Source organism: Collinsella sp. WCA1-178-WT-3 (M1), from assembly GCF_009696325.1.
GTDB lineage: Bacteria > Actinomycetota > Coriobacteriia > Coriobacteriales > Coriobacteriaceae > Collinsella.
Genome location: NZ_VUME01000005.1, coordinates 115343 through 162200, shown reverse-complemented (window position 1 = coordinate 162200; position 46858 = coordinate 115343). Strand labels below are relative to the sequence as shown.

The 46858-nt window shown below is 59.2% G+C and carries 46 protein-coding genes and 1 tRNA gene (1 of these 47 only partly in view); 22 read left to right on the top strand and 25 right to left on the bottom strand.

The window, feature by feature from the left end:
- Window positions 1-235 precede the first annotated feature (235 nt).
- A tRNA-Pro gene (locus FYJ40_RS04995) sits at window positions 236-312 on the top strand.
- Window positions 313-827: 515 nt separating this feature from the next.
- Here FYJ40_RS04995 and FYJ40_RS04990 read toward each other — a convergent pair.
- Entirely contained in the window at window positions 828-1808 is a 981-nt protein-coding gene (locus tag FYJ40_RS04990) for a DUF6273 domain-containing protein (protein ID WP_154516442.1), read from the bottom strand.
- A gap of 354 nt (window positions 1809-2162) precedes the next feature.
- Between FYJ40_RS04990 and FYJ40_RS04985 the strand changes: the two genes are divergently transcribed.
- Window positions 2163-4391 carry a hypothetical protein gene (locus FYJ40_RS04985; protein WP_154516439.1) on the top strand — a complete coding sequence of 743 codons (2229 nt, stop codon included), beginning with the start codon at window positions 2163-2165 and terminating at the stop codon, window positions 4389-4391.
- On the opposite strand, the gene FYJ40_RS09010 is transcribed toward FYJ40_RS04985, so the two are convergent.
- Complete coding sequence (locus FYJ40_RS09010) at window positions 4310-4525, bottom strand: DUF6290 family protein (RefSeq protein WP_229770674.1); 216 nt, start codon at window positions 4523-4525, stop codon at window positions 4310-4312. The two genes, FYJ40_RS04985 and FYJ40_RS09010, sit on opposite strands and share 82 nt — an antisense overlap.
- A 265-nt stretch (window positions 4526-4790) precedes the next feature.
- Entirely contained in the window at window positions 4791-5774 is a 984-nt protein-coding gene (locus tag FYJ40_RS04980) for a DUF6273 domain-containing protein (protein WP_154516436.1), read from the bottom strand.
- Between the two features lie 251 nt (window positions 5775-6025).
- Here FYJ40_RS04980 and FYJ40_RS04975 point away from each other — a divergent pair, with 251 nt between their 5' ends.
- Window positions 6026-6268 carry a hypothetical protein gene (locus FYJ40_RS04975; protein WP_154516433.1) on the top strand — a complete coding sequence of 81 codons (243 nt, stop codon included), beginning with the start codon at window positions 6026-6028 and terminating at the stop codon, window positions 6266-6268.
- Between the two features lie 2 nt (window positions 6269-6270).
- Window positions 6271-7704 (top strand): hypothetical protein, encoded by a 1434-nt coding sequence (locus tag FYJ40_RS04970; RefSeq protein WP_154516430.1) that lies wholly within the window; start codon window positions 6271-6273, stop codon window positions 7702-7704.
- Between the two features lie 511 nt (window positions 7705-8215).
- Here FYJ40_RS04970 and FYJ40_RS04965 read toward each other — a convergent pair.
- On the bottom strand, window positions 8216-9199 hold the full coding sequence (locus tag FYJ40_RS04965) for a DUF6273 domain-containing protein (protein ID WP_154516427.1): 984 nt from the start codon (window positions 9197-9199) through the stop codon (window positions 8216-8218).
- A 162-nt stretch (window positions 9200-9361) separates the two neighbouring features.
- On the opposite strand from FYJ40_RS04965, the gene FYJ40_RS04960 reads away from it, so the two are divergent.
- Complete coding sequence (locus FYJ40_RS04960) at window positions 9362-9664, top strand: hypothetical protein (RefSeq protein WP_154516424.1); 303 nt, start codon at window positions 9362-9364, stop codon at window positions 9662-9664.
- Window positions 9665-9676: 12 nt separating this feature from the next.
- Here FYJ40_RS04960 and FYJ40_RS04955 read toward each other — a convergent pair whose 3' ends face one another.
- Complete coding sequence (locus tag FYJ40_RS04955) at window positions 9677-9865, bottom strand: hypothetical protein (protein ID WP_154516421.1); 189 nt, start codon at window positions 9863-9865, stop codon at window positions 9677-9679.
- 133 nt (window positions 9866-9998) lie between these two features.
- On the opposite strand from FYJ40_RS04955, the gene FYJ40_RS04950 reads away from it, so the two are divergent.
- Genes FYJ40_RS04950 through FYJ40_RS04930 form a run of 5 tightly spaced genes read left to right on the top strand, consistent with a single transcriptional unit; the run spans window position 9999 to window position 17584 of the window.
- Window positions 9999-11552 carry an ATP-binding protein gene (locus tag FYJ40_RS04950; RefSeq protein WP_154516418.1) on the top strand — a complete coding sequence of 518 codons (1554 nt, stop codon included), beginning with the start codon at window positions 9999-10001 and terminating at the stop codon, window positions 11550-11552.
- Between the two features lies 1 nt (window position 11553).
- A complete protein-coding gene (locus FYJ40_RS04945) occupies window positions 11554-12204 on the top strand; it encodes a hypothetical protein (RefSeq protein WP_154516415.1) in 651 nt (216 codons plus the stop codon).
- Between the two features lie 3 nt (window positions 12205-12207).
- Window positions 12208-15483, top strand: a complete 3276-nt coding sequence (locus tag FYJ40_RS04940; protein ID WP_154516412.1) for a helicase-related protein — start codon at window positions 12208-12210, stop codon at window positions 15481-15483.
- Complete coding sequence (locus FYJ40_RS04935) at window positions 15480-16064, top strand: hypothetical protein (protein WP_154516409.1); 585 nt, start codon at window positions 15480-15482, stop codon at window positions 16062-16064. The genes FYJ40_RS04940 and FYJ40_RS04935 overlap by 4 nt, the downstream gene beginning before the upstream one ends.
- 59 nt (window positions 16065-16123) lie before the next feature.
- A complete protein-coding gene (locus tag FYJ40_RS04930; RefSeq protein ID WP_154516406.1) occupies window positions 16124-17584 on the top strand; it encodes a MutH/Sau3AI family endonuclease in 1461 nt (486 codons plus the stop codon).
- A 3-nt stretch (window positions 17585-17587) separates the two neighbouring features.
- On the opposite strand, the gene FYJ40_RS04925 is transcribed toward FYJ40_RS04930, so the two are convergent.
- A complete protein-coding gene (locus tag FYJ40_RS04925) occupies window positions 17588-18055 on the bottom strand; it encodes a DUF5067 domain-containing protein (protein ID WP_154516403.1) in 468 nt (155 codons plus the stop codon).
- A 172-nt stretch (window positions 18056-18227) separates the two neighbouring features.
- Between FYJ40_RS04925 and dcm the strand changes: the two genes are divergently transcribed.
- Window positions 18228-19490, top strand: coding sequence for a DNA (cytosine-5-)-methyltransferase (gene dcm / locus FYJ40_RS04920; RefSeq protein ID WP_370450602.1), 1263 nt, complete (start codon window positions 18228-18230; stop codon window positions 19488-19490).
- A gap of 32 nt (window positions 19491-19522) precedes the next feature.
- Here dcm and FYJ40_RS04915 read toward each other — a convergent pair whose 3' ends face one another.
- Window positions 19523-20155, bottom strand: a complete 633-nt coding sequence (locus FYJ40_RS04915; RefSeq protein ID WP_154516400.1) for a zinc-ribbon domain-containing protein — start codon at window positions 20153-20155, stop codon at window positions 19523-19525.
- An 84-nt stretch (window positions 20156-20239) separates the two neighbouring features.
- Between FYJ40_RS04915 and FYJ40_RS04910 the strand changes: the two genes are divergently transcribed.
- Window positions 20240-20929, top strand: coding sequence for a hypothetical protein (locus FYJ40_RS04910; RefSeq protein ID WP_154516397.1), 690 nt, complete (start codon window positions 20240-20242; stop codon window positions 20927-20929).
- A 304-nt stretch (window positions 20930-21233) separates the two neighbouring features.
- Here FYJ40_RS04910 and FYJ40_RS04905 read toward each other — a convergent pair whose 3' ends face one another.
- Both FYJ40_RS04905 and FYJ40_RS04900 read right to left on the bottom strand, forming a co-directional pair.
- Window positions 21234-22199: a helix-turn-helix domain-containing protein gene (locus FYJ40_RS04905; protein WP_154516394.1), complete on the bottom strand. Its 966-nt coding sequence runs from the start codon at window positions 22197-22199 to the stop codon at window positions 21234-21236.
- Window positions 22200-22885: 686 nt separating this feature from the next.
- Window positions 22886-23677 (bottom strand): SDR family oxidoreductase, encoded by a 792-nt coding sequence (locus FYJ40_RS04900; protein ID WP_154516391.1) that lies wholly within the window; start codon window positions 23675-23677, stop codon window positions 22886-22888.
- Between the two features lie 341 nt (window positions 23678-24018).
- Here FYJ40_RS04900 and FYJ40_RS04895 point away from each other — a divergent pair, with 341 nt between their 5' ends.
- The 7 genes from FYJ40_RS04895 to FYJ40_RS04865 all read left to right on the top strand — a co-directional run bounded on the left by FYJ40_RS04895 (window position 24019) and on the right by FYJ40_RS04865 (window position 29178).
- Entirely contained in the window at window positions 24019-24168 is a 150-nt protein-coding gene (locus FYJ40_RS04895; protein ID WP_154516388.1) for a hypothetical protein, read from the top strand.
- 149 nt (window positions 24169-24317) lie between these two features.
- A complete protein-coding gene (locus FYJ40_RS04890) occupies window positions 24318-25022 on the top strand; it encodes a CDP-alcohol phosphatidyltransferase family protein (RefSeq protein WP_370450604.1) in 705 nt (234 codons plus the stop codon).
- Window positions 25023-25088: 66 nt separating this feature from the next.
- Window positions 25089-25523 (top strand): FHA domain-containing protein, encoded by a 435-nt coding sequence (locus tag FYJ40_RS04885; RefSeq protein WP_195838557.1) that lies wholly within the window; start codon window positions 25089-25091, stop codon window positions 25521-25523.
- A gap of 3 nt (window positions 25524-25526) precedes the next feature.
- Window positions 25527-26411, top strand: a complete 885-nt coding sequence (locus FYJ40_RS04880; RefSeq protein WP_154516382.1) for a MerR family transcriptional regulator — start codon at window positions 25527-25529, stop codon at window positions 26409-26411.
- Window positions 26412-26449: 38 nt separating this feature from the next.
- Window positions 26450-26980, top strand: coding sequence for an adenine phosphoribosyltransferase (locus FYJ40_RS04875; RefSeq protein WP_195838556.1), 531 nt, complete (start codon window positions 26450-26452; stop codon window positions 26978-26980).
- A gap of 32 nt (window positions 26981-27012) precedes the next feature.
- Complete coding sequence (locus FYJ40_RS04870) at window positions 27013-28134, top strand: C40 family peptidase (RefSeq protein WP_154516376.1); 1122 nt, start codon at window positions 27013-27015, stop codon at window positions 28132-28134.
- 177 nt (window positions 28135-28311) lie between these two features.
- Entirely contained in the window at window positions 28312-29178 is an 867-nt protein-coding gene (locus FYJ40_RS04865) for a DegV family protein (protein WP_154516373.1), read from the top strand.
- A 74-nt stretch (window positions 29179-29252) separates the two neighbouring features.
- Here the strand turns inward: FYJ40_RS04865 and FYJ40_RS04860 are convergent, their stop codons facing one another.
- The gene (locus tag FYJ40_RS04860) at window positions 29253-29864 is read right to left on the bottom strand and encodes a DUF1836 domain-containing protein (protein WP_195838555.1); all 612 of its coding nucleotides are present in this window, start codon (window positions 29862-29864) and stop codon (window positions 29253-29255) included.
- Between the two features lie 154 nt (window positions 29865-30018).
- Entirely contained in the window at window positions 30019-30957 is a 939-nt protein-coding gene (locus FYJ40_RS04855; RefSeq protein ID WP_154516370.1) for an NAD(P)/FAD-dependent oxidoreductase, read from the bottom strand.
- Window positions 30958-31074: 117 nt separating this feature from the next.
- On the opposite strand from FYJ40_RS04855, the gene FYJ40_RS04850 reads away from it, so the two are divergent.
- Window positions 31075-32376, top strand: coding sequence for a glycosyltransferase (locus FYJ40_RS04850; RefSeq protein WP_229770669.1), 1302 nt, complete (start codon window positions 31075-31077; stop codon window positions 32374-32376).
- 512 nt (window positions 32377-32888) lie between these two features.
- Here FYJ40_RS04850 and dut read toward each other — a convergent pair.
- Genes dut through FYJ40_RS04835 form a run of 3 tightly spaced genes read right to left on the bottom strand, consistent with a single transcriptional unit; the run spans window position 32889 to window position 34281 of the window.
- Window positions 32889-33332: a dUTP diphosphatase gene (dut, locus tag FYJ40_RS04845; protein WP_154516364.1), complete on the bottom strand. Its 444-nt coding sequence runs from the start codon at window positions 33330-33332 to the stop codon at window positions 32889-32891.
- A 4-nt stretch (window positions 33333-33336) separates the two neighbouring features.
- Entirely contained in the window at window positions 33337-33780 is a 444-nt protein-coding gene (nrdR, locus tag FYJ40_RS04840) for a transcriptional regulator NrdR (protein ID WP_154516361.1), read from the bottom strand.
- Between the two features lie 51 nt (window positions 33781-33831).
- The gene (locus FYJ40_RS04835; RefSeq protein ID WP_195838554.1) at window positions 33832-34281 is read right to left on the bottom strand and encodes a LysM peptidoglycan-binding domain-containing protein; all 450 of its coding nucleotides are present in this window, start codon (window positions 34279-34281) and stop codon (window positions 33832-33834) included.
- Window positions 34282-34444: 163 nt separating this feature from the next.
- Here FYJ40_RS04835 and lexA point away from each other — a divergent pair, with 163 nt between their 5' ends.
- Both lexA and FYJ40_RS04825 read left to right on the top strand, forming a co-directional pair.
- The gene (gene lexA / locus FYJ40_RS04830; RefSeq protein ID WP_154516355.1) at window positions 34445-35089 is read left to right on the top strand and encodes a transcriptional repressor LexA; all 645 of its coding nucleotides are present in this window, start codon (window positions 34445-34447) and stop codon (window positions 35087-35089) included.
- Window positions 35089-35793, top strand: coding sequence for a heparan-alpha-glucosaminide N-acetyltransferase (locus FYJ40_RS04825; RefSeq protein ID WP_154516352.1), 705 nt, complete (start codon window positions 35089-35091; stop codon window positions 35791-35793). The genes lexA and FYJ40_RS04825 overlap by 1 nt, the downstream gene beginning before the upstream one ends.
- Here the strand turns inward: FYJ40_RS04825 and hflX are convergent.
- From hflX to rimO, 11 genes are all read right to left on the bottom strand, one after another.
- On the bottom strand, window positions 35778-37067 hold the full coding sequence (gene hflX, locus FYJ40_RS04820) for a GTPase HflX (protein WP_154516349.1): 1290 nt from the start codon (window positions 37065-37067) through the stop codon (window positions 35778-35780). The two genes, FYJ40_RS04825 and hflX, sit on opposite strands and share 16 nt — an antisense overlap.
- A complete protein-coding gene (miaA, locus tag FYJ40_RS04815) occupies window positions 37067-38005 on the bottom strand; it encodes a tRNA (adenosine(37)-N6)-dimethylallyltransferase MiaA (protein WP_154516346.1) in 939 nt (312 codons plus the stop codon). Before miaA ends, hflX begins: the two co-directional genes overlap by 1 nt.
- Window positions 38005-39375, bottom strand: a complete 1371-nt coding sequence (miaB, locus tag FYJ40_RS04810; protein WP_154516343.1) for a tRNA (N6-isopentenyl adenosine(37)-C2)-methylthiotransferase MiaB — start codon at window positions 39373-39375, stop codon at window positions 38005-38007. Before miaB ends, miaA begins: the two co-directional genes overlap by 1 nt.
- 64 nt (window positions 39376-39439) lie before the next feature.
- On the bottom strand, window positions 39440-39757 hold the full coding sequence (locus FYJ40_RS04805) for a stage V sporulation protein S (RefSeq protein ID WP_118079896.1): 318 nt from the start codon (window positions 39755-39757) through the stop codon (window positions 39440-39442).
- A gap of 74 nt (window positions 39758-39831) precedes the next feature.
- Complete coding sequence (locus FYJ40_RS04800) at window positions 39832-40917, bottom strand: ATP-binding protein (RefSeq protein WP_154516340.1); 1086 nt, start codon at window positions 40915-40917, stop codon at window positions 39832-39834.
- Window position 40918: 1 nt separating this feature from the next.
- Window positions 40919-42472, bottom strand: a complete 1554-nt coding sequence (gene rny, locus FYJ40_RS04795) for a ribonuclease Y (RefSeq protein WP_154516337.1) — start codon at window positions 42470-42472, stop codon at window positions 40919-40921.
- Window positions 42473-42729: 257 nt separating this feature from the next.
- Window positions 42730-43422, bottom strand: coding sequence for a regulatory protein RecX (locus FYJ40_RS04790; RefSeq protein WP_154516334.1), 693 nt, complete (start codon window positions 43420-43422; stop codon window positions 42730-42732).
- 11 nt (window positions 43423-43433) lie between these two features.
- Window positions 43434-44582, bottom strand: a complete 1149-nt coding sequence (gene recA / locus FYJ40_RS04785) for a recombinase RecA (protein WP_154516331.1) — start codon at window positions 44580-44582, stop codon at window positions 43434-43436.
- A gap of 257 nt (window positions 44583-44839) precedes the next feature.
- Window positions 44840-45355, bottom strand: a complete 516-nt coding sequence (locus FYJ40_RS04780) for a CinA family protein (RefSeq protein WP_229770668.1) — start codon at window positions 45353-45355, stop codon at window positions 44840-44842.
- 27 nt (window positions 45356-45382) lie between these two features.
- Window positions 45383-45931, bottom strand: coding sequence for a CDP-diacylglycerol--glycerol-3-phosphate 3-phosphatidyltransferase (gene pgsA, locus FYJ40_RS04775; protein ID WP_229770672.1), 549 nt, complete (start codon window positions 45929-45931; stop codon window positions 45383-45385).
- A 99-nt stretch (window positions 45932-46030) separates the two neighbouring features.
- Window positions 46031-46858, bottom strand: partial view of a 30S ribosomal protein S12 methylthiotransferase RimO gene (gene rimO, locus FYJ40_RS04770; protein WP_154516325.1) — the 3' portion only. 522 nt of this gene lie beyond the right edge of the window; the window shows 828 of its 1350 coding nt (coding positions 523-1350); the start codon falls outside the window, past its right edge; the stop codon is at window positions 46031-46033.

The following is a 46858-nucleotide window of genomic DNA, read 5'->3' as shown; positions in this document are numbered from 1 at the left end:
TCCGGACATACCGTCCTCCGATCTCCCGGGGCCGGCCGATCCGGCCCTCAGGGTATCGGGTTCCCACATTCATCCGCACATGTACGGATGAATGTGGGAGGTGTTCGGATAAAGTTGATAATCAAGGAATTTTAGACTTGCTTCAAAATTTGTAAAAAAGTTCTTGCACAAGGACAAAGTTTCGGGGTACTATACTCCCTGTTGCGAGCGAGAGCAGAGCAACAAACAAATGCTTCGGGACGTGGCGCAGCTTGGTAGCGCACTTGACTGGGGGTCAAGGGGTCGCTGGTTCGAATCCAGTCGTCCCGACCAGAAGTTTGCAGGTCAGGCACCTAGTGCCTGACCTTTTTTGTTTTAAGCAATTGCTTAATTTTTATTAAGCAACAGGGTGCCAAAAATCTACCTGAGCGATAATCGCCTTTTGCGGCTACTTGCGCGTTTTGCATACGCATGAGCCGATTTATTAACGCGATATGAATCTACATACGCGTAGCTGGTATACAGCCGAGTACAGGCTGTATTTATCGCGGCGATTTACGCCAATATAGCGACTGTAACGTACAAACGTGTCGCTGTATTTATTCCAGTAGTTCACTTGACCGGTGGACAAGTGGGCTATCGCAACGAAACGCCAACCAGGATGGGCTCCATACGAGGGTGTCGCAGAGATAATGGCGGGGGAGTACGGCAGGTGCCCTGAGAGCAGCTGTATGGCCCCATATTTCCTCAAACCGACTTTCAGTGCCATGGACCTCAAACCGTTCGTGCGGTTGCCAAAAGAAAAGCCCCTACGGGATGCAGGGGCTCAACGTCAGATGCGAATAGAGCTAGAAGCAGAAGACGGGACGTACGCAGCTTATATTTGTCGCGCCATTGCCATTGCGGTATGAGGGATTGCCCGGCCCGCTGACAACAATGAAGTATTCCCGGCTGCCCGAATAAGCCGAGCGTTCCCACCAGTAAGTGCCGCTGGCGATAGCAGAGTTGTTGGAACCGTTGTTCGTGACCTTGCCCTTGAAAGCCTCGTACTGGGAGCCTTCCTTGCCTATCCAAGAATACTCAGACCAATCGCTTCTAGGAGTCTCAACGATTTCGGAGTAGCTGAGCAGGAACAGCCTATCCGTGGTCGCAGTGACGGGAGCATTCCTGTCGGTACCGCTCACGTTGTTAGTGAGCTTCTTGACCGATTTCACCTTGGACTGGATATCGGATGGCATCAAGTTCCAGATCTCGCCGAAGTTCATCTTCTGGCGGAGCTCCGACTGCTCCCAGCCGCCGACAGTGGTGTTCTTGGAATTCATGCGGGCGCTGATGCCCGTTGAGGTGGTGAGGAACGTCAGCCCTGCCTTGCCGGAGCCGTCCGCGAGATCGTCGTGGTTGATGCCAATGATGCGATAGGACATAGTCTGGCCATTGGTCAGCTTCACAGACCAGGTCGTTCCCGCGTCCATGGCGGCTTTCGCCTTGGCGTAGACGACGGAGGACGTTCCGTTCTTCGCGATGTTGGTGGCCGCTGCCTTCTGCTCGTCGAGCGTCCAGTCCTTGACTTCCTTGGCGATGATGGTTTTCATCGCCTCGCGGTAGGCCTTCTCCTCCTCGCTCATGAAGCTATCGCCGTCGGTGCCGGAATCGACCGTGTTCGCCACCTGGTTGAACTGGTTCCGGATGGCTCCCGCCACGCCGGGTCCCGCGAACATGATCACCAAACCAATGACGGCGATAATCAGGACGTACTCGATAATTGACTGCCCTCTGAGGCGGGTACTCTTAGAAGATACCCCCCCCCCGAAGGTTCTGCGCCGCTGCATGCATATGCGACACTCCCTTCGTATGGGGATTGATATTGCATGCGGGAGCGTACGATGAACGGTCTTGATTTCCCTGCAATGTGCCGCAGCGGCAACGATGACGGTAGGGGAGAAAACCGAGTGTCTTGAATGCAGTCAATTTCTCTCTCGAAGCCCTCGCATGGCTGCGCCTTGTCGATATAGAGGCGATTGTGGGTGCCCCCCTGTACCGCCCAATGTTTGACAATCTTGCTCGAGTTTCTTTCGCCGGGTTTGGCAGCTGAACCAAAGGCGTAAAACGCAAAGTTATAATATCGCTCGTATGAGAAACAACGTGATTCGAACTGTCTATTCGCCCACGAGAAAGAATCGTCCATGAGCATATTCGACAAAGGCTTCGACCCGCTGCAAGAGATCCAGAGGGCCGCTAAGACTGCCGGCGAGGCGACAGTCAGGATTGCCGAGGGCGCCACCGGGGCAGCGACAGCAGCGACCGCGGCGATCGTAGACGCGGCGTCAACGGCGGGCGCGGCGATCGCAGGGGCGGCGGGCGGCGCGAAGGCCGTCCTCGACGAAAAAGAGGCCGAAAGACTTGATGCGGAGAAGGCGGAGTACGCGCCCAAGGTACAGGAAGCCTTGAGGGCGATTGAGGCCACCCGCGCACAGGAGCTACTCGGCTCATTCCAGGAGTCTCCGCTCCCGTTGACGGAAGCCAATGCCGCCAAGGTGAAGTCAGCCTTCCCGATACCGAGGGAACAGACCGTCGTCTGGGCCGACGCCGAGTTCGACCTCAGGCCCAGCGGCATCGCCATGACCGAAAAGGGCGTCTACATCAAGGCAGACGCCGACGCGTTCGCCGTCCCGGGGAAGGAAAAGAGGCAGTCCCGCCTCTTCTACTTCGAATGGGCGTACTTCGAACCCGGCTCCTTCGCCTCCGACGGTGAAGGCAACCTTGCGCTCACCGTCGACGAAGCGTGCCGGAGCCAGTTCGTATCCCGCTGCAAGGCGCTCCGCGACCTTGAGGATGACCGCGCCGCCGGCATCGACAGCGGGCTTGCCGCAGTGGACGATACGGCGGTCAAAGCCGCAGCAGTCGCGGCGGCGGCAACCATCAACAGCAACGGGGAGGTCTTCGTTGAGCAACGTGCAGCGGTCAACAACCCTGCAGGCCATGGAGAGCTTGCCGAGGAGGCGAACAGCATTATCGACAGGCTCCAGGGACACCAGGCCGAGATTCTGGGGAGGGACAACGCGAAGAACGGCCCCGACCGAAGTGTCGACGGAGTTCTGATCCAGACCAAGTACTACAAGACGGCACGCGGCTCCCTCGAAGCATGCTTCGATCCGAGCAGCCATCAGTATCGCTACCTTGCGAAAGACGGCACGCCGATGCAGCTCGAAGTCCCGAAAGACCAGTACCAGCAGGTGCTCCGCGGTTTTGAGAAGAAGATTAGCCAAGGCAAGGTCCCCGGCGTCAGCGACCCCAAGGACGCCGAGAAGATCGTCCGCAAGGGCAAGCTCACATACGACCAGGCGGTGAACCTCGCCAAGCCGGGAACGGCGGATTCGCTGAAGTATGATGCCGCGACCGGCGCGGTCACATGCTCCTGCGCATTCGGCCTGTCGTTTCTGGCGACGACGTTCATGGCGTACAGGGAGACCAGAGACATCACCGGTGCCGTCCAGGCGGGCATCGCTGCCGGCGTCCAGGTGTTCGGCTTGTCCTTTGCCCAGCATATGGTCGTCTCGCAGCTCTCCAGAACGGGGCTTTCCAACGCTTTGATGGCACCCAGCCAGGCGGTGGTCGGCAAGCTCGGATTTAAGGCGTCCGCAACGATCGTCAACGGCCTGCGTGCCCTCACAGGCAAGACCGCCATAAGCGGAGCAGCCGCCTCCAAGCAGCTTGCGAAGATGCTAAGGGGCAATGCAGTCTCGGCAGCGGTGACCCTCGCCGTGTTCTCAGTCCCCGAGACCTACAGGCTCTTTCAAGGCAAGGCGAGTGGCGCCCAGTACGCCCAGAACATGGCATGCCTAGCCACCTCGGTCGCCGGGGGAATCGCCGGCGCCACCGCGGCAGGAGTCGCGGCGGCTAAGGTTGGCGCCACGGCCGGCACGGCGGTGTCGCCCGGCGTGGGGACCATCGTCGGTCTCGCGGGCGGCATGGTCGGCGGAACGGTCGGCACAGCGGCCGCGGGCGTAGTCGGCGGGATACTGTTCGAGGGCGACAGCGCGTCTTTTGGGCGGTACTTCAACGCCATGGTGTCGTGTATGGCGGTCGAGTACCTGCTCGACGGGCATGAGATGGACGAGCTGCTTGCTGTCCTGAACGGCGTAAAGCCGGAAGAGTTCAAGACGCTGATGGAGGAAACGCTCTCATCGCAGTTCCAAGAGGTGAAGGTCCGGGCGTTCCTTGTCCCGATGTTCGATGAGATCGTGTCGCGCAGAGAGCGCTTTGCGCTTCCCACCAGCAGTCAGATATCCGACGCCCTTGTCAAGTTCGAGCAGACGATGCGTGCGGACAATCACTCGGCCTCCGCCGCCATGCGCACGACCTCTTCCATCGGGTATTGTATACCATCATCCCCGTCCAAGGCCTCGTTGTAGGCCTCGATGTCCGCCATTTCCTCAGCCTTCTCGAGCGCGGCCCTTCTCACGAACTCAGAAAAGGACATGCCTGCGGCGTCCGCACGGTCCTGAATCAAGGCCCTTTCGCCCTCATCGAACTTGATCTCGCACATCGCCATGTCTGATCCCGTCAACGCCATCATCGAAGTGAGCCCATTATTCACCCACTGCATACGCCCTGAACTCGAAACGGCACCAAGATAGGCTCTATACGAGGACGGCGCAGAGGTAATGACGGGGGAGTGCGACAGGCGCTCTAAGAGCCGGTGGCGAGACCGTTTTCCTCAATCCTATAACCTGTGCCACGAGCCTCAAACCGTTCGTGCGGTTGCCAAAAGAAAAAGCCCGCGCGGGATAGCGCGGGCTTAGTAGTTGGAATTAGAAGCAGAAGGCGGGGAACACATAGCTGAGGGAGTTCGCGCCGTAGTAGCCACAGAGACCGCTGCTAGCGATCTCGCGGAAGTACCAGGAGTAGATCGGATGCACGGAGCGAGTCCAGTGATAAGCACTGGACGAAGCACCGGAGCAGTTCGACTGCGTCACACCCTTGGAAGCGTAATACTCGTACTGGGTGCCGTCGGAGTCGAGATCGCCCCAGACTTCGGTCGAGCTGAGGAGGAAGACCTTATCGGTCGTAGCCGAGGGGGTGCCGGCAGTGCCGCCGCCTCCCTTGTTGTCGGTCATCTTCGTGACGGCCTTCACATTGTATTGGATCTCGGCCGGCAGGAGCGCCCAGAGGTCACCGGTGTTGAGGCGTCCGCGGAGCTCGGAGGCCTCCCAGCCGCCTGCATTCGAATTCGTGGCGTACATGCGCTGAGCGCCCAGGGCATCGTTGGTCGCCTCGAACGTGAGACCGGCCTTGCCCGAACCGTCCGCGAGGTCGTCGTGGTTTATGCCGATGATGCGGTACTCGAGTGTCTGGCCGTTGTTCAGCGTGACGGACCACTTTGTCCCCGAGCCCATGGCATCCTTGGCCTTGGGGAACGCGACCGAGGCGGTTCCCTTCTCGGCGATGTCCTCGGCGGCCTTCTTCTGGTCCTCGAGCGTCCAGTCCCTCGGGTCCTTGTCCGTCACCGTCTTCATGTCGTCGAGATAGTCCTTCTGCTCCTGGTCGGGCGTATTGCCGCCGGACCCGCCGCCCGAGGTGCCGCCGAGGCCCGAGCCGGAGCCATGGATGCCGCCGGCCAGGGTATTCGCCACGCCGGCGAACTGGTTATGCACGGCTTGCGATACCTGCGGTCCGGCGAAGACGACGACGAGCGAGATGACGGCGATGATCAGGACGTACTCGATGATAGACTGGCCCCGGAGGCGAGCCGCCCTACGCGCGACCCCCCGAGGCGGAATTGCCGCTGCATGCATATGCGGCTCCCTTCGCTCAAGGGTTTGCAATACGAGCCGAGCGTAGGACTATTTCAGAATTCTTTACCGGTCTTGCCGCAGCGGCAAAGAGTAATTAGCTCAACGTCTGCGCAGCTTAACCTAACGCTCGCAGAATCGAATTTGTTGCTCAACAAATTCGTAGGTGAGGACAGTAGAATTGGTGTTATCGGAAGTGACGGAGGACCGCCTGTGTCGAAGCGGGCAGTCGAGAAGAAAGGACGGAAATGAGAATGCTGGAGCTGATAATCCTCATCCTGCCCCTCCTGGCAATCGTCGCCAACATCTGCGGCGTGGCGGAGCTTGTCAAGATTGCCAGGGCCAAGGGGCATTACACCAATGGCGTGGGAATCCTCTGGTTCATCGGCCTTTTCGGCACGGCGCTCATGGTCGGCCTGATCGTCTGCGCACTGCCCGACCGAGCGGCACCGGCGCCTAGCGCACCAAGGGATGAAGACGCCCTGCCCGAGGTGTAGACATGTCTAAGTACAAGATAATCTACCGCAACGCCAATCCCCCCTGGCAGGAACTCTGCCCCGTCAGGGTCCTGGCCGTGCAGGTCTCCAGAGACACCGAGACGGGAGCCTGCTTCCTCCAGACGAAGGTCGCCAACGTATCGACGAAACCCGTCAGCCGCATAGAGTTCACGGTCGGACTCGAGGGCGAGGGAGGGGAGACAGAGACCGTCGACTTCTCGCTCCTAGATGCCGACCTGCCCGCCGGCGAGGTACTCAGGCCCAAGGCGGTGAGAATCAAGCTGTCTGTTATCACCGGCTTGCGTGCCGTTGTGACCCGAGCGGACGGCGAGACGTCCTTCGGAGACCCGATCGACATCGATAGCCCCGCGCCACTCGCACTCACCGGGGTCGAGGAGTCGGAACGCGATGTCCTGCTCTCCGAGATGGGGGCCGATACCTTCAAATGCTCAGGCGTCCATTCCGAGCACGATGGATGGTGGCAGTGCGGCTGCGGTGCGGTGAATCTCAAGCGCGATACCTGCTGGAACTGCAGTGCCGTGTGCGAGAAACTGGCGGATCTGGAAGATCCCGCGTTCCTGGATGAATCCAGAAGGGACAGGGTCTACAAGACGAGCGTTGCGATACTCGAGAAGGGCAACAGGAAGGAAGCTGAAGCCGCCAAGGAGAGCCTCGAGAGGCTGGCCGAGCAGGGCTACGGGGATTCGGGCGAGAAGGCAAGAGAGGCCGGCGCGAAGATTGCGAACCTCTCGAAAAGGAGGAAGAAGATAGCCGTCGCGGCTGTCGCTGGCATCGTCCTGCTTGCCGTCATGGTCGCCATCTCGCCCCTGCCGTCCATGCTCGAAGCGCGGGTGGACATGAAGGCGGAGCAGGAGACAATCGACAGCAAGTCGATTGGGCAGACCGTCGAATTCGGGACCTATTCGGAAGACCTTTCGACCTATAAGGGTACCTCAGTCGCCGGCAGACCGATCAGATGGATCGTAGTCGACAAGGAGGACGGACGGGCCCTTCTCGTAACCCAGAAGTGCATCGACGAGATGGCGTTCGATACGCAAGGCGACGCAATCGATTTCAAGTCCAGCTCGCTATACGACTATCTGAACGGCAGCTTCAGGGATTTCGCCTTCAGTGATGTCGAACGGGGCCTCATCGATGGAGACGTCACGATTCTCAACACCTCTCTCCTTTGCGAACCCGCGCTATCGGACGATTTTCGGTACGCAAAGTCAGTGAAGGACGACAAAGTTAAGGACTGGTGGACCTCTACCGTCGAGAAGTACGGCGGCAGCTCTGACTATAGAGATTTCTACTATGTCGGGCAGCCCCTAGCCAATTACGTGCGCAAGTGGGGCGATATCAAATTTGGCGATGACGGGAGCGAGCAGGATGAAGTGCTCGGAGTCCGCCCCGCTATCTGGGTCAAATTGAATTAGCAGTCGGTTTTCCCATAGGTTGAATAGCGAAGGCGGCTCCCGAATCATCGGGAGCCGCCTTCATGCGTTCACTTGAACTTGTATATTGCCATGCCTTGGGAAGGATTACGGCGGGTGCGTACTTGTTGAAGTCGCTATGCAGTGTATTCGGGCCGATGTTCCAGTCGGAACAATCCAGATGGAGACTCCGGTACCGCTCGAACATTCCCGTTAAGTCATATGCAGCACCGAAATCGCACGTGGCACAGAGACCAGTTACGTCAACATCCGCGTCCGGAACGAATCGAAGCTGTATCCCGTTCAAAAACTTATGCCGTCCGTCACCCCAAAAGCACTCTCTCAATGCCGTGCAAATCGAGTGCCCAAACCCAGTGCTATAACCTACCGTCATCGCATGTTTGAAATTCAAATATGAGGCGAGACGATCAAGATGACGAGCCAATACAGTTTCCATAATCACAATCGCCAAAAGAAAAAGCCCGCGCGGATTGCACGGGCTTAGTAGTTGGAATTAGAAGCAGAAGGCGGGGAACACGCTCCAGGTTGGCGCCGCGTCGCTGCTGTACCAGTTACCGTCGGTATAAACAAAGCGGAAGTCCCTGGAGTTGCCCGGAGTCACGGAGCGAGTCCAGTGCCAAGAGCTGGACGAAGCCCCGGAATAGCTCGACGTCGATACGCCCTTGGATTGGTAGTACTCGTACTGGGCACCGTCGGAGTCGAGATCGCCGTAAACTTCGGTCGTAGAGAGCAGGAAGACCTTATCGGTCGTAGCCGAGGGGGTGCCGGCAGTGCCGCCGCCTCCCTTGTTGTCGGTCATCTTCGTGACGGCCTTCACATTGTATTGGATCTCGGCCGGCAGGAGCGCCCAGAGGTCACCGGTGTTGAGGCGTCCGCGGAGCTCGGAGGCCTCCCAGCCGCCTGCATTCGAATTCGTGGCGTACATGCGCTGAGCGCCCAGGGCATCGTTGGTCGCCTCGAACGTGAGACCGGCCTTGCCCGAACCGTCCGCGAGGTCGTCGTGGTTTATGCCGATGATGCGGTACTCGAGTGTCTGGCCGTTGTTCAGCGTGACGGACCACTTTGTCCCCGAGCCCATGGCATCCTTGGCCTTGGGGAACGCGACCGAGGCGGTTCCCTTCTCGGCGATGTCCTCGGCGGCCTTCTTCTGGTCCTCGAGCGTCCAGTCCCTCGGGTCCTTGTCCGTCACCGTCTTCATGTCGTCGAGATAGTCCTTCTGCTCCTGGTCGGGCGTATTGCCGCCGGACCCGCCGCCCGAGGTGCCGCCGAGGCCCGAGCCGGAGCCATGGATGCCGCCGGCCAGGGTATTCGCCACGCCGGCGAACTGGTTATGCACGGCTTGCGATACCTGCGGTCCGGCGAAGACGACGACGAGCGAGATGACGGCGATGATCAGGACGTACTCGATGATAGACTGGCCCCGGAGGCGAGCCGCCCTACGCGCGACCCCCCGAGGCGGAATTGCCGCTGCATGCATATGCGGCTCCCTTCGCTCAAGGGTTTGCAATACGAGCCGAGCGTAGGACTATTTCAGAATTCTGCACCGGTCTTGCCGCAGCGGCAACCGCATCGACGGTCAACCATCGAGATTGCGCTACAATAGAACACACGTTCGTTATAGATTCCAAAGGAGTGCCGCATGGAGCATGGTGAGAAGTCGATACGTTTAGTCACAGCCCTCGTTGAATGCCGCCCCGATGGTGAGTACGTCCCCTGGGGAATCAAATGGTACGACGGCACCGTCTACCCGTTCGACCGCATCGAGTCCTACAGCGCCCGCTCGTGGGCACTCGGCAGGACTAGGCAGTCCGAGTCCTGGCGAGTGGTCGTCGGGGACGGGACCTGCCGCGACATCTGCCATTACGGGAACAGCTGGTACGTGGTCCACGACCCCGACAACGATGCCCCCGCGGCGCTTCCGAAACGGGGACCATGTAAATAGCACCAATGGACATCAATCCTGCCGGCTGCCGACGATTGCCGACGCGAGCATATCCGAAAGTCTTGAAATCTGCCCAGACGCGTACTCGACTATAAGCTCCGGCTCGGCCATTTCCCCGTGGGCGGCCGCCTCGAGCGCCGAGGCGAGTCCGCGCATCTCGTGGCAGACGTCGTAGACCCTGCCCTTGGCCCGCTCGTCCATATTCTCACCTCCCTTCGGTTGGAAACGCGATAGACCATACTTCATCTGGCGCACCCCGGGCACGCCCGGAACGCGACCGTTCGCCAGATAGAATTTGTTGCTCAATAAATCGAGGGGCGCAATAAGTAAACTTATGGCGTATGGCAACGAATGCGGGGCTTGCGGCGCGACTGCGCCCGCCGGCCCCCGACGATTATTTCCGGAGGTCCCCATGGGGAGTCGCACGGTGAAGAACTACCCCTCGCCGCGCCTGATGGCGAACATCGGCGCGACCAACCAGTCGGTTCCCGAGTCCATCGGCGAGCTGGTCGCGAACTGCTTCGACGCTAGGGTGGGAAATGAGAAAGTCGAGGTCGCCGTCGTGCTCGGCGACGACAAGATCAGCGTCATCGACAACTGCAGGGGCATGACGGGCGACATCCTCGAGAAGGCGGTCTGCATCGCCGAGGACATGTCGCGCCATCTCGAGCGCGGCGAGGACGCCAAGGGCCACTTCGGCATGGGCTTCAAGGCCGCGTGCTCGGCCCTCGGCGCGTACTACGAGATCTTCACGCGTCCGGTCGGCGAGGACACCGAGTACCACGTCGCGTTCGACATCAACGACTACAGTCGCAGGGACTCGGGCGCGGACGCCTGGGACGTCGTCATCGAGGACAGTCCGGTCGACGGCACGGGCGTGCTCGCCAGGGTCCCCCACGGCAGCGCATTCATCATCAGCCGCCTGAGGAACCCCGACCCGATGCCGGGCGCCATCGTCAGGTACCTGGGCGCCGCCTTCAAGGGACACCTCGAGACGGGCGACCGCATCGTGCTCGTGCAGGGGCGCGACAGGACGGAGATCGAGCCCGTCAGCTACAAATACCTGCCCGGTACCAAGGTCGATATCGACACCGCCTGCGGGCCGAACGGCAAGTACCGCATCACGGGCTGGATGGCGCTCAGCGACCAGACGCACAACGACGGCATGTACGGCTTCAACATCTACCGCCACGGGCAGCTCGTCATGCCCTGGGACAAGTCCTGGTTCAAGGCGCACCTCATGACGAGCCGTATCATCGGCGACGTCGAGCTCGGCTTCATCGACTCGACCTTCTACAAGCAGGGGCTTCAGGAGACGCCCGAGTGGAAGCTGGTCTCCAGCTACATGAAGGAGTACCTGAAGACCCTCGTCGCGGGCTCGCGCCACCTGTCTCGCTCCGGCAATGTACACGACGCGCAGGAGGTCCGAAGGGTCGCGGAGAGCCTCGCCGAGCAGTACGGCGGCGAGTCGATCCTGCCCGACGACGAGCTGACCGCTCCCGTTGAGGAGAGCACCGCGGCGGACACGGCGGGCATCAACACGACGGTGCGAAACGTCGTGACCGAGAGGTCCCTCGAGCTCGAGTCGGGCCTCACCGTCAACATCACGATCGTCAACAGGGGCAGGGGCAGCGACGTCAACGCGCCCTTCGACTACATCTACGAGGAGGGCGACGACGACGGCGACCCCTCGGCGCTCCAGGTGATCGTCTACGAGGACCACCCGCTGTGGAAGAAGAAGGTCAGCGACGAGGTGAGGCAGGTGCTGGCGGCATCCGACGCCATCTACCGCGTGCTCGTGGAGAAGCTGTCCGTCGCCCCGGCGGAGGCGACCAGGATGCGCAACGACTGGGTCGCGGTGCGCTGCGGCATGAAGGGAGAGGAGTAGCATGAACAGGCTTGATGCGCTCGAGTCGGTCAAGAGGGCATGGGACGACCCCGGAATGCCGCTGGACGAGAGGGCTTCGTCCGTCTCGTCCGACTTCTACTCGGCGGGACTCGACCTCGGCACCGCCGCGGCCTATATCAACGCGACGCCGTCCGAGCTGGAGGCGCTCCTCGAGCTGGGCGGCCTAGACGAGGACCTCCTCTCCGAGATCGCCGCCGCGAACCCGCCGAGGACCGCGTGGACGTTCCTCAACTGCGCGAGCGAGGACGAGGCGAGGCGCTCGCTGGAGGCGCTGACCGCCCAGCGCGGGCGGGACTCCCGCGACCGTATGGATGCCGCCGAGGCAATGTACCGCTCCATGGTCGCCATCGCGGAGCCGACCGCCGACCAGAGGGTCGCGGCGCTGTCCGGCGCCGACATCAGGCACGCCCTCGAGAAGGCCAGGCAGTACAAGGCGGACGACAAGTTCATGGTCAAGTTCATGACGAGCGTGGCGGGGCAGAGGGGCAGGGGCAAGGTCCTGTCCGACAAGCAGTCGAGCAAGCTCCGCGAGCTCCTCGAGAAGATCGCGGACGCGGGCGCGATATGCCGCGACAGCATCGACGGCGATGCCGACGCCTGCGACCGCATCCTCGACGCGCTGGGAAGGTAGCGCATGCCCCGCGACCAAAGGCGGGAGGGCTTCCCCTCCCTCGGCATCGGATACGTCTACACCGGACACGGCAGCAGGCTGCTCTCCGAGTTCCTCCTGCCGCTGCTCGGCGCGGCGAGCGAATACGACCGGGTGACGAGCTACTACACGCTCGACTCCCTCATCGCCATCTCGGCGGGGGTGGAGGGGCTGTACGCCCGCGGCGGCCGCATGCGCCTCATCGTCGGTATCCACAGCGTCCCCGGCGAGCTGGCCGCGGCGGCGGACCCCGCCGAGCCGCTACGCGCCGAGGCGGAACGAATCGGCCGCGAGATCGGGGAGGGCATCCTCGGCCTATCCGACGCAATCCAGCGCGAGCGGCTGGCGACGCTCGCGTGGATGATCGCCGACGGGCTTCTCGAGGTGAGGGCCGCCGCTGTGGACGACGGCGGGCTCTTCCACACGAAGCTGTTCCTGCTGCGGGACGCCCAGGGCAACTCCGTCATCGCCTCGGGGAGCGCCAACGAGACGCGCTCCGGGCTCGGCGGCAACTACGAGACGATCATGGTGCAGAAGTCCTGGGAGACGCCCGGCATCGAGAAGGTCTGGCGCGGGGTCTTCGAGGGCCTGTGGGAGGGCTCCGCCGAGGGCGTGACGTCCTGCGAGATAACCCAATCGTTCGCATCCGCCATCGAGCGCGGCCTCGGCGGGAGCGTGCCCCGACCCGGCGCGTCGCATGCCGCGGTCGCGGAGGGCGCCATCGCGGCGGCGCGCAGGATGCCCTCGTACTTCTTCGTCTCCGGCGACATCCCCGGGCTCTACCAGCACCAGGAGCGTGCGGTCATCGACGCCCTTTCCCGCTGGCCCGTCAGGGTCCTGCTCTCCGATGAGGTCGGGTTGGGGAAGACGTTCGAGGCCGCGGCTGCCATGGCCTTCATGGTCAGGTTCTGCGGGGTGCAAAGCGTGGTCATCCTCACGCCCAAATCCGTCCTCTCCCAGTGGCAGTCCGAGCTGCGCGACCGCTTCGGCATCGAAGCGTGGCTCTACGACTCCACAAGGTGCCTCTACGTGGGCGCGGACGGGACCGAGCGCCCGCAGGCGGGAAACCCCCTCGGGGCCGGCCGCCCGGATATAGCCCTGGTCTCCGCCCAGTACGCCCGCGGGAGCCGCGGCAGGCCCGGATGCCTGGAGCGCGGCGACGCGGTCCTTCCTGACCTGCTCGTCGTGGACGAGGCCCACGCCGCCCGCGTCAGCACGCAGGCGGGCGGGCGCAAGAAGACGACGAGGCTCTACGCCATGCTCGAGTCCGTCTGCGCCCAGATACCGCACGTGATCCTCGCAACCGCCACGCCGATGCAGAAGGAAGCATCCGAGTACCACGCGCTCCTGCGGCTTCTCGGGCTGCCGAAAAGATGGGGGAAGGAGAGCCGCTTCCTCGGCTCCCTCGAGACGATAGCGTCGAGCGCGGCACCCGACCTCACATCCGCAGCAGAATCCGCGAAGCTGCTCCTGTCGACCCTCGACGAGATGCGCCCCGACCTCTCCGAGCTCGGTCCCGCGTCAAGGGCGTCGGTGGCGTCGCTCGCCGGCATCGACCGCGCCGACTCCATCGCGCTCGCCGACTACGTCCAGAGGAACTGGGGCGCGGTGCGCGAGGCACTCACCATGCTCCACCCCGCGCACCTGCTCACCGTCAGGAACACCAGGCGCTCCCTGGAGGGGGTCGGCTACCGCTTCCCGAGGCGCAACCTGCATGCCGTGTCGCTCGACGGCCAGCGCGAGGTCATGTCGTTCTACGGCAGGGTCGACGCTTACATCTCGAACGAGTACTTCTCGATTGAGGAGGCGATGCGCCCCGGCAGGAGGAACTCGACCGGGTTCACGAGGGTGGGTTACCAGCAGAGGATCTCGTCCTCGCTCTGGTCGTGCTACAGGAGCCTGCAGCGCCGGCTCGCCAAGCTGAATTCCATCAGGGCCGACCTTTCCGGAACGGCGGCCCCCGACTGGGGAATCCTCGCCGACCTCGGGCTCGACCTCGACCCGGATGACGACTCCGACCTGTTCGAGGACGGGGATGCCGCCTCGGCGGACATCCCTGGCGACCTCGACGGCCTGAGCGCGGCGAACGTCGCCGCCACCGCGTCCATTGAGGCTGCGGCCATCAGGCCGCTGATCGAGGAGGCCGAGGGCCTCATCGAGCGCGGGCTCGACATGAAGGTCAAGAAATCGGTGGACATCGCCCTCGAGAGCCTGGCGGCCGGGGACAGGGTGCTCCTCTTCTCGCGCTACACCGACACCGTGGACGCGCTGGCGGGGGAGTTCCGCGGCCGCGAGGACTCGGACGCCTACACGTACGGCATCTACAGCGGCTCGGTATCCGAGATCCACCGCGGGGACGACGTCCGCGCATGCGCGAAGACCGAGATAACCGACGCCCTCAGGCGCGGCGACCTCAGGCTGCTCATCTGCTCCGACGCGGCATCCGAAGGCCTCAACCTCCAGGCGGCACGCGTGCTCGTCAACGTCGACGTCCCGTGGACGCCCTCGGTCCTCGAGCAGAGGATCGGACGCGTCGCGCGACTCGGCCAGAGGGCGGCCGAGGTGGATATCTACAACGTGTGGTACCCCCGCAGCGTCGAGCAGCGGATGTACACGAGGATCCAGGAGAGGTTCCATACCGCCAACCTCGCGGTGGGCGAGTTCCCCGACGTCGTGGCCACGGAGATCCGCGACGCCATCCTCTCCGGCTCGCCCTCCATCGATGAGGGGATGGAGTCGCTGCTCGAGCTCAGGAACTCCGCGCAGACGAGGGCGCTCGAGAGGCTCTTCGCCGGCGGCGGGAAACCGGGCGAGACGGCATCGGACTCCATCCGCTCCGCCCTCATGGACGCGGCGGAATCGTCCTTCGCCCACACCGACCTCGGCGCGGGCCGCATGAGCTTCTCGCTCGCGGGCGGCGGTGAGGTCGAGCTCACCGCGGAGGTGGGATGCGACCAGACGGTCTCGCTCTCGTCCGCGCCATGGCGGGAGAGGGACTTCGGAACCGACGGCCTAGCGGTCATCGAGGACCCCGACGGCCGCCCCGCCGCCTTCTCCTCGGCCGGCGACCCGTCGCGTCCGCTGGACAACGCGGTCCTTACCGACATCCTTGTGGGCAGGGATTTGGTGGCGCGGGCCGGTGACGGCAAAAGGCCCGAGACCCTGCCGAACCCCTCCGCGCTGTCGATGGCGTTCGCGTGCGGCGAATGCCCGACGAGGCCCGAATTCTGGAATCACGAAGCAAGGGAAGGGGAGAGATGAGACTTCGCTACACCGCCGCGCCCTGGGCCGCGCCCGAGTTGACCCCCGAGGCGGCAGAGCTCGCCGACATCCTCGCGGACGACGTCTGGTCCGAGTCGTCCGTCGAGTTCTACGCCGAGCGCGACGCCAAGATACGCCTCGGGAAGAGGGCCCCCAAGGGGATGCAGAAGACCCTCAACGCCGTCATCGACCGCAAGCTCACCGAGGCGGGCTGGCTTGGCGACTCGGGATACTACGTGAAGGGCTCCACATGGGCCCGGATAACCTTCAGGCACCAGATGAGCATCGGCTCCGATTTCCTCGATGCCCTGAAGGTCTGCAAGAAGCAGGGGATGGAGCTCGCTGTCATCATCGCGGCGAACCGTGAGACGCTTGACGTGATAACGCCCAACGACGCCGCAGCGCTCGTCTCGTTCGAGAAGCTGCGCTCGCTGGCGCTCGACCTGGACGGCGCCATGGACATCCCCCTGCTGATAGGCGAGCTGACCCCGATGACCTTCGCGCCCTCGGACATCGATGCCGAGATACGGAAATACCGCCCGCGCGACACGACGGTGTCCTCGGAGTCGCTTCCCTCGTAGACGCCCCGATAGGCGAAAGATCGCTATCCTTGGGCGAAAGGGATACGGAGGGGGAGAACATGGCCAAGGGCAACCACAGCTTCAGCGAGCGGGACATTCACAGCCGCTTCGGCGCTATCGTCGGCCGCACCGTGGCCGAGGTCGATACCGCCGGAGTCCTCGCCGCATCATCTGCATCCCGCAACAAGGGCAGGATCGGTGCCATCATCGAGCAGTCTGTGCTGGGCTACCCCGCAGATTCAGATCGCCGCCCCGATATCCTCATCGACGGGCAGCCGTGGGAGGTCAAGGCGACAGGTCTCGTCGAGGGCGCCCGCGGCGGGTGGCGTGCGAAGGAACCGATGTCCATCACCGCCGTGGCGCCCGAGGGCATCGTGGCGGAGAGCTTCTCCACCTCGGCCTTCTGGCACAAGGCCGAGCGCCTGCTGGTCGTCTACTACCTCTACGTGCGCCCCGGCAGGGGAGTGACGGTCGAGTACGCCGGCTTCGAGTTCAAGGGCTACGATCTCCACACGTGGCACGAGGTCGACCGATTCCGCCTGGAGGCGGACTGGACGGTCGTGAGGGAGTTCGTCCGCACCGCCCTCGAGGGCGATGTCGATACCGAGATGCCGAACCTCTCCACGCTCATCAATCCCCAGCTGCTCTACCTCGACACCTCGCCGAAGTGGCCCAACAGGCCGAGGTTCCGCCTGAAGGCATCCCTCGTCACCCAGATGGCTCGCGAGCGGCTGGATGACGATATGGGGATGATTCCCGACCAGGGCTGGCTGTCCTCGATGGGGTCGCTCAGGGCGCACCTGCACGGTATCTCCGATTCCTGCGCCGGCAAGACGCTCGAGGACCTTGCCGCACAGTTCGACCTGCCGATTAAGACGAAATCCGGACGCGAGAATAAGTCCCTCGCCGAGCAGGTCGTGGTCAGGCTCTTCACGGGGCATGCCGGCAAGATCTCGCAGGTGCCGCTCTTCGCCAAGGCCGGACTCGTCTTCAAGACGATGACGCTGACTCCCACTGGCGGCAGGACCGAGGACATGAAGCTGAACCCATCGATCGACTTCGACGAGCTGTGCGACCCCTCGGTCGAGTTCGAGGACTCCGCTTTCGCGGCGCCCTTCATCGACTCCACCATGGTCGTGGCGGTGCTCGAGGAACGATACCGCGACTGCCCGCTGCGCCAGTGCCGCTTCATGGGTTTCAAGACCCTTTGGCTCGGGACCTACCTCGATGCCGCCAGGGCGCTCTGGGACGGCATGCGCGACCTTATCTTCAGCGATTCACTTATAGATGCTCCCGTCCTGAAGAAGGACGGCACGCCGCGCGTGACGCCCAAGACGGGGATACCCATGACGGCGCCCAACTGGCCGAAGAGCCGTGACGGCGTCCTGTTCGTCCGCGGCACTGGTACCGATGCGAACGACAAGCCTGTAGAGGTCAACGGTGTGAGGATGTACCGCCAGAACGTATGGGTCAAGGGTAAGGAATTGGCCGAACGACTCGACGTGACGCCTTGTATCTGAGTTCTATCGCTCCAGATAGAAACTTTCATTTAACTCATTTGATTCGCCATGGGGGTCGCTGATTTTTACCGTGATCGGAGACATATCGTTAATCCTGTAGATTGAAGACCCAAAGGCCTGCCCGCCCGGCGCAAGCTCCGTTTTTTCGGATAAAAAGATCCTATTGCCCGCGGCACCTGGATGGAGTACCTGCTTGTTTTGGTAAACCTTGAGGTGAGGGACGGCGTAAATGTCTTCAACGCTGTTGTTGATGGCATGCCATCGAATGACGGCGACTTTGCCGAAACCAGGACCAGGAACAGCATCAAGTACTTCGATACCGGTGATTGAGTAGTTCATCTTGCCGGCGGTCGAATCTGAACCGCTGTCGGTCCCATTCATAGCATGATTGCGTCCTAAAGCTCCGACCACGGCCACCGCGAACAGGCTAGCAAGTCCGAGCGCCCGAGCGGCAGTACACATCTTTGGCATAAAGCATTCCTTTCAGAAGTGTTTACCAGCTCATTCAACTTATCGAACGTCGATTGCGCTCCAACTGTTTTGCCGCTGCGGCAATCGCCCTCTAGCCGCTCCCCTTGATCTTGTCCGCGAGATCGGTTATCATCGATCTCACAAGAACGGACACAGCAGCGATTGGAGAAACGTGTCTGAAATCAAGATCGCCGAGCTCTTCGCGGGCGTCGGCGGGTTCCGCCTTGGCCTAGAGGGCTATGCAGACCCCAACCATCCCGAGTTCTATATGAAGCCGGCAGGCCCCTTCACCACCGTCTGGGCGAACCAGTGGGAGCCGCCAGGAACCGAGTCTAGGCAGTTCGCCGCCCGATGCTACGCCGAGCGCTTCGGCGAGAGCTCCGTGGTGAATGAGGACATCAACAGGGTACTGGACAAGGCTGAGGCGGGGGAGACCCAGATCCCCGACGTCGACATGGTCGTCGGCGGCTTTCCATGCCAAGACTACTCCGTTGCGCGTCCCCTCAACCAGGCACACGGCATCGAGGGCAAGAAGGGCGTCCTTTGGTGGGACATCTACCGCTTCCTCGAGATGAAGAAACCCCGATTCGGCCTGTTCGAGAACGTCGACCGCTTGCTCAAGTCCCCCGCGTCCCAGCGCGGGCGCGACTTCGCCATCATCCTGAGCTGCCTCGCCGACCTCGGCTACACAGTCGAGTGGCGCGTGGTCAACTCCGCCGAATACGGCTTCCCGCAGCGCCGCAAGCGCGTCTACATCTTCTGCGAGAAGGACGCGGGCGATACCGACCTGGCCGACCGCATGCGCCGCGGCGTCATGGCCAAGGCGTTCCCCGCCGTCTACCCTGACGAGATGGCAGAACTCGATGTCCTGCCCGACCCCTACGAGAACTCGACCCGCTTCGGCGTCGGCCAGAAGGTCTCGCAGTTCAAGAACGCCGGCGTGATGCAGGGCTGCCATGTCCTCACCTGCGACTTCGCCGAGGACTACCGCGGCGAGCGCCGCGTGCTGCGAGACGTGCTGATAGACGAATCGGACGTCCCCGAGCAGTTCTACATCGCCGACGAGAAGCTGCCCGACTGGCGATACCTCAAGGGCGCCAAACGCGAGGAACGCACCAACAAGAAGACGGGCTTCACCTACACCTACTCCGAGGGCGCCATGAGCTTCCCCGATTCCGTCGAGAAGCCGAGCCGCACGATCCTCACCGGCGAGGGCGGCACCGGCGCGAGCCGCTTCAAGCACGTCATAGAGTGCCCCGACGGACGCTTCCGCCGCCTGGTGCCCGACGAGCTCGACCAGTTGCAGGGATTCCCCAAGGGCTGGACCGACACGGGCATGACCGACGGTCACCGGGCCTTCTGCATGGGCAACGCCCTCGTCACGGGCGTCCCGCACCGCATCGGCGAGGCGATGGTCGAGGTCTACGACCTATAGCTAAAGATAGGGGAGGGCTTGGACCCTCCCCCTTACTTTCCACAGACGGGACAGCTGCCGCCGCCCGCCTTCCTCCTGTATACGATGGCCTGCCACTCATGACCCTCGGGGCATCGCCACCAGACCCTTTTGGAGGAGCCCGCCACGACGTCGGTGGGCCTCAGCTCCCCGTTGCGTTCGCAATCCCACTCCGCCGCGATTTTCGGATGCGTGGTCGCGAGGTCGTTGATTCCCTTCACTGCGACGCGGTTGGAGCAGCAGGGACAGGAACAAGAGCGCAGGATCGTGGCCGGAAATGCATCCCAAGAGTATCCGCAGGTACGGCAGCGGACGGTCAGTCTCGTGTTGGCGCCCATATATTTACCGACGATTTCGATATCCGGGCAGGCATCGGCCGCACGGCCGACGAACGCCTCATGCGTCAACGTCCTCGATTTCCCCGAGGATTTGCCAGCCGCCACCCGGGCGCATTTGGGGCATCGCGAGTTCCGGCGCAGCATCGAGTCGGGGTTGCCGACCCAGACGTTACCGCATACCAGGCAGCGACACCGAAGGGGAGCACTGATGCCGGCGTATTCGCCGAGCACGTCGAACTCGCCGTCGGCGTAGTGCGAGTTGTGATAGCGCAGCCGCGCAAGGAACTCATCATGGCTCAGTTTTCCCATCTTTCCCTCCCCGAGATCTAGACGACCGGTTCGGACAGCGATAGACTCTTAACCGACGAAACTATCGAGAAAAGGGTAATCTAAATGAAGCAAAACGAGAATACCGACGAATCCGCCATCGTCATCTGGGTGACAGCCGCCGAGGGCGCGTCTTTCGAGACCTACCGAAACGACCCGAGCGTCGGCGCCGAGATCCACCTGCCTCTGGAACCCGCCGCGCTGGCGGACGCGCTCGCAAGCGAGGCCGGGCGCGAGGGAGTCGAGACGGAGTCCCTCCGACTCCGCGCATGGGAGTACATCGGCCGATTCGTGCCGTTCGAGTGGCTCCCCCTCGGCGAGGCCTACACCATCGAGGAAGCCAATCTGCTCGCCGCGGCGGTCATGAACAATCCCGAAATCGACTGCGACGTCCTCTTCCAGTACTGCGACCTCCGCGAGGTCTATGACCCGATCGAGGTCTTAAACTTCATTCTCCAGTACGGGTCGATCCCGTACCGCAAGTGGTCGTCCCCGCTCGACCTCGGGGAGATCGGGATGGATGACCTCAGCCTGCACGAGAAGTGCGCCCTGCAGCTCGGCTGGGAGCTCGCGGGCAAGGATGCTAAGCGCGACCGTGCCGACATGTCCGTCGAAGAGCTGATTGAGCTCGGCGAGAGCAAAGCCGAGGACCGCGAGCTGGAAATCTGGCTCCACGGCTACATGGACCCCTATGAGGGCGAGATCGACACCGGGAAGTATTCCAAAGAGCAAATCATCAAGATGCTCTTCTCCTGATTCAGACATAATCTTATCTACAAAAAGAAAGGGGTCCTCTCGATAAGCGGGGACCCCTTTACCATGTGTCTGTTGTTGGGTCCAGAGGCAGAACTATAATTGCCTGACCTCGGATGTTAGTCGCATTAGGAGCAACGATACTCGTTTTTCTAAACGCAACTTTTCGTGTGCTCGTAAAAAATCGAAACGATAAAAACTAGTACAACCCTTCTGAATGGGTGGGCGGCTGTTTTGCTTGTAAGCAAACATGAAATCGGCCGCAGCAGCACCGCCTGGGAGGGCGGGCGAGGGGCTTGGCCGCAACTTAATTCCCGGATGCGGCCACCACGCTAAATACTTGAGAATCGTCGACCGCCCAGTATCTGCCATCCAAAAGTTTAAACACGATATAGCTGCCGTCTTTGCTTATTTCGGCGGCGTTTACGCATTTCTGAAGATCGGCGTGGTGCGCGAAGCAGCCGACGAGCACATCTCCATTTACAAGCCCGACTTTAAGATTGAGACCCATCTTCTCATACATAACGATACGATCCGAATCGTCCACGCCCTTGCTTGAGTCGAAGTCGGGCCTTAGCCCAGCGAGGCGAACCCCTCGCTCATCCAACGCTTTTTCGATTCCGCCCTTGGCGTAGTCGCTCAGCTGGTAATAGATTCTGCGCGCGAGATCATCTGCCACGACGCGCTCTGGGTCCCCGCCTGACCGTTCCGCTCGAAACTCGCCTAATGCCGACAGCATCAGGTACACCTCATGCAATCGCAGCGGCAGAAAGATCGGGTGGGCCGTCGACTTCAGGCCGCCGCGGCTTGTCGGCTCGGCCTTGATGTAGGAGTCGCCAAAACGCACGCCGTCTGCCAGGGCGCTCAGGCGCTTTTGCACCGCCGTGCGCGAGCAGCCCAGGTACGCGGCGATCGCTTGCTGGGTCATTCCCTTATGCGCCGCTTTGAGCAGCATGAGATTTGCCTCGTCCGTGCCTATGAACGACTTGTCCAGGTTGTAGTGGCGCTTTTTTGGGGCGCCGCCAATCTCGTTGCCCTTTTCGAACAGCTCGTGCACGCTTAGGAACAATTCATGGCGGCCGTTGCTTTGGGGGCCTTCCTCTGAGTTGGCATAATCTGCCAGCGCCTTGCAAAACAAGCGATAGTTTTCGTCAGTGACGAAAGTGGGCCACTGCATGTTGTGAAAGCGTGTGCCTTCACGTGTGTCGGCGAATTTCGAATACGCAGACTCAGGATCGCAACCGACCCTTTCCGCAATTTCCGCAACTCTCATGCCAATCCCTTCCGCAACCCAATCACACGCACGAAAAACCTATCAAGCCAAAAGATTGATGTGGCAAAAAAGAAGAAGAGGCATTACACCCCTCCTTCTGGACAGCCTGCACCCCGGTTCCCTGCCTGCCAGTTCGCCCCCCGAAACCCTCGGGGCGCTGTGGGGTCGAACCCCTCCGCATGGAAAATTCTATCGCGGCCATGCCCGCTATGCGTGTCACGCACACCACGCCAAACGTCAGGTTTACCAGCCGGGACTGAGCCCTCTTTCGAGAGCAGGGTTATATTAGCATCTACAAACTCGAAAAACCCTGCCGCATTTGAGGAGTACCAAGAAAACGGTCTACACCTTGAATATCAACCTCATCCGAACACCTCCCGCATTCACACGAACATGTACGGATGAATGCGGGAATCCGATACCCTGAGGGCCGGATCGGCCGGCCCACTAGGCACGAGCGGGACACGGTCCAGAGGATGCCGGAGCGCAGAGTCCCGTGCAGGGAGATCGCGGGGGAACCGGGCAGGTCGCCCTAGACGGTGAGCGCCGAGGTTCCGTCGCGCCCACCCATGAAAAGAGGGTTTCTTTGCGGGCGCCGCATCCGCACGCCCCCGCAAAGAAACCCTCGCACTCGCATCTCTACCTGCGAACCCGCACGCGCCCTCGCGCACGCGCCGCGGCAGCTGCTAGTCGCGGTAGAACGAGCCCATGTAGCGGATGTACTCGTCCTCGGTGTGGTTGGCCTTCCAGTCGTGGACGGAGTCCTTGTTGCGCTGGCCGGCGATGACGGAGAGCTCCTTACCCAGCTTCTCAAAGGCCTCGTCGACGCACTCCTCGGGGGTGAGGGCGATCTTCATGACGGCCTCGCCCTGCGGGCCGCCGGGGAGGTTGGACAGCAGGCTGGGGGTTAGGGTGGTGCCGAGGGTGATGACCTCGACGTCGACACCGGTGCCCTCGCACTCGCAGGCCACGGCCTCGGTCATCTTGAGGATGAAGGCCTTGCCCGCGCCGTACTGGCCGTTCCAGGGGCTGGAGCTGATGCCGGTCATCGACGAGACGTTGATCACGGCGCCGCGGTCCTGGGCGGCAAAGATCCGCATGTAGTGGTGGAAGCACTTGAGGAAGGTCACGACGTTGACGTTGATCATGGCCTCGTGCTTCTCCCAGGGAGTGTCCTGGATCTTGCCGAAGCTGTGCAGGCAGGCCACGTAGCTCATGAAGCCCATATCCAGGCCCTCGGTCGCGGCGAAGACGGTCTCGGCAGCGTCGGGCTGGCTAAAGTCGGCGCGCACGACCTTGGTCTCCACGCCGTAGGTCTCACGGATCTCGCCGGCGAGCACGTTCAGCTTCTCCTCGCGACGGCCGACCATGACGACATTCATGCCGCCGGCGGCGATCTTCTCGCAGAACGCCTTGCCGACGCCCTCGGTCGCGCCCAGGATCAGGCCCCACTCACCGTACTTTTCCCTCAGGTTCATACTGCATCCTCTCTCTCGATGCCCATGCGGGCACCTCTCCTTTAGCGTGCGGCCGCTCAGCCGCATACGGTGCGCCATTATGCGCTGAACAAGAGGGGAGTGCGTTCACGACTTTGCGAACGAGCCCGAAACAACGATGAACGGTGTCGGTCTATCACCACAATGAAACCCTTGCAGTATCAAGAGGGGAGGTGCTGGCGGGTGGAACCAAAAGGTGAACGCCGCCCTGGCGTGAGCGGCGTTCGATGTGGTTTTACCCACCTTGGCAGCTATTCACCAGGAGGGCATTGCGACCTCCGCTCGCCTTTGCTGTATCCCCTTGTGTGCCCATGTACAAAGGGATGCATCGCTATTCTGCGCCGGTGCTCGACAAGCGCGTGCGCTGGGCGCTCATCAGCGGCTACCTCTACGGCGCGCGCGACGCGCTGCTCACCCTCAACAATAACTGTAGCTGCAACTACCAACATAGCCCTCGCGGCTACTTCCTGTGAGAGTTTTTTGTTAAAGCAACGGCGCGAGAGTCCTCGTGGCACCCAGCAGCGTCCTCCACATGTCTGGACTCTCTATGCTCGCGCTGGATAGACATCGCCAGAACGGGTATAGTATCGAGAGTTTTGTCGTTTACCAGCGGGGGAGTCCTGTGGGCATCAAAAAGAAGATCAAAAAGGAGCTTATCGGCACCTCCGATTACCCGTCGAATAAGATTTTCACGATCTCCAATTTCATTACCTTCACGCGCCTGGTCCTCACGCTGGTCTTCCTGTACCTGTTTGTGACGGACAACAACCGTGTCGTCGCCATTGTCATCTATGCCATCGCGGCCTCCACCGACTGGATGGACGGTCAGATTGCCCGTATGACTAAAACGGTCTCGTGGCTCGGCAAGGTTATGGATCCCATCTGCGACCGTGCGCTGCTATTTACAGGCGTTTTAGGTCTCGTGGTTCGCGGCGAGCTTCCCATCTGGGTCTGCGTGCTCATCATCGGTCGCGATATCTACCTGGGCATCGGCACGCTCATCGTGCGCCACTACCACCGCCGCCCCATCGACGTAGTGTTTCCCGGCAAGATTGCCACGGCGCTGCTCATGACCGGCTTCTCGCTCATGCTGCTGGGCTTTCCCACCGTGGACGGCTGGCATCTGCTGCCCGCCACGTTCACGGCCTTCCCGGGCCTCAACGGCAGCTCGGTACCGCTCGGCATCTTCTTTGTGTATGGCGGCGTCATCTTCTCCATGCTCACCGCTGTCATCTATTCCATTAAGGGTGGAGCGGCCATTAAACAGGCTGTTGCGCATCCAGAGGACGAAGAAGTCGACTTTCTTAACCCCGAAATCGAAGACTAAGCCATTGGGGTATTATTACGTACAGTTCATTCTTTGCGGCATGTCCGCGTTAAGTTAGGGGTTGTCATGGACAACATGGTTAACAATATGCCTCAAAACGATAAGACTGCCGACGCAACCTGCGTCTTCCGTGTGCCTTCGAGCGACGTTACCGTTCCCGATCTTATGGCGAACGTTCGCATCACTGCCCCCGTTCTGTCTATTGTCAAGGGGCCGCAGACCGGTGCTGCCTTTGAACTCGAGGACGATGTGACCACCATTGGCCGCGATCCGGCAAACGGCATTTTCCTCAATGACATGACCGTATCGCGTAGCCACGCACGCATTATTCGCGAGGGTCTGGCTGCTCGCATCGAGGACTTAGGCTCGCTCAACGGCACGTGGGTTGACGGCGCTATCGTCAATGCCGCCCCGCTGCACGACGGATCTTCCGTCCAGATCGGTACGTTCACGCTCATCTACCACGAGAGCACGCCGGAGCGCATCGAAACCGGTGAGTAGGTAATGGCCGAACGCAACTATCTGAGTATCGGCCAAGTCGTCAATTTACTTCGAGGCGCATACCCCGATCTTTCGAACTCAAAAATTAGATTTCTAGAAGATGAGGGGCTCATCACCCCTCATCGTACGCCTAAGGGCTATCGCCAATACTCCAAGGAGGACGTTGACCGTCTAGAGGTCATTCTGCACCTGCAGAAGACGCGCTACATGCCGCTCAACGTGATCAAGCAACGCCTGGAAAACGCTACAGATCTCTCCACGCTTGCCTACGAGGTGGGCCTGCTGTCCGATGTTCCGCTTAAGACGGAGCCCAAGGAAACCAAGCAAAAGCTGCACCCCATCGAGACCATTCCGGATATGTTGGGCGTCGAGATCTCGTTTATTCGCTCCTTGGCCGAAAACGACCTTATTCGCATTATCAAGAGTCCGCAGAACCGCGAGCTCGTCGACGGGCGCGATTTTCCGATTATCCGCTACTGTTCTGAACTGTCACGCTTTCATATCGAGCCGCGAAACCTTCGTCAGTACGTATCATCCGCCAACCGCGAGTCTTCGATGTTCGAGCAAGTGCTCGTGAGTATGCTTGGCATGGACACCTCCGATGACGAACGCGATGCCAAGCTCGAACGCGCATTTAAGAAGCTACATGACCTCACCGAGGGCGTGCATACTGCGCTGCTCAAGAACCGCGTATTTGAGTCACTCAACGCTGTAGTCGAGGACGCCGATATCGATGCCCTCGATGAGGAAATCGCACGCTCCGAATCAACCAAGGCCAAAAGCGAAGAGGCATCTGCCTCCGCGGTCCCCGTGCGCGAGGAATCCCTCGTGCAGCCGCTTAAGGTTGTCGCCCCCTCGCACACCGGCACCGCCAGCGCGGACAAATAAACGCTTCTACAAACCAGCCTCCCATGAAAGGTCACGCCATGTACGACTTCGAATCTCACATCGTCGACATCCCCGACTATCCCGAGCCCGGAGTCGTCTTTAAGGACATCACGCCGCTCTTTAGCAATCCCGAAGCGCTTAAAGCCATGGTCGACGCGCTAGCGGAGCATTTCTCCGGCATGGGCATCACTAAGGTTGTAGGACCCGAGGCTCGCGGTTTTATGGTAGGCGTGCCTGTTGCCGTGGCACTCGGCGCCGGCTTTGTTCCTGCACGTAAACCGGGAAAACTGCCACGTAAGACCGTTAGCCAGGAATACGAGCTCGAATATGGAACCGATTCGATTGAGATTCACGTCGATGCCATCAGCTCTAAAGATACCGTGTTGATTCTGGACGACTTGGTCGCGACGGGCGGAACCGTCGAGGCAACAGGTAAACTGGTGCGAGATATGGGCGCAAAGCTCGTAGGTTATGGTTGTATCCTTGAGCTTGCGTTTCTTAATCCGCGCAAGAAGCTCACGCCTTCTAACGAGGACGTTGAGCTCTTTAGCCTGGTAACGGTGGACTAGCCGCTACCCTTAGATACTGGAAAGGAAGCTCCATGCGCACAGCAAACACGCACAAAAACATGGCACGCTGCGCAGCTACGGCAACCCTCGCTTGTGTTTTGGGCTTGGGCCTCGCGGCTCCTGCCTATGCCGATACCGCGTCCGATCTTGCCGCCGCTCGTACCAAACTCGAGCAGATCGGTACGCAAACCCAGCAAATTCATGAAGAACTCTCCGCTCAGACGCAGGAGCTTGATCAGACTGCAGGCGAGATCACGCAAAAGCAGCAAGAGATTGCCGAGGGCCAGGCAAAGCTTTCGAGCTACGTTGCCGGCGAGTACAAGACCGGCGGTCTGAGTCTCCTTCAGGTTCTGACGGGCGTCGACGATCTGGGCGATATGCTCAACCGTTTGTTCTACTACGGCAAGGTTTCCGACAAGCAGGCCCAGACCATTCAGGAGGTCAAGGACCTTAAGCAGCAGCTCACCGATAAGCAGGCCGAGCAGGAGAAGAACGTCGCCGCGACGCAGAAGAAGGTCGACGAACTCAACGCCCAGCAGGCTGAGGCCCAGAGTGTCGTGAACTCCCTGGATTCACAGCTGCAGGCCGAGCTTGCTGCCGAGGCCGAGGCGAACGCCGCGCTGCAGGCTGGCATAAATGCCAGCACCGCCGAAAAGGCCACGGTGAGCAACGACACCGCCGGTACGACCGAGAACACCAATAATGGTGGCGGTACGACCAACAACGGCGGCGGCAACACGCCTGCGCCCGCGCCCGCTCCTGCTCCCACGCCACAGCCCTCGACGCCCGCCCCGGCACCGGCCCCTTCCGCGCCGAGCCAGTCCGTTGACGGCGGCAGCGTTGTCTCTCGCGCTTATAGCAAGCTTGGTTGCGCTTATTCCTGGGGCGGTATTGGCCCGAACAGCTTTGACTGCTCCGGCTTTGTAAGCTACTGCCTCACCGGTCGCTACTGCCGCCTGGGCACTACCGGCACCTTCATGGGTTGGCCCCGCGTTTCTGATCCTCAGCCGGGCGACGTCGTGGTTAACTCTTACCACACCGGCATCTACATTGGTAACGGCCAGATGATCCATGCTTCCGACTACAGCACGGGCGTTATCATCAGCTCCGTTGCCGCTGGCATGAACAACAATTATATTTTCGTTCGCTATTAAGTGTTTTAACTCAGCTAACGAAAGTGGACCTCGTATCCTTTGGGAGCGAGGTCCATTGTTTTATCTCGACCGCCCATTTTGTGTGTAAACTACAATCTAGTTTTGAATACTAGATATGCGCAGCATCTATCCAAAAGATAGCTATAATTGTTGAGGAACAACTAGAAAGGACCCTCAATGAGCTGGGCACTCATCTCAGATTCGAGCTGCAATCTTCGCGATTGGCAACCAACCGCACCTCATACCACCTTTGCATTTGCACCCCTTAAGATCCGAGTGGGGGAGCGTGAATTTGTCGACGATCTCTCGCTCGATGTTCACGAGCTTAATGTTGCCATTCAATCGGAATCCAGCGCATCATCGAGCTCCTGTCCAAGCGTAGGGGAGTGGGCTGAGCTCTTTAAACTCGCCGACAAGACGATCTGCATGCCCATCTCCGAGGGCGTCTCGGGAAGCTACAATGCCGCGGCCACTGCGCGTGACATGGTGCTTGCCGAAGAGCCCAATCGTAAGATTCACCTGGTTAATTCGCGCGCAGCAGGCGGCAAGATGGACCTGATCTTCTTACTGTTTGATCGCTATCTTGCAAGTAAACCGGATGCCTCCTTTGAGGAAGCCTGCGCCTACTTCGATAGCTTGGAGCAGAACAGCAAGATCCTCTTTAGTTTATGCAATTACGAAAACCTTGCGAAGGCCGGACGTATCCCCAAGGCGGCCGGTGTTATTGCCAACAAGCTCAACATCCGCATTTTGGGCACGGCGAGCGAAGCGGGCGAAATTGAACTCGTTGGGCATACGCGTGGCGAAAAGAAGATGCTCACCAAGATTGTCGACACCATGGAGGCCGAGGGTTTCACGGGCGGCGAGGTCATCATTGATCACGTTGAGAACGAAGCTGGAGCCCAGGCGCTTGCCGACCGCATTGTGGAGCACTGGCCAGGCTCCAAGACTATCATCATGCCCTGCAACGGCCTAGATTCCTATTACGCCGAGATGCATGGTCTCATCATCGGCTACGGCATGGGCATGGCTTCGGGCCGATAAAGCTCAACCAAGCAAAAAACGCGGGCGGGACAAAGTGACTGATGGCTCTTTATCCCGCCCGCGTTATACGTCGCCTAGCTATTAAACCCATTGAACTTGAGGTAGCTCATCAGGTACGCCTTCGATACAAAAGACGAAACCGCACTGCGTACGAGCAGCGATTCGCGCGTAACCTGATGTGCGGTATCGGGCACGGGAGTCTGCTCAAGGGAAAAAGCCGCACGAATCGATGCCTCAAGTTGATCGACTACATAATCGAAGGCCGTCGGAGCGTCGTAGCTCAAGCGCTGAATATTAAAGAGCGCCTGAACCGCAGCGATGGGCAGCACCTGCTTAAAGATACAAATGGCGATGAGACGCGCAATCTGCTCACGGCCATACTGCTTTTTAACCGGAGCAGGAACGAGGCCGACCTTTACGTAGTTATTGATCATCGAAGGTGTGATAACGGGCTGCTCTACGCAAATCGAAAGCGGCTCCATCCACAGCGCAACATATTCAATAACCTGATCGCGATAGAGCGTTACATTGGGCAGCTGGTCATAGCGCGGCAAGCTCAACACATTGAGTTTGCCCACCATATCGGACTGAATAAATGCATCCGGCAGCACCGTCGGCTGAATATCCTCCGGCTTAATGCTGACCGATGTATCGGACATCGGGATAACATGTTTGACGTGGTTCATAAGAGACCTCCGTTCGTTTTCTATATTGTATTCTAGATTATCTAGTTTTGCATACCACATAGCCGCTAAGTAAAAGTGGTTGGACAGCACATTGACGCACCGTCCAACCACTTTGTATAAAGATAGCAACCTTACATAAGATATATTATCGTACTTATCCTCGTAAGAAGGCGTATGCGCTGGTTGCCGCTATGGCTCCGTCCGAAACGGCGGTCACAACCTGGCGTAAACGCTTGGAACGGATATCGCCGGCAGCAAACAAGCCCGGCGTGCGCGTGGCCATCGAGTCGTCGGTAACGATACCGCCGTCAGGCGCCAGATCCACCAGATGCTGTACAAGCTCGGTATGGGGCTGAGTTCCGGCAAAGACAAAGATGCCAAACGAACCTGGATCGAAGGACTCGGAATAGGTATCACCGGTGGCGTTGTCCTTAAACGTGATAGTTGTAGGCATGGCCTCGCCCGATAGCTCCACAATACTAGTTTGGTACCTAACAGAAATATTATCTTTTGCGAGCACCTTTTGAACCACGCCATCGGGAGCACGGAACCGATCGCGGCGCAAGACGATGGTCACGCTGCTGGCAATTTCTGATAAGAACAGGGCTTCCTCGCAGGCAGCATTACCGCCGCCAATGACAAAGACCTGTTTGCCACGAAAGAACATGCCGTCGCACGTCGCACAATACGAAACGCCGCGACCGCGATACGTATCCTCGCCAACAAAGCCAGCAGAGCGCGGCGTGGCGCCCATGCAAGCGATAACGCTCGAGGCCAGCGTATCGCCCGTATCGTGATGCACCGTAAACAGCGCCGCATCCGCATCGTAATCGATACCCGTCACCATGCTCCATGCAACCTGTGCTCCCAGGCCCTCTGCATGTTGCTGAAAACGCTCGCCGAGTTCGGCACCGCTCAAGAGCGGAATGCCCGGATAGTTTTCGACCTCATTGGTTGTGGCGATCTGTCCTCCCGACATGCCTTGCTCGATCACGGTCGTCGTTAGATTGGATCGCGCAGCATAAATGGCTGCAGCATAGCCCGCTGGGCCGCCGCCGATAATCGCAACATCGATCGGCTGATTGGTAGTCATGGAGTGTCCTCTCATCGAAACATTGGCGTTCTTTGCGCTCATACCCAAATTTAGGAGAACATGACAGTCATGCACTACAATGATTCTTTGCGAAACAACGATGAAGGGGAGTTATCGATGGATCAAACGCAGATGGGCAATGACGCTCCCCTGCCCACGCAAAGCGCCCCCCAATCGGAACAATTGATGCCGTCACCTGGACAAAAGCCCTTAGTGACCATTGTCCACGCATCGGTTGGTTCGGGACACAAAGCGGCAGCAAACGCTATCGCGCAAGCATTCGAGCTTATACGCGGCACCAAGGGCATACCGCAGGATGTCGAGATTGAGGTCTTGGATATCCTCGATTTTGGACGCATAAAATTCGACGGCAACAAAACGGCCGCATCGTTTACCGGCGCCACACGCCCAATTTATGACTTGACCTGGCGATATACCCTTACCGGACACCTGCTTTGGGGCGGCGGCACGGCATGGTCGCGCATTATGTTCCCCGCATTTAATGAATACGTTCGCACTCGTAGGCCTATTGCCGTGGTCGCTACACATATCACGGCAGCCAACGTTGCGGTTGGTGCGCGCGTCATTACGGGCATCGACTATCCCGTCATTTGCGTGCCGACCGATTACGAGGTCGAGGGCTGGTGGCCCCATAAGGACACTGACTTATTCTGCGTGGCAAACGAGTTTATGGCCGAGACGCTCCGCCCACGCAAGGTACCTGAGGCAAAGATCCGCATTACGGGCATCCCTATTCGCGCTGGATTTGACACGGATTACAATCGTGAGGAAGAACTCGAGAAGTTCAATCTCCCTACCGACAAGACCATTGTGCTGGTAATGGCCGGCGCCAGTTTGCCTCAACCGTACGTTCGCTTTCGCGCGGCGATGGACCAAACCCTCCCCTTCCTCCGTAGCTTCGAGGACATGCACTTTGTCTTTTTGCCGGGCAAGGACACGGAATACGCCACGCGCCTGAAAACGCTCTTCGAAGCCATGAAACTCGAAAACGTCACGGTTCTTGACTATGTCGATGACATGGCAGCGCTCATGCACGGCTGCGATCTGGCAATTCTCAAATCGGGCGGACTCACTGTTACCGAATGCCTGTGTGCACACCTGCCGATGATTCTGCTGGGCAAGTCCTATGGCCAGGAAAAGGCCAACACCACCATGCTCACCGACTTGGGCGCCAGCATGCATGTCACCACCGCACGCGAGCTCATTGTGACGCTGCGCCATCTCCACGATCATCCCGAGTCGCTCAAGGCACTGCTCATCAATGGCGAAGTGCTACGCCGTCCACACGCGGCCGAGGACATCGCCATCGCAACTATGGAGCTTGCAGGCAAGCCCCAAAAGCGCAAACGAGCTTTCTGCCGCTTCTACTGGGGCGGAAAACCCGCGCATATCCGCTAGGCGAAAGTCCGCTGCTCGGCGGGAGCCGCCCATATATCATTCCATGCTCAAACATTCTCGCTGCGCTGCGAAACTGCGCGTGGAACGATATATGGGCGGCTCCCGCCGAGCAGCTACGTTTACGTGCTAGCAGCTATGCCAGATTCCCCACCATTAGAAGATACAAAGGTGAAACCGGAAAATATAAATACAGTAAACCGACGCGACAAAGGTGGCGTCCCTTTGTCGCGTCGGCTTACTAGAAAGATTGTTATATCTCAAGCATGTAGCCCTTTCGCCTGAGCCCCATACATATCGTCCCGCGCGCAGTTTCGCAGCGAAGCGAGAATGTTTGAGCACGGGATGATATGTATGGGGCTCAGGCGAAAGCGGAATCCATGCGCCCCTGCGATGCGAGAATGTTTGAGCATGGAATGATATGTGTGAGAGGCGGGCGGGAGGGATACGAGCGCCCCCGCGAGAATGTTTGAGCATGGAATGATATATAGGGGCCACCCACGGGTGAGCGGACATTACAATACGCCGCTGGAACCGAAACCGCCGGCTCCTCGGTCGGTTTCGTCTAGTTCGTCTACCTCCACGAGATTGACCGTGGGAACTTCTTGGATAACGAGTTGAGCGATTCGGTCACCCTTGTTGATCTGGATTTCATTGGATGGATCCAGGTTGATAAGGATGACTTTAAGCTCACCTCGATAGTGGGCGTCTATAAGACCGGGCGTGTTGACTATAGACAGACCCTGCTTAATAGCCAGGCCACTGCGAGGCTGAACGAAGCCAGCGTATCCATCGGGCAGCGCGATCGCAAGGCCAGTAGAGACCAAGCGTCGCTCGAAGGGCTTAAGGGTACAGTCCTCATTGGCACGGAGGTCCAAACCGGCATCTGTGGGATGGGCGTATTTGGGAAGCTCGATCGTAGGGTCGAGACGCTTAATGTTGACCGTAATGTTGGACATAAAATCACCTTAGCTTGTCGAGCTCTTGCAAAAATTCATCGATGTCTTTGAAATCGCGATAGACCGAGGCAAAGCGAATGTAGGCCACCTTGTCGATCTTGGCCAAGCGCTTAAGCACCATGTCGCCCAGGTCGTGGGACGTAACAGCCGTCAGTGTACGGGAACGCAGCTCAACCTCGATGTCATCGATGAGCTCATTGAGCTTTTTCGTGTCGATGTCGCGCTTAATCGTAGCGCGCATTAAGCCGACCAGCAGCTTATTGCGATCGAACCGCTGCTTTGACCCGTCAGATTTGATGACCTCGATGGGGTCTTCGCATCGCTCGAATGTTGTGAAGCGATAGTTGCACGAACAACATTCACGACGGCGTTTAATGGTGTTATTAGATTCCTGCATACGGGAATCGACAACACGGGTATGTGCATTGCCGCATCTGGGACAGCGCATGGTACCTCCTCCAAAACGATAACAAGGGTACCATGTGCCGGAGTTTAAATCTTACGAACGCGCAGGAACTTTAAGAACATCACCCGCATCGAGTGACCCATGCTCCAGATGATTGACACTGCGAATTATGTCAGAAGTCTCCTGTGTAGAAAGACCGTCAACGGAATGCTCCTGAGCAAGCGACCACAGGGAATCTCCGGACTGAACACGGACAGTCTCATAGGTAACGTTAGATGCCGACTCGGCATATGCGGCGTGACGAGCGCTGAAGATCGAGGTAGCAAGTACAAAGAAGAGCGTGAGCGCAACGGCCAGGGCGACAATCGTCGAGGCCTTCAGAGCAACGGGGGCCGAAGTCGCGGCGACGCACTGGCTGCGGACGGGCTTTCCAGGCAGTGTTTGAAAACCAGATCGGCCGCCTTTGACAACCGTGAAAGCCGGCGCGGCAGGCGTCTCGAGCTTAAGGGCGAGGTTTCCCTGGACCATATCCGTTGCATTCATCATGTTCTCCTCTCGCGTTTTTTGACGAGAACTGTTTTATCAAGCCGCGAGGACAAAAAAGTCTAGCGCGGGAACGAGTGTTCGGTTATTATTATCTTCGAACAGTTGTTCCTGTCAAGCAAACATAGAACATTTGTTTGGTTTAGGTAGAGAGGAATCCCTGATGGCTCGCAAAATTACCAAGCGACAGCAGCAGATTTACGACTTCATCAAGGAGTATCAGCAGGAAAGGGGCTATCCGCCCAGCGTGCGTGAGATGGCTTCGGCTGTGGGTCTTTCCTCCCCTAGCACCGTACATGCACATCTCTCCGCACTGGAAGCACGCGGCCTGCTCAAACGTGACGCCACCAAGCCTCGTGCCCTAGAGCTCTTTGACGAGGACGGAGCCTCCGTCTCCATCTCAAAGTCCGATGAGCCCACGGCACCCCGAGGAACCGTATCGCTACCCCTCGTGGGCCGTGTCGCCGCGGGGATCCCCATCCTTGCCGAGCAGAATATCGAGGACACCTTTACCATCCCGACCGAGATCGCAACGGACCAGGGGTCTTTTATCCTCGAGGTCCACGGCAATTCGATGATTAACGTCGGTATCCTTAACGGCGACTATATCATCGTTCGCGAACAGAAGAGTGCCATGAATGGCGAGATCGTTGTGGCCATGATCGATGGCTCCGCAACGGTCAAAACGTTCTACAAGGAGCAGGGACGAGTTCGCTTGCAGCCCGAAAACGACACCATGGAGCCCATCTATGCGACAAATCCGACGATCCTGGGCAAGGTTGTTGGATTGATGCGCCGGTTCTCGTAATGCAAAACCGCATCACGGTCTTTGATACCATTCGCGGATTTACCATGCTGTCGATGGCAGGATTTCATGCTTGCTACGATCTTGCCTATCTTTATGGTTGGGATATGCCCTGGTTTACTCAGACCATCTTCCAAGACATCTGGCGTGCCAGCATCAGTTGGGTTTTTTTGTTTATTGCCGGCTGGATGTGCACCCTCTCGCGCAACAACATCAAGCGTGCCGTCAAATATGCCGCTGCCGCTTTTGTCGTATGGGTCGCGACGACGCTCGTCTCAGTCGATGACTCGGTGAACTTCGGCATCATGTTCTGCATGGCGGCCTGCACCGCCATTGTCGCGCTCGCGCGTCCGGTGATCGTTAAAGTGCCGTCGGTATGGGGTATAGCAATTTGCCTCACACTTTTTACCCTTACCTGGAGCATTCCTAAAACGGTTTATCCTATCCCCTATTTAGCTTGGCTGGGTTTCCCAAGCCCAGACTTTGTCTCTGGTGATTACTATCCAGTCATACCATTCTTATTTATGTACCTTGCAGGCTTCTTTGCCGCCCACACGACTCAGGAAGCAAACTATGAGGCGCCGGGATGGGCCTATGCGAATCCCATCCCGGCGCTCGCAAGTCTCGGGCGCCATGCGCTGCCGTTCTACCTGTTTCATCAACCGGTTATCTTGGGTGTACTGGAGCTGATTTACTCTGTTCGATAACGCTCGAGACGCGGTGCGATACGGGCTGGAAGCTTTGCCACAATACGAACGCCGTCCTCGAGGTATTCCTCGTGCAGAAGGGTTCCCTGTTCGTGCACAAGCGTGATTAACGCGCCCTCTCGATACGGGATATCGGCCGAGAGCAACACGTCAGTAGCGGCCGCTTCACGAGCGATGCGATCGACTAAGTCATCAAGGCCCTCACCCGTCTGAGCCGAGAACAATACCGCCTCGGGATAGCGCCGGCGAAAGCTCAAGCGGTCGACGCTATCGAGCAGATCGATTTTATTGAACACGGTAAGCGTCAGGCGCTCACCGGCACCAATCTCGTCAAGGACACGATCAACCGCCTCAAGCTGACGCTCGTAATCCTCATCGGAAGCATCCACAACTTTAAGAATCAAATCGGCGCCGAGCACCTCGGAAAGCGTAGATTTAAACGCGTCGACCAGGCCATGGGGCAGCTTTTGAATAAAGCCAACGGTATCAGTGATCGTCATGCCACGGCCACCAGGTAAACGATACGAACGCGTCGTAGGATCGAGCGTGGCAAACAGCTTATCCTGCGAAAGTACCGTGGATCCCGTCAATCGATTAAGCAACGTCGACTTACCGGCATTGGTGTAGCCAGCCAACGCAACGCGAAACGCCGGCGATTCAATACGGCTTTTCGATTGCACATCACGACGTTGTTCAACCTGTTTCAATTCGCGTCGAAGCGCTGCGATCTTATCGCGAATCAGGCGACGGTCGACCTCGAGCTGGCTTTCGCCCTGGCCAAAACGCGATCCAATACCGCCACGCGTCTGTTCCTTAGCAAGGTGGCTCCACATACCTCGCAGACGAGGCAGCAGATACTGCAACTGAGCCAGCTGCACCTGTAAGCGACCCTCACGCGTCTGAGCATGCAGGCCAAAGATATCCAAAATCAACGCCGTACGGTCAATAATCTTGACCGGTTCGCCCACGGCTTTCTCAAGATAGGACTGCTGTGAAGGAGTCAAGTCATCGTCGAAGATTACAACATCCGCATTCATACGATGCACCAAACCGCATAACTCCTCGACCTTACCGGAGCCGATAAACGATTTGGGATAAGGTTTGACCAGACGCTGAGACAAGCGTGCCACGCATTGGGCACCAGCAGTGTGAGCCAAGCGCTCGAGCTCGTCGAGCGAACGGTCGAGCGGCCAGGCGTTATCGCGCCACTCAACACCAACCAAGACGGCACGCTCAGGTTCAGGCGCCGTGGGAACCAAGGGAAAGCGTGCCATTAGGCAGCCTCGATACGACGGTAGATATCATCGACGACCTCATCGATCGTAAACTCATCCATATCGAACCACACGATGCGATCGTCACGCTTAAACCAGGAAAGTTGGCGCTTGGCATAGCGACGTGAGCGCATCTTAATAAGCTCGCGGGCCTCATCCATGGTAATAGCGCCTCGCAAGGCATCAATAATCTCTTTGTAACCGATTGCCTGCATCGACGTGAGTGCATCACCCAGGCCCTGGTCCATAAGGCCACGGACCTCATCAACCAGCCCCTGCTCAAACATAAGGTCGACACGCAGGTTAATGCGCTCATACAGCACTTCACGGCTACGCGTCAGACCAAACCACATGGCATGATAGCGCTCATGCGGAACGCTGAATTTCGACTTCTGCTGGGCATACGACACACCGTCATCGTGCATCTCGAGCGCACGGATCACGCGGCGCACGTTATGAGGATGAATCACGGCAGCCGATTCCGGATCACGCTCGGCAAGCAGGGCATACAATGCCTCCTCGCCAATACGCTCGGCAAGCTCCTGATAACCCGTGCGACGTTCGTCCTCGAGCTCTCCCGAAGGAAAGTCCATTTCATCGAGTGCAGCCTTAAGATACAAGCCCGTGCCGCCGCAAAAGACCGGAAGCCGTTGCTCACCAAGCAAACGCTCGATATGCGCCCGGGCATCAGACTGATAGAGCGCAGCAGAATACGCGACGCCCGGGTCCACGATATCGACAAGGCGCAGGGGCACCGAGCACTCCTCGGGCATCATCTTGGCCGTACCGATATCCATACCGCGATAGATTTGCATCGCGTCACACGATAACACTTCAGACGACAGACGAGCAGCCAGGCGGTCGGCAACATCACTCTTGCCGACCGCCGTCGGACCGACGATCGCTACGGCAGAAAGGTTTGTGCCGGGGGAAACCATTAGCGAGGCTCACCCACAACGGAGCCAGACAGATACCACGTCTTGGCGACATCCACATCGACGTCGACGATTTTGCCGATAAGCTGATCGATACTATAACCAGCGGGAATCGGCGCATGCACTGTCTGGTTCTTAGGACTTTTACCAAGAAGGACAGCGTCGTTTTTCTTGCTCGTGCCCTCAATAAGCGCAGGCACCACGGTGTGAAGCTCGCCCTGGTTATACTCGTATGCCGTCGTCTCGATAACCTTGACCAGACGGTTAAAGCGCTCAAGGATAACCTCATGCGGGGTGGGATCATAGATCTCAGCTGCCGGGGTACCGGCGCGCTTGGAGTAAATAAACGTGTAGGCCTGGGCATAGCGCACCGTCTCGGCAAGCGAGAGCGTCTGCTCAAAGTCTTCCTCGGTCTCGCCCGGGAAGCCCACGATGATGTCGGTCGAAAGCGCAATTTCGGGCATACGGTTACGAATGCGATCGACCAGGCCCAGATAATCCTCGCGCGTGTACCGACGATTCATCTCTTTAAGGATGCGCGTGGAACCCGACTGAACGGCTAGGTGAAGCTGCGGCATAACGGCAGGTGTCTCGGCCATAGCATCGATGGTCTCGGGAAGCAAATCCTTGGGGTGCGAAGAAGTAAAGAAGATGCGCTCGACGCCCGTATCACCCACGGCGCGCAGCAGGTCTGCAAAGCGCGGCTTGCCAAAGAGATCGCGACCGTAGGAGTTAACATTTTGTCCCAGCAGCGTAATCTCGCGCACACCCTGACGCACCAGACCCGTCACCTCGTCGACAATCTCCTCGAAGGCGCGGCTCTTCTCGCGACCACGGACGTACGGCACGATGCAGTACGTGCAGAAGTTGTTGCAGCCCGTCATAATGGGCACCCATGCATGATACTGCGTCTCGCGATGCCACGGCATACTCATGGCGTCCGTATCTTCATGCTCATTCGTGCGGATATGGCGCTTGCCATCCATAAACGCCTCGGCGATAAGCTCCGCCACGTGCGCAATCGAATGCGTACCAAAAATAACGTTGACGTTATCGACGTTGGTGAGCAGGCCCTCGCCATCGCGCTGAGCGATGCAGCCACCCACGGCGACCACACGCTTGCCCGAAGGAGAAGGGGGAAGACTCTTGCAGGAATTGCACTGACCGTACAGGCGCGTATCGGCAGCCTCGCGCACACAGCACGTCATGAATACGACAATATCGGCATGCTCCGGATCGAGCGCCATAAGACAGCCATAGGAATCGAGCAAACCGCTCACGCGCTCGGAGTCGTGCTGATTCATCTGGCAGCCGAATGTGCGGATAAAATAGGTTTTACCGGCAAGAATATCGCGTACGAAACGCTGGTCCATGAGCTTACATCCTAACGATGATATCGACGGGGCACAAAGGTGCTACAAACGTGCGAAAACTCGCTTACGCAACAGGCTTAACGTCGTCCATGACGACATTGTCCATAGCAGCCCGATTAATCTGGTGAACGTAGATAGAGAGACGGATTGCCGTGCGAGACTCCCCGTTAATGAGGATGTCAGAGAACACCGGCGCACAAGAGACATCAAAGCCAGTCGGAATCAAAAAACCTCGCGCAATGGCAACGGCCTTTATGGCCTGGTTGACGGCGCCGGCACCGACGCACTGAATGTTGACGGGAACGCCATCTTTGACCATACCGGCAATGGCGCCGGCAACGGACGCGGGCGATGATTTGCTTGATACCTTCAGGCAATCCATGAAGAAACTCCTGCGTTTAAAAGTACGTTTTAACTGCAATAACTGTATCGTACCGAGCGGACTCGGTAAAGATGCTACTCCTCTTTGGCAAGATCGAACGTCACGGTGATGCGATCACGTGAAACGCGAATCTTAGGGTCGCCGCACAGATTGAGGTAATACCGGGCGGCGAGGTCATTGAAGTCGCGCTCAACAGCACGCGAAAACTGCGCCATGTCATCCTTGGCAATGCGGAGGCCTCGACGGTCCTTGGCAAGATCGACTGGAGCCGGCAATTGCGAGGTGGAATCGCGCTCGCGCAGCAGACGCGCGCACACACCGCGAACGGGCTTAATCTGTCCTGACAGAATACGGTGGGCAGTACGCTCGGACATCTCGAGACCCAGCCCGGAGCAAATCCGGATAAAATCCTCGGCATCCGAAGCGAGACCTAAACGATCGATAACCGGAAGCTCACACTCGTCATCGATAAAGAGCAGGCGTGACGTATCGAGACGACTGGAAGCCTGGGCGTACAGGGTCGCAGCGATCTCGGACGGAGAGCCCAGATACACGTCGCAGTCGCGCAGCTCCTCAAGGGCAAACTCGCAGGCTGCGCGAATGATGTTGTGAGGACCGCGAGCGCATACATAGCGGCCGTCTTCGTCTTTAACCGCCTGAGGCCAGCTCGACTGGTCGGCGCGCTCGCCTAAGCGATCGGTATCAACGCACACCTTAAACGCTGAGCCCAAATCGACGCCCGACGTAACAACGCGTGCCTCATCGGTGTTCTGCTTGATAGAGAACAGCGCCATACCACGACCGTGAACACCCCAACGGTCCATCTTCATGCTCTCGAGCTTGGAGGTGACACGGGCATCGAAGATACGCTCCTGCATATCCTGCGGCACACCCGAACCGTTATCCAGGAAGAGGAGGGTACGAACACCCTCCTCCTTGGTCGTGGCTAGATAGACCTTATCGGCTCCGGCATCGCGAGCATTACGCAGCATCTCGATGACAATGTCCTCTACATGCTGAATGTCATGCTTGGCCTGACGGCGCTCGGCCTCCGAAACGCGGAGGCGGACATACCCCTCGCCAAGGTTTTCCTCGACGCGAAGGTTGCCCTCCCCCGACATCGACGCGATAAATGAGATGAGCTCGTTCGCGTCGTTCATGTTATTTAGCGATATCGACGGCACGGCTCTCGCGAATCACGACAACGCGCACCTGACCGGGATACTCCATCTCTTCCTCGATCTGATGGGCGATATCGTGCGCAAGCACCGTGGACTGGGCATCGGAAATCTTGTCCGGCTGAACCATGACATGGACCTCGCGACCGGCCTGCATAGCATAGGTACGCTCGACGCCGTCATGAGAGTTGGCAATCTCCTCGAGCTTCTCAAGGCGCTTGATGTAGCTCTCGGCCGACTCGCGACGGGCGCCGGGACGAGAAGCGGAAACAGCATCGGCAGCCTGGACCAGAACGTCGAGCACCGTGTTGGGGTCGACATCGGCATGATGGGCCTCGATTGCGTGGACGATAACGGGCTTCTCGCCATAACGGCGGGCAAGCTCGGCGCCAATCACAGCATGCGGACCCTCAACGTCGTGGTCGATGGCCTTGCCCAGGTCATGCAGAAGACCCGCGCGCTTGGCGGTCACAACATCCAGACCAAGCTCGGAGGCCATGATGCCACACAGGTCGGAGACCTCAAGCGAGTGCTGTAGCACGTTCTGACCAAACGAGGTGCGGTAGCGCAGAGCGCCCAGGGTTTTGACGATCTCGGGATGCAGGTCGTGGATACCGGTATCGAAGGCGGCCTGCTCGCCGGCTTCGAGCACACGCTGCTGAACCAAGTCAGCGGCCTTGTGGTACATCTCCTCGATGCGGGCGGGGTGAATACGACCGTCGGCAATGAGGTTCTCGAGCGCCACGCGGGCCGTCTCACGACGGACCGGATCAAAGCTCGAAAGCACGACAGTCTCGGGGGTGTCGTCGATCACAAGGTTGACGCCGGAAACCTGCTCGAAAGTACGGATGTTACGACCCTCGCGACCGATGATGCGGCCCTTAAGGTCATCGGAGGGAATATGAACGGACGTGACGGTGACCTCGGCGGTATGGTCGGCGGCACAGCGCTGGATCGCCAGGGAGAGAATCTCCTGAGCGGTCTTGTGGCACTCGGCGCGGACCTGTTGCTCGGACTCACGGATGATGGTGGCCGCCTCATGGGTAACCTCGCCGCGGACCTTGTCGAGCAGCTCCTTGTGAGCATCCTCGCGCGTAAGGTCGGCAATACGCTCGAGCTCGGAGGTCTGCTTGGCGCAAAGCTCCTCAAGTTCGCGAGAGCGCTTCTCGACCTGACCGGCCTGGCTGGACAGCTGATGCTCGCGCTTGTCGAGCGCATCGTTGCGTCGGTCGAGCGATTCCTCGCGCTGCATCACGCGATTTTCGAGCGCGCGAATCTCGCTCTTACGCTGCTTGTCCTCGGCCTCGGCGGCCTGTTTGTTCTTGATGATCTCTTCCTTAGCCTCGAGCAGAGCCTCTTTTTTGAGGGTCTCGGCCTGACGTTTAGCATCACCGATCAGGGACTCTGCCTGCGCGTGTGCCGACTGAATCTTTTCTTCGGCCTCGTGAAGACTACCCTGCTTGGCGGTGCGCATGTAGGCAATGGCGACGATGGCACCCAAAACAATGCCAACGAGCGCTGCAATGATAGGCGGCATGCTCACTCCTTTTTATGGATTCGTTACACAACAAAGCGAACCGTCCATACGAACGGCTCGCGACATTTGAGTAATATGGGCGCAGCTTATGCGGGTCGGATACAGATAAACATATAAACAAACTCATCGCAGATGAGCACATATCACAATGCAAATGACAGTAATTATCCTACGTTGAACCGCAACAACTGTCAAATTAACGCACCCAGCACGGCGCCTATCGAGCGGTGAACGGCAGGAGCGTAACGTGCGCATGCTTAAACGTCGCATTTCTCGCTTAAGGCATCGAGGCGCGCCTTAACGGCATCGGCGGCAATGTGATAGGAAAAGCCCTTGCCCATCAAAAATCTGACGAGCTTTTCGAATGCACGTGCCTCGGGAACGCGACGCTTAGCGAGCAAAGCCGATGCGCGAGCCAAGTCGTCATCCTCGGCAAAATAAGCCTCGGGATACCCTGGAATCTCATCAAGTGCAACATGGCGACGCTTGAGTTCAGTCTCGATTTTGCGCTGTCCCCAACCACGACGCTTACGCTCCTCGATAAAGTACGAGCAAAAGCGGTTCTCATCTAAAAAACGATACTCGATGGCACGATTGACGGCAAAGTCGATCGCGGGCTGACGAAAGCCATAGCGCGCCAACTTATCGCGCACCTCGCCTGTAGCATGATCGCGACGTGAAAGCATCTCGGTCACCATGGTGAGCGCACATTTGCATTCGATAAGCTGCACCGCCTCGCGAAAGTCATCCCAGTCGCAGGGAAGATCGAGACGGTTCTGAACGTACACACGTGCCACACGCACGGGAATCCAAATGGACCGTTCAAAACCGCCCTCCAGATCGCAATCGATATGTGCACAGGGCTTTTTAGACGCATAACCGCTCGAGAACGAGGAGGCCGTCTTCTTATCCGGAAAAACGACCCTAGCCTCGGTCACCGTATACGACATGTCGGCATCCGTTACTCGTCGTCATCGTCGAGCATCGCGGAGCCATCGATGGCATACAGCTCGTCAAACTCCTCGGGGGCGGGCTGATCGGTCAACTCAACCTCGGAGGGGGCATCATCGTCATACTCAAGACCGCAGGCAAGGCGAACCTTGTGCTCGATCTCGTCGGCGCAATCGGGATGCTCGCGCAGGAACGTCTTAGCGGCCTCGCGACCGTTGCCGAGTTTGTCCTCACCATAGGCAAACCAAGACCCCATCTTTTTGCATATGCCGCACTCGACAGCCATATCCAGAATCGAGCCCTCTTTAGAAATGCCGGTGCCATACATGATGTCAAATTCGGCCGAGCGGAACGGAGCAGCCACCTTGTTCTTAACGACCTTGGCACGTACGCGATTGCCGATAACCTCGTCCTTGAGCTTGATGGTATCGATTTTGCGAATATCGATACGCACGGAAGAGAAGAACTTGAGTGCGCGGCCACCTGTGGTGGTCTCGGGGTTGCCGAACATGACGCCGATCTTCTCGCGCAATTGGTTAATGAAGATGCAGGTTGTGTTGGACTTGGCAAGCGAGCCGGCGAGCTTGCGGAGCGCCTGACTCATCAAGCGAGCCTGCAGACCCACCGTCGTGTCACCGATCTCGCCCTCGATTTCGGCACGCGGAGTCAAAGCGGCAACAGAGTCGACGACGATGGCGTCGATGGCACCGGAACGCACAAGCATGTCAACGATCTCGAGCGCCTGTTCGCCCGTATCGGGCTGGGAAATCAGCACCTCGTCGATATCGACGCCGATGCGCGCGGCGTAGGTGGGATCAAGCGCATGCTCAGCGTCGATAAAAGCCACGACACCGCCCATGGCCTGCGCCTCTGCAAGAATCTCGAGCGAAAGCGTTGTCTTACCGGAGGACTCGGGGCCATAAATCTCAACGATACGGCCGCGCGGCACGCCGCCGATACCCAAGGCGGCATCGAGCGCCAGAGAGCCCGTCGGAATAGCCTCGACCTCGAGCTCGGGACCGCCGTCGCCATACCTCATAATAGAACCCTGGCCGAACTTCTTCTCGATCTCGGCCTTGGTAGTGGCGATCATCTCGTCGCGCTCTTTACCCGTCGTGCGCGTATGAACGGTACGTACGGGACCTGAATTCTTGGCCATGAATAGCCCTCCTCTTAACAACCTGAATCGATGATAAACGAACGGCTGTTCGTGGTCAACCGTTCAGGTTCATCATATGCACCCGTCCATTCCAAAACCCGACCAAACGCCGACCAATCACCGACCAAACGCTTGACCATGCCAATCGCAAATACGAGTGCTTGTACAAATTAAAGACATGTGCCTGCGCAAGCGCATTCCTTGCCAAAGGTCCCTATCTCCACAATTAAGGGGCCCTAAGGCCCCTTAAAACACGTCTATTCCATGGAATTGAGCACGCGGACAATGCGTTCCAAAGCCTCAGCGACCGCATAGGCACGGACGCACGACCGATCACCCTCGTAGTGACAGCGCGCAGACTCAACGACCGTCGCTTTCCCATCGGCCGCGCGATACGCCCAGCCGATATAGAACGTGCCGGCGGGGTCTTGCTCGGTACCGCCGCCGGGCCCAGCGTAGCCCGTTGCGCTCACGGCGACATCGCTCTGATAGAGGTCCAACGAGCCCGCGGCCATCTCACGCGCCGTCTGATGCGACACGGCGCTAAACCGATCGAGCGTTTCCTGCTCGACGCCGAGCACGCGATGTTTGATCTCATCGCAGTAGGTCACCGCACCGCCACGAAGCACCGCCGAGGCACCCGGGATATCGGCAATCGTCGAGGCGATCATGCCCGCCGTCAGCGACTCCGCCGTCGACACCGTCACGCCACGGGCACTCGCGCGCTCGACAATATCGCGCGCCAGCTCCTCGTTGTTTGCGGCGATGTGCAAATAAGACTCCGTCATACCCACCAGGACCTAGACCGAAAAGACGATCTTACGGCAGTTCCAGAAGTACTGGGCACCCGAGATAATGGTCAAAATGACAGCGATGACGTACAGGAAGCGCGACACCGAATAGACACCGAGCAGCAGCGACGCCGGCCCCAGCTGAAGACCGGCCATCGCAAAGACGCACAGATAGCCACAGATGGAGACCATCGTGGTCGCCGTCTTGTACTTGCCGAGCTTATCGGCGGCAACGACCACACCGGCAGCACTCGCGACCATGCGAAGTGCGCTCACCAACAGCTCGCGGAACAGGATAATGAACACGGACCACACGGTCACCGCGCCAAAATCCAAGAACAGCAGCAAGGCCGAGAACACCAGCAACTTGTCGGCGATGGGGTCCAAGAACTTGCCGAAATCGGTGATCTCGTTGCGTGAGCGCGCCAGATAGCCGTCGACCTTATCGGTGCACGACAGGATCACATACAGAATGAAGGCAGCGGCGGCGAGCGGGCCGTCAAAGGTGCTCCAGTCCGTACCGGCAACGCTCGCGTGAGACAGAGCCGAGACGATCATGAACACCGGAATAAAGACGATGCGAACGCACGTCACGATGTTGGCGGGCGTCCAAACGCTCGTCAGTTCCTTATTGCTCTCGTTTGCCACGACGCTCTCCTACTCCACAACATGGCCGATAAGCTCATAGCAGAAGCTATCGGTAAACTCGACGGTCAAAATATCGCCCACGGACGCCTCGCTGGCGTCCAGATGCACCGCGCCATCGGAATCGGGCGCCTGGAACCAGGCATGACCGATCAGCTCGGCGCCGTCCTCGGTCTCCTCGATACCGTCGACGATTACCTGGGCGCGCTCGCCCACATGGGCTGCCGTGGCGGCAAAACCCAGCGACTCGGCCAGATCCATGGCCTCCTGGGCGCGCTCGAGCTTGACCTCCTCATCGACCTGGCCCTCCATATTGGCGGCCAGGCTGCCCTCCTCACGCGAGTAGGCAAAGACGCTCGTATAGTCAAAGCCGACGGTGTCCATAAAGTCGATAAGATCACGGAACTCGTCGTCGGTCTCGGTCGGAAAGCCGACCATGGCAGTGGAGCGAATCACGATGCCGGGGATACGATCACGAAGATCGCGGAACAGTTCCTCGAGCTCCTGACGCGAACCGGAGCGACGCATGGCCTTGAGGATGCGCGCGTCGCAGTGCTGCACGGGGATATCGATATAGGGCAACACCTCGGGCGTATCGCGAATCGTCTCGATAAGCTCGTCGGTCATACCCTCGGGCTGCAGATAGAGCACGCGAACCCAGACGTTGTGCGGGCGCACAGCCTCGGCGACGGCGCGCAGCAGCTGCGCCAGATTGCGCGGTGAGGCCTCAGCGGCGTCCTCATCGGCAAAGTCGGTGCCCCAAATGCCCGTGTCCTGGCCGATCAGCACGATCTCGCGCACACCTCCGGCAACCAGGTCGCGCACCTCGGAGATAATGCT

Coding starts and splice junctions, on each gene's coding strand:
- FYJ40_RS09010 (WP_229770674.1), bottom strand. CDS start 4,525: ATGTGCGAGATCAAGTTCGATGAGGGCGAAAGGGCCTTGATTCAGGAC.
- FYJ40_RS04825 (WP_154516352.1), top strand. CDS start 35,089: ATGCAAAACCGCATCACGGTCTTTGATACCATTCGCGGATTTACCATG.
- FYJ40_RS04860 (WP_195838555.1), bottom strand. CDS start 29,864: ATGAACCACGTCAAACATGTTATCCCGATGTCCGATACATCGGTCAGC.
- FYJ40_RS04965 (WP_154516427.1), bottom strand. CDS start 9,199: ATGCATGCAGCGGCAATTCCGCCTCGGGGGGTCGCGCGTAGGGCGGCT.
- FYJ40_RS04805 (WP_118079896.1), bottom strand. CDS start 39,757: ATGGATTGCCTGAAGGTATCAAGCAAATCATCGCCCGCGTCCGTTGCC.
- FYJ40_RS04865 (WP_154516373.1), top strand. CDS start 28,312: ATGAGCTGGGCACTCATCTCAGATTCGAGCTGCAATCTTCGCGATTGG.
- FYJ40_RS04985 (WP_154516439.1), top strand. CDS start 2,163: ATGAGCATATTCGACAAAGGCTTCGACCCGCTGCAAGAGATCCAGAGG.
- rny (WP_154516337.1), bottom strand. CDS start 42,472: ATGCCGCCTATCATTGCAGCGCTCGTTGGCATTGTTTTGGGTGCCATC.
- FYJ40_RS04935 (WP_154516409.1), top strand. CDS start 15,480: ATGAGACTTCGCTACACCGCCGCGCCCTGGGCCGCGCCCGAGTTGACC.
- dut (WP_154516364.1), bottom strand. CDS start 33,332: ATGTCCAACATTACGGTCAACATTAAGCGTCTCGACCCTACGATCGAG.
- FYJ40_RS04855 (WP_154516370.1), bottom strand. CDS start 30,957: ATGACTACCAATCAGCCGATCGATGTTGCGATTATCGGCGGCGGCCCA.
- FYJ40_RS04955 (WP_154516421.1), bottom strand. CDS start 9,865: ATGGACGAGCGGGCCAAGGGCAGGGTCTACGACGTCTGCCACGAGATG.
- FYJ40_RS04975 (WP_154516433.1), top strand. CDS start 6,026: ATGCTGGAGCTGATAATCCTCATCCTGCCCCTCCTGGCAATCGTCGCC.
- hflX (WP_154516349.1), bottom strand. CDS start 37,067: ATGGCACGCTTTCCCTTGGTTCCCACGGCGCCTGAACCTGAGCGTGCC.
- FYJ40_RS04870 (WP_154516376.1), top strand. CDS start 27,013: ATGCGCACAGCAAACACGCACAAAAACATGGCACGCTGCGCAGCTACG.
- FYJ40_RS04930 (WP_154516406.1), top strand. CDS start 16,124: ATGGCCAAGGGCAACCACAGCTTCAGCGAGCGGGACATTCACAGCCGC.
- FYJ40_RS04835 (WP_195838554.1), bottom strand. CDS start 34,281: ATGAATGCAACGGATATGGTCCAGGGAAACCTCGCCCTTAAGCTCGAG.
- FYJ40_RS04900 (WP_154516391.1), bottom strand. CDS start 23,677: ATGAACCTGAGGGAAAAGTACGGTGAGTGGGGCCTGATCCTGGGCGCG.
- FYJ40_RS04875 (WP_195838556.1), top strand. CDS start 26,450: ATGTACGACTTCGAATCTCACATCGTCGACATCCCCGACTATCCCGAG.
- miaB (WP_154516343.1), bottom strand. CDS start 39,375: ATGGACCAGCGTTTCGTACGCGATATTCTTGCCGGTAAAACCTATTTT.
- FYJ40_RS04800 (WP_154516340.1), bottom strand. CDS start 40,917: ATGAACGACGCGAACGAGCTCATCTCATTTATCGCGTCGATGTCGGGG.
- FYJ40_RS04905 (WP_154516394.1), bottom strand. CDS start 22,199: ATGAGAGTTGCGGAAATTGCGGAAAGGGTCGGTTGCGATCCTGAGTCT.
- FYJ40_RS04850 (WP_229770669.1), top strand. CDS start 31,075: ATGGATCAAACGCAGATGGGCAATGACGCTCCCCTGCCCACGCAAAGC.
- lexA (WP_154516355.1), top strand. CDS start 34,445: ATGGCTCGCAAAATTACCAAGCGACAGCAGCAGATTTACGACTTCATC.
- FYJ40_RS04970 (WP_154516430.1), top strand. CDS start 6,271: ATGTCTAAGTACAAGATAATCTACCGCAACGCCAATCCCCCCTGGCAG.
- FYJ40_RS04880 (WP_154516382.1), top strand. CDS start 25,527: ATGGCCGAACGCAACTATCTGAGTATCGGCCAAGTCGTCAATTTACTT.
- FYJ40_RS04990 (WP_154516442.1), bottom strand. CDS start 1,808: ATGCAGCGGCGCAGAACCTTCGGGGGGGGGGTATCTTCTAAGAGTACC.
- FYJ40_RS04940 (WP_154516412.1), top strand. CDS start 12,208: ATGCCCCGCGACCAAAGGCGGGAGGGCTTCCCCTCCCTCGGCATCGGA.
- FYJ40_RS04950 (WP_154516418.1), top strand. CDS start 9,999: ATGGCGTATGGCAACGAATGCGGGGCTTGCGGCGCGACTGCGCCCGCC.
- FYJ40_RS04945 (WP_154516415.1), top strand. CDS start 11,554: ATGAACAGGCTTGATGCGCTCGAGTCGGTCAAGAGGGCATGGGACGAC.
- pgsA (WP_229770672.1), bottom strand. CDS start 45,931: ATGATCGTCTCGGCTCTGTCTCACGCGAGCGTTGCCGGTACGGACTGG.
- FYJ40_RS04980 (WP_154516436.1), bottom strand. CDS start 5,774: ATGCATGCAGCGGCAATTCCGCCTCGGGGGGTCGCGCGTAGGGCGGCT.
- recA (WP_154516331.1), bottom strand. CDS start 44,582: ATGGCCAAGAATTCAGGTCCCGTACGTACCGTTCATACGCGCACGACG.
- FYJ40_RS04925 (WP_154516403.1), bottom strand. CDS start 18,055: ATGCCAAAGATGTGTACTGCCGCTCGGGCGCTCGGACTTGCTAGCCTG.
- FYJ40_RS04960 (WP_154516424.1), top strand. CDS start 9,362: ATGGAGCATGGTGAGAAGTCGATACGTTTAGTCACAGCCCTCGTTGAA.
- FYJ40_RS04895 (WP_154516388.1), top strand. CDS start 24,019: ATGCATCGCTATTCTGCGCCGGTGCTCGACAAGCGCGTGCGCTGGGCG.
- FYJ40_RS04790 (WP_154516334.1), bottom strand. CDS start 43,422: ATGTCGTATACGGTGACCGAGGCTAGGGTCGTTTTTCCGGATAAGAAG.
- miaA (WP_154516346.1), bottom strand. CDS start 38,005: ATGGTTTCCCCCGGCACAAACCTTTCTGCCGTAGCGATCGTCGGTCCG.
- FYJ40_RS04910 (WP_154516397.1), top strand. CDS start 20,240: ATGAAGCAAAACGAGAATACCGACGAATCCGCCATCGTCATCTGGGTG.
- FYJ40_RS04915 (WP_154516400.1), bottom strand. CDS start 20,155: ATGGGAAAACTGAGCCATGATGAGTTCCTTGCGCGGCTGCGCTATCAC.
- nrdR (WP_154516361.1), bottom strand. CDS start 33,780: ATGCGCTGTCCCAGATGCGGCAATGCACATACCCGTGTTGTCGATTCC.
- FYJ40_RS04885 (WP_195838557.1), top strand. CDS start 25,089: ATGGACAACATGGTTAACAATATGCCTCAAAACGATAAGACTGCCGAC.